46 protein-coding genes (2 of these 46 only partly in view) are annotated in these 57,671 nt (G+C 67.3%); 13 read left to right on the top strand and 33 right to left on the bottom strand.

Going from position 1 to position 57,671, the window contains the following annotated elements; all coding sequences use genetic code 11:
• Nucleotides 1-495, top strand: partial view of a hypothetical protein gene (locus tag AAF481_06775; protein ID MEM7480860.1) — the final stretch only. The gene continues 555 nt to the left of window position 1, outside the view; only the last 495 of its 1,050 coding nucleotides appear in the window; its start codon lies beyond the left edge, outside the window; its stop codon occupies nt 493-495.
• A 3-nt stretch (nt 496-498) separates the two neighbouring features.
• Here AAF481_06775 and AAF481_06770 read toward each other — a convergent pair whose 3' ends face one another.
• From AAF481_06770 to AAF481_06750, 5 genes are all read right to left on the bottom strand, one after another.
• Nucleotides 499-1,470, bottom strand: coding sequence for a protease modulator HflK (locus AAF481_06770; protein ID MEM7480859.1), 972 nt, complete (start codon nt 1,468-1,470; stop codon nt 499-501).
• Nucleotides 1,460-2,332: a protease modulator HflC gene (locus AAF481_06765; protein ID MEM7480858.1), complete on the bottom strand. Its 873-nt coding sequence runs from the start codon at nt 2,330-2,332 to the stop codon at nt 1,460-1,462. Before AAF481_06765 ends, AAF481_06770 begins: the two co-directional genes overlap by 11 nt.
• Nucleotides 2,329-4,551, bottom strand: a complete 2,223-nt coding sequence (locus AAF481_06760) for an SO_0444 family Cu/Zn efflux transporter (GenBank protein MEM7480857.1) — start codon at nt 4,549-4,551, stop codon at nt 2,329-2,331. The genes AAF481_06765 and AAF481_06760 overlap by 4 nt, the downstream gene beginning before the upstream one ends.
• A 71-nt stretch (nt 4,552-4,622) precedes the next feature.
• Nucleotides 4,623-6,989 (bottom strand): TonB-dependent receptor, encoded by a 2,367-nt coding sequence (locus tag AAF481_06755; GenBank protein ID MEM7480856.1) that lies wholly within the window; start codon nt 6,987-6,989, stop codon nt 4,623-4,625.
• Between the two features lie 127 nt (nt 6,990-7,116).
• On the bottom strand, nt 7,117-7,476 hold the full coding sequence (locus tag AAF481_06750; GenBank protein ID MEM7480855.1) for a hypothetical protein: 360 nt from the start codon (nt 7,474-7,476) through the stop codon (nt 7,117-7,119).
• A 115-nt stretch (nt 7,477-7,591) separates the two neighbouring features.
• Here AAF481_06750 and AAF481_06745 point away from each other — a divergent pair, with 115 nt between their 5' ends.
• Nucleotides 7,592-10,036: a helicase C-terminal domain-containing protein gene (locus AAF481_06745; GenBank protein ID MEM7480854.1), complete on the top strand. Its 2,445-nt coding sequence runs from the start codon at nt 7,592-7,594 to the stop codon at nt 10,034-10,036.
• 133 nt (nt 10,037-10,169) lie between these two features.
• Here the strand turns inward: AAF481_06745 and AAF481_06740 are convergent, their stop codons facing one another.
• From AAF481_06740 to AAF481_06725, 4 genes are all read right to left on the bottom strand, one after another.
• A complete protein-coding gene (locus tag AAF481_06740; GenBank protein ID MEM7480853.1) occupies nt 10,170-10,757 on the bottom strand; it encodes a hypothetical protein in 588 nt (195 codons plus the stop codon).
• The gene (locus AAF481_06735) at nt 10,754-11,272 is read right to left on the bottom strand and encodes a hypothetical protein (protein ID MEM7480852.1); all 519 of its coding nucleotides are present in this window, start codon (nt 11,270-11,272) and stop codon (nt 10,754-10,756) included. The genes AAF481_06740 and AAF481_06735 overlap by 4 nt, the downstream gene beginning before the upstream one ends.
• A complete protein-coding gene (locus tag AAF481_06730) occupies nt 11,269-11,871 on the bottom strand; it encodes a sigma-70 family RNA polymerase sigma factor (protein MEM7480851.1) in 603 nt (200 codons plus the stop codon). The genes AAF481_06735 and AAF481_06730 overlap by 4 nt, the downstream gene beginning before the upstream one ends.
• Nucleotides 11,872-11,946: 75 nt before the next feature.
• Entirely contained in the window at nt 11,947-14,424 is a 2,478-nt protein-coding gene (locus AAF481_06725; GenBank protein MEM7480850.1) for a protein kinase, read from the bottom strand.
• Between the two features lie 192 nt (nt 14,425-14,616).
• Between AAF481_06725 and AAF481_06720 the strand changes: the two genes are divergently transcribed.
• The 4 genes from AAF481_06720 (at nt 14,617) to AAF481_06705 (ending at nt 18,612) form a co-directional block, all read left to right on the top strand.
• The gene (locus AAF481_06720; protein MEM7480849.1) at nt 14,617-15,684 is read left to right on the top strand and encodes a hypothetical protein; all 1,068 of its coding nucleotides are present in this window, start codon (nt 14,617-14,619) and stop codon (nt 15,682-15,684) included.
• A complete protein-coding gene (locus AAF481_06715; protein MEM7480848.1) occupies nt 15,681-16,067 on the top strand; it encodes a VOC family protein in 387 nt (128 codons plus the stop codon). Before AAF481_06720 ends, AAF481_06715 begins: the two co-directional genes overlap by 4 nt.
• A complete protein-coding gene (locus AAF481_06710) occupies nt 16,046-17,278 on the top strand; it encodes an acyl-CoA reductase (GenBank protein MEM7480847.1) in 1,233 nt (410 codons plus the stop codon). Before AAF481_06715 ends, AAF481_06710 begins: the two co-directional genes overlap by 22 nt.
• A gap of 191 nt (nt 17,279-17,469) precedes the next feature.
• A complete protein-coding gene (locus AAF481_06705; GenBank protein MEM7480846.1) occupies nt 17,470-18,612 on the top strand; it encodes a DUF11 domain-containing protein in 1,143 nt (380 codons plus the stop codon).
• A 340-nt stretch (nt 18,613-18,952) separates the two neighbouring features.
• Here the strand turns inward: AAF481_06705 and AAF481_06700 are convergent, their stop codons facing one another.
• Both AAF481_06700 and AAF481_06695 read right to left on the bottom strand, forming a co-directional pair.
• Nucleotides 18,953-19,804, bottom strand: a complete 852-nt coding sequence (locus AAF481_06700; GenBank protein MEM7480845.1) for a thioredoxin family protein — start codon at nt 19,802-19,804, stop codon at nt 18,953-18,955.
• Nucleotides 19,805-19,891: 87 nt separating this feature from the next.
• Nucleotides 19,892-20,860: a MauE/DoxX family redox-associated membrane protein gene (locus tag AAF481_06695; GenBank protein ID MEM7480844.1), complete on the bottom strand. Its 969-nt coding sequence runs from the start codon at nt 20,858-20,860 to the stop codon at nt 19,892-19,894.
• A gap of 88 nt (nt 20,861-20,948) precedes the next feature.
• Between AAF481_06695 and AAF481_06690 the strand changes: the two genes are divergently transcribed.
• Entirely contained in the window at nt 20,949-21,149 is a 201-nt protein-coding gene (locus tag AAF481_06690; GenBank protein MEM7480843.1) for a hypothetical protein, read from the top strand.
• 51 nt (nt 21,150-21,200) lie between these two features.
• A complete protein-coding gene (locus tag AAF481_06685; GenBank protein MEM7480842.1) occupies nt 21,201-21,935 on the top strand; it encodes a deiodinase-like protein in 735 nt (244 codons plus the stop codon).
• On the opposite strand, the gene AAF481_06680 is transcribed toward AAF481_06685, so the two are convergent.
• From AAF481_06680 to AAF481_06665, 4 genes are all read right to left on the bottom strand, one after another.
• Nucleotides 21,865-22,428: a DinB family protein gene (locus tag AAF481_06680; protein MEM7480841.1), complete on the bottom strand. Its 564-nt coding sequence runs from the start codon at nt 22,426-22,428 to the stop codon at nt 21,865-21,867. The genes AAF481_06685 and AAF481_06680 overlap by 71 nt on opposite strands.
• 294 nt (nt 22,429-22,722) lie before the next feature.
• On the bottom strand, nt 22,723-23,490 hold the full coding sequence (locus AAF481_06675; protein ID MEM7480840.1) for a CHAP domain-containing protein: 768 nt from the start codon (nt 23,488-23,490) through the stop codon (nt 22,723-22,725).
• 70 nt (nt 23,491-23,560) lie between these two features.
• Nucleotides 23,561-26,386: an excinuclease ABC subunit UvrA gene (uvrA, locus tag AAF481_06670; GenBank protein ID MEM7480839.1), complete on the bottom strand. Its 2,826-nt coding sequence runs from the start codon at nt 26,384-26,386 to the stop codon at nt 23,561-23,563.
• A gap of 163 nt (nt 26,387-26,549) precedes the next feature.
• Entirely contained in the window at nt 26,550-27,968 is a 1,419-nt protein-coding gene (locus AAF481_06665) for a radical SAM protein (protein MEM7480838.1), read from the bottom strand.
• 215 nt (nt 27,969-28,183) lie between these two features.
• Between AAF481_06665 and AAF481_06660 the strand changes: the two genes are divergently transcribed.
• Nucleotides 28,184-28,951: a DUF547 domain-containing protein gene (locus tag AAF481_06660; protein ID MEM7480837.1), complete on the top strand. Its 768-nt coding sequence runs from the start codon at nt 28,184-28,186 to the stop codon at nt 28,949-28,951.
• A 20-nt stretch (nt 28,952-28,971) separates the two neighbouring features.
• Here AAF481_06660 and AAF481_06655 read toward each other — a convergent pair whose 3' ends face one another.
• The 4 genes from AAF481_06655 to AAF481_06640 form a co-directional block, all read right to left on the bottom strand.
• Nucleotides 28,972-31,731 (bottom strand): pitrilysin family protein, encoded by a 2,760-nt coding sequence (locus AAF481_06655; GenBank protein MEM7480836.1) that lies wholly within the window; start codon nt 31,729-31,731, stop codon nt 28,972-28,974.
• A 121-nt stretch (nt 31,732-31,852) separates the two neighbouring features.
• Nucleotides 31,853-32,581 carry a DUF533 domain-containing protein gene (locus AAF481_06650; GenBank protein MEM7480835.1) on the bottom strand — a complete coding sequence of 243 codons (729 nt, stop codon included), beginning with the start codon at nt 32,579-32,581 and terminating at the stop codon, nt 31,853-31,855.
• 36 nt (nt 32,582-32,617) lie between these two features.
• The gene (locus AAF481_06645) at nt 32,618-35,224 is read right to left on the bottom strand and encodes a hypothetical protein (GenBank protein MEM7480834.1); all 2,607 of its coding nucleotides are present in this window, start codon (nt 35,222-35,224) and stop codon (nt 32,618-32,620) included.
• 95 nt (nt 35,225-35,319) lie between these two features.
• Nucleotides 35,320-36,024 (bottom strand): outer membrane beta-barrel protein, encoded by a 705-nt coding sequence (locus AAF481_06640; GenBank protein ID MEM7480833.1) that lies wholly within the window; start codon nt 36,022-36,024, stop codon nt 35,320-35,322.
• Between the two features lie 211 nt (nt 36,025-36,235).
• Here AAF481_06640 and AAF481_06635 point away from each other — a divergent pair, with 211 nt between their 5' ends.
• Nucleotides 36,236-37,894, top strand: a complete 1,659-nt coding sequence (locus AAF481_06635) for a metallophosphoesterase (protein MEM7480832.1) — start codon at nt 36,236-36,238, stop codon at nt 37,892-37,894.
• 52 nt (nt 37,895-37,946) lie between these two features.
• On the opposite strand, the gene AAF481_06630 is transcribed toward AAF481_06635, so the two are convergent.
• A complete protein-coding gene (locus tag AAF481_06630; protein ID MEM7480831.1) occupies nt 37,947-38,762 on the bottom strand; it encodes a hypothetical protein in 816 nt (271 codons plus the stop codon).
• Between the two features lie 300 nt (nt 38,763-39,062).
• On the opposite strand from AAF481_06630, the gene AAF481_06625 reads away from it, so the two are divergent.
• Nucleotides 39,063-40,184 (top strand): DUF4236 domain-containing protein, encoded by a 1,122-nt coding sequence (locus AAF481_06625; protein ID MEM7480830.1) that lies wholly within the window; start codon nt 39,063-39,065, stop codon nt 40,182-40,184.
• A 31-nt stretch (nt 40,185-40,215) separates the two neighbouring features.
• Here the strand turns inward: AAF481_06625 and AAF481_06620 are convergent, their stop codons facing one another.
• The 13 genes from AAF481_06620 to hrcA form a co-directional block, all read right to left on the bottom strand.
• Complete coding sequence (locus tag AAF481_06620; protein MEM7480829.1) at nt 40,216-40,644, bottom strand: DoxX family protein; 429 nt, start codon at nt 40,642-40,644, stop codon at nt 40,216-40,218.
• 66 nt (nt 40,645-40,710) lie between these two features.
• The gene (locus tag AAF481_06615; GenBank protein ID MEM7480828.1) at nt 40,711-42,015 is read right to left on the bottom strand and encodes a M20/M25/M40 family metallo-hydrolase; all 1,305 of its coding nucleotides are present in this window, start codon (nt 42,013-42,015) and stop codon (nt 40,711-40,713) included.
• Between the two features lie 177 nt (nt 42,016-42,192).
• On the bottom strand, nt 42,193-44,829 hold the full coding sequence (locus AAF481_06610) for an ABC transporter permease (protein ID MEM7480827.1): 2,637 nt from the start codon (nt 44,827-44,829) through the stop codon (nt 42,193-42,195).
• The gene (locus AAF481_06605) at nt 44,826-45,167 is read right to left on the bottom strand and encodes a PadR family transcriptional regulator (GenBank protein ID MEM7480826.1); all 342 of its coding nucleotides are present in this window, start codon (nt 45,165-45,167) and stop codon (nt 44,826-44,828) included. The genes AAF481_06610 and AAF481_06605 overlap by 4 nt, the downstream gene beginning before the upstream one ends.
• Before the next feature lie 85 nt (nt 45,168-45,252).
• Nucleotides 45,253-47,901 (bottom strand): alanine--tRNA ligase, encoded by a 2,649-nt coding sequence (alaS, locus tag AAF481_06600; protein MEM7480825.1) that lies wholly within the window; start codon nt 47,899-47,901, stop codon nt 45,253-45,255.
• A 113-nt stretch (nt 47,902-48,014) separates the two neighbouring features.
• The gene (locus AAF481_06595; protein MEM7480824.1) at nt 48,015-48,509 is read right to left on the bottom strand and encodes a regulatory protein RecX; all 495 of its coding nucleotides are present in this window, start codon (nt 48,507-48,509) and stop codon (nt 48,015-48,017) included.
• A complete protein-coding gene (locus tag AAF481_06590) occupies nt 48,506-49,672 on the bottom strand; it encodes a type IV pilus twitching motility protein PilT (GenBank protein ID MEM7480823.1) in 1,167 nt (388 codons plus the stop codon). The genes AAF481_06595 and AAF481_06590 overlap by 4 nt, the downstream gene beginning before the upstream one ends.
• A gap of 39 nt (nt 49,673-49,711) precedes the next feature.
• The gene (locus tag AAF481_06585; GenBank protein MEM7480822.1) at nt 49,712-50,443 is read right to left on the bottom strand and encodes an RsmE family RNA methyltransferase; all 732 of its coding nucleotides are present in this window, start codon (nt 50,441-50,443) and stop codon (nt 49,712-49,714) included.
• Nucleotides 50,440-51,348, bottom strand: a complete 909-nt coding sequence (locus tag AAF481_06580; protein MEM7480821.1) for a 50S ribosomal protein L11 methyltransferase — start codon at nt 51,346-51,348, stop codon at nt 50,440-50,442. Before AAF481_06580 ends, AAF481_06585 begins: the two co-directional genes overlap by 4 nt.
• A 34-nt stretch (nt 51,349-51,382) precedes the next feature.
• A complete protein-coding gene (gene dnaJ / locus AAF481_06575; protein ID MEM7480820.1) occupies nt 51,383-52,519 on the bottom strand; it encodes a molecular chaperone DnaJ in 1,137 nt (378 codons plus the stop codon).
• A gap of 42 nt (nt 52,520-52,561) precedes the next feature.
• Nucleotides 52,562-54,376: a molecular chaperone DnaK gene (gene dnaK, locus AAF481_06570; protein ID MEM7480819.1), complete on the bottom strand. Its 1,815-nt coding sequence runs from the start codon at nt 54,374-54,376 to the stop codon at nt 52,562-52,564.
• Nucleotides 54,377-54,643: 267 nt separating this feature from the next.
• Nucleotides 54,644-55,267, bottom strand: a complete 624-nt coding sequence (gene grpE, locus AAF481_06565) for a nucleotide exchange factor GrpE (GenBank protein ID MEM7480818.1) — start codon at nt 55,265-55,267, stop codon at nt 54,644-54,646.
• 97 nt (nt 55,268-55,364) lie between these two features.
• Nucleotides 55,365-56,432, bottom strand: coding sequence for a heat-inducible transcriptional repressor HrcA (gene hrcA / locus AAF481_06560; protein MEM7480817.1), 1,068 nt, complete (start codon nt 56,430-56,432; stop codon nt 55,365-55,367).
• A 17-nt stretch (nt 56,433-56,449) separates the two neighbouring features.
• Here hrcA and AAF481_06555 point away from each other — a divergent pair, with 17 nt between their 5' ends.
• On the top strand, nt 56,450-57,301 hold the full coding sequence (locus AAF481_06555) for a DUF2520 domain-containing protein (GenBank protein MEM7480816.1): 852 nt from the start codon (nt 56,450-56,452) through the stop codon (nt 57,299-57,301).
• A 205-nt stretch (nt 57,302-57,506) separates the two neighbouring features.
• Nucleotides 57,507-57,671 carry the start of a hypothetical protein gene (locus AAF481_06550; protein MEM7480815.1) on the top strand. The gene runs 243 nt beyond the window's last position, so the window shows 165 of its 408 coding nt (coding positions 1-165); the start codon lies at nt 57,507-57,509; its stop codon lies beyond the right edge, outside the window.

The following is a 57,671-nucleotide window of genomic DNA, read 5'->3' as shown; positions in this document are numbered from 1 at the left end:
CTGGGGGATCCGGTCTCCTTCGACATCGACGCCGATGGCGTCGCCGAAACGCTGTCGTGGACAGACCCTCGCGGGCTCGACGCCTTCCTCGCCCTGGATCGAAACGGAGACGGGGCAATCACCAGCGGTGCCGAGCTGTTCGGCAATCACACGCCGCGGGTTGATGGTTCGACGGCGGAAAACGGCTACATCCCGCTGGCGGAGTTTGATCTACCTGCCCTGGGGGGTAACGGCAACGGTGCGATCGATGCCGGCGACGTCGTGTACGACGAGCTGCTGCTGTGGATCGACCAGAACCACGACGCCATCTCTCAGCCGGGTGAGACCTTGAGCTTGGCCCAGGCCGGCGTGGTGCGAATCGGCCTGGACTTCCGCTACACGAAACGGCGCGACAAGGCGGGCAACTTCTTCCACTTCTACGGAGCTGCCTGGCTCGCGGTAGGCAATCGAGAACTGAGGATCGACACTACCGACGTGTTCTTTGTCGTCGAGTAGCGGTCAGCGGCGGGGGACGGGCGTCGCCGCCCCCTCTTCCACCATCTGGACATCGATCACCGGCCGCTGGCCCGGGGCCAGGACGATCACCCGCGCCTGGGGCAGGGTGGACTGGACCGTTTCGAGCCACAGGTCCGTTTCCGTCTGCCCCGGCGTGCGGCGCTTCTGGGCGAGGACTTGACGGAACCGCTCGGCGGCGCCGCGGGCTTGTTGCCGGCGGCGGTCGGCGTCGGCGCCGGCCCGGGAGAGGAGTTGTTCCGCTCCGCCGCGGGCGAGGGATAGCTCGCGCTCCCGGGCGCTCTCGGCGTCGCTGATCTGGCCGGCCGCCTGAGCCTTGGCGTCGCTCACATCCCGGAAGGCCGCCGCCGCCTCGCGCGGCGGATCGACCGCCTGCAGGTTGACGGCGGTCAGCACGACCCCGGCGCCGTAGCCTTCGAGCAGACGCTGCGCCTCGGTGCGGACGCGGTTCTGGATCGCCGCCTTGCCGGAGGTGAGCACCGTATCCACCGGCAGGGAGGCCACCGTCTCCACCAGCGCCGCCCGCACCACCTGGGCCACCAACAGCTCCGGATCCTCACTGCCGAACAAGAACCGCCCCGTCTCGGCCACCTGGTACTGCACCACCAAAGTGGTCTCGATCAGGTTTTCGTCGCCGGTGATCAGCACCAGATCCGGTACCTTTTCGCCGAAGATTTCCAACCGGAAAACTTCGCCGGTGGCGACCTTCTCCACCCGCTCGACCCCCGGCAATCGAAAGCGCAGCCCGGAGGCCACCGGTTGCCCTGTATAGCGTCCGAAACGCAGCAGGGCGGCGGACTCGCCGTTGCCCACGGAGTAGATTCCCGCTGCCAGCCACAGCAACAGAATCACCGCCGCCAGCGCGCCGAAAACCGCCCGGCGGCGCCGGCGGGTGTACTCCACCGCGCCGCGAATCCAGCGGACGCTCGGCGGAGGCATTGGGGAATCAGGGGCCATCGAGGGTCCGCATCAGGGGTGAATCGGATTCGAGGAACACCGTCGTCTCTTCATCGACGATCGACTCGTAGGCTTCGAGGGTGCGCAGGAAGCGATAAAAGGACGGATCGGCGCGGTAGGCATCGGCGAAGATGGCGAGCGCCTCGGCCTCACCCTCGCCGCGCGCCGCTTCCGCTTCGGAGCGCGCCTCAGCCAGAATGCGCTCGCGCTCGGCGAGGGCCGCGGCCTCGATCTCCAGCGCCTTCTCCTCGCCCTCGCTGCGATAGCGGGTAGCGATGCGGGCGCGCTCGGCGCGCATGCGGGCGATGACGCTGGCGCGGTTTTGCGGCGGCAGGGTGAAGCCGTTGACCTGCAGATCGACGATTTCGATGCCGAAGTTGGTGCGGGTCAAGGAGTCCACCGCCTCGGCTACCCGGCGGGACATGGCGCGCAGCTCGAGAGCCTCTTCGTCGGTGTTGATGAAGCCCTCCATCGGCACTGCGCCGACCGCCGCGCCCAGCTCCGCCGCGGACACGTCGAGGAGGCGGGCTTCCGCCTCGGCCCGGTTCTTGACGGTCTGGGCGAAGCGCACCGGATCGGCGATGCGCCAGCACAGGTAGCTGTCCACCAGCACGTTCTTCTTGTCCGCCGTCAGCAGCTCGATCGGCTCGCCGTCGAACACCAGCAGCCGGGCGTCGAGACGGAGGACCGAGTCGATCGGCCAAGGCGCCTTGAAGTGGAGGCCCGGACCGGCGGCCGCGGCGCGCGGCGCTCCGAAGCGGGTGACCAGCCCCATCTCCGATTCGGGCACCGTGAACACCGCCGTCGACAGCCACAGCAGGACGAGGATCAACAGAACGATCTGTACGAAGCGGAATCTCATGGGTGGTCGATCTCCCGGTCGAAGGGTTTCTTCTGCGGCGCTGGCGAGCGGTTCGGCCGCGGACCGTCGGCGCCGCGCCACAGACCGATGGATCCGCCGCCGGTTCCCGGCGGCAGGACCACCTTCGGACGGCCGGCGAGCACCCGCTCGGCGGACTCGATCCACAGCAGATGGGTCAGCAGCGAGCGATCTCCGGCGAGGGCGCCGGCCCGGGCGGTGAAGGACTCCGCCGCGCCGGCCGCCTCGGTGGCCCGGCCCTCGGCCGCGGCGGCCGCGGCGGCACGCTCCAGCAGCCCCTGGCCGCGCGCCCGGGGCACTTCCTGCTCGCGCATTTCTTCGGCCCGCAGAATGCGCGACGCCCGGTCTTCGTTGGCCGACGAGACATCCCGGAAGGCGGCCACCACTTCCTGCGGCGGATGGAGGTCCACGACGTGGACGGAGTTCACCCGCACACCGGAGTCGATGGCGTCCAGGGATTCCTGCAGGCGATCGCGGAGGCGCTGCTCGACGACCGGGCGGTCCTCCGTCAACAAGGCGTCGAGGGTGCGCGAAGCCACTTCATGGCGCGCCACCGAACGGGCGTAGAGGGCGACGAAATCGCGCCTCTGGTCCATGGCGTAGAAAAATCGGTAGGGCTCGTCGAGCCCGTAGTGCACCGTGAAGGTCATCTCCAGCAGGTTCTCGTCGCCGGTCAGATAGCCCGCCTCCAACGGCCGGGAGTTCATCGCCGCCACCGGGCTGTGCCATTCATTGGGGTTGGCGAAGAGCGAGATCTCCCGCCGCTGGGCGATGGCCTCCAGATCGGTGCGGAAACCGACGTCGGCCTTGCGCGGATAATCCACCCGCCAAACGTCGATGCGGCCGAACGGCACCGGCGCCCCGAAGTGCAGGCCCGGCGGCAGCGGCTGCCGCGCCGCCCGGCCGAAGAGCACCCGGAAACCGGCGGAATCCGGCGGGATCACCGCCACGCCGATCGACAGCCAGAAGAGAGCGACGGCCGCCACGGCAGCGGCCACCAGGTGACGCAGCCGCAGTTTCGGCCAGCGGCTGGCGACGAAGGCGCGGGCGCCGCGCAGGTTGTCCGCCGCCTCGTGCATCCCCTGGCGGAAGGCACCGGCAAACAGCCGCCAGACGAGCAGCAGGCCGAAGACCACCACCGACGCGGTGTGGAGAAAGCCCACCCACCCCTCCGTCTCGGCGGTGAGACGCGCGACCACGTTCCAGCCGGCCACGCCGAGCAGAAAGTCGAGAACCAGGCCGGTGACGAGGGCACCCGCGGCGATACTCACCAGATAGATGCGCACGAAGCGACGCCCGAAGTGCTGCAGCAGGAGCACCAGCGAGGCGGCGTTGGTCGCCGGGCCGGCCAGGAGAAAGACCATCGCCGCTCCGGGGCTCACGCCCTTGGCGACCAGCGCCGCGCCCACCGGCGTCGAAGCGGAGGCGCACATGTAGAGGGGAATGCCCGCCACCAGCAGGATCAGCATCGGCACCAGACCGCCGCCGGCGGCGAGGTCGTCCGGCACCACCGCCACGATCACCCCGGCGAGGAGGAAGCCGACGATCAGCCAGAAGGCGATGTCGTCGAGCATTTCGACGAAAGCGTAGTGTCCGACCTTGCGGCCGGCGGTGCGAAGCGTCGCACCGTCGCGCCGGCGCAGGGCCCGCCACAGGCCGGACCAGCCAAGAGTCTCCTCTTCCGCCGCCGATTCCGTGTGGTGGTCATGCAGATGGACACCGCTGTCGGCCAGGACCGCTTCATCCAGAGGCTGGTCATCGGAGTCTTCCCTCCGCAGGCCGGCCTTCTCGGCAATCGCCAGCACCCCGGCGATAAGCGCCGTGAAGAACGAAGCGACCGGCCGGGCGATGGCCATCACCGGTCCAAGCATTGCCCAGGTCAGGAAGATAGCGTCGGCGCTCGACTCCGGGGTGGTGATGAGAAAGGAGAGGTTAGCGGGCCGGCTGGCGCCCTTGCGCTTCAGTTCGATGGAGACCGGCACGATGCCGCAGGAGCAGATCGGCAGCGGCACGCCGAAGGCGGCGGCCTTGGAGACCGCTCCGAGGCCACCCTTTCCCATCCATCGCTCCACCGCGCGGCGGGAGATCAGCACATGCAGCACACCCGCCACGAACAGGCCGAACAGCACGAAGGGTGCGGCCAGGAAAAAGGTTTCCCAGGCGCCTTCGAGGACGGCGAGAAGAATCGACAGAAGAGACATGACCGCCTGACTCTACAGGGCGACGACGACGATGCCGAGGGTTTCCGGGGCTTTACGCCCCGGAAACCAACTCAGAACGATACGCGCAACACCAGAGAAACGTCGCGCCCGGGCAGCAGCACGTCGTCCTTTAGGAAGGAAACGTGATTGCGGCGCTCTTCGTCCGTCAAGTTGCGTCCGCGCAGCAGGGCGTCGACCACCGTCGGTCCGGCGAGGAAGCGGTAGCCGACAGAGGCGTCGACGGTGGTGTAGCCGTCCGTCGGCGTCTCCTCCGGTGCCGTGCGGTCCTGGCGATCGACATCCCGCACCTCGACGACGGCACGCAGCGGGCCACGGTGGTAGTCCAGCCCGGCACGCAGCCGGAGCGGCGGAATGCGCGGCAGGTTCTCACCGCTGCCGCGCAGTTCGGCGCGCACCAGATCGCCGCCTACCAGCAGATCGAGATGGCCGCCTCCGAATTCGGCCAAGTGAATCCGGCCGTCGACCTCGGCGCCGGTGAACTCGGCGTCGCGCTGCAGGAAGCGCACCACCGGCAGCTCGTCTTCCTCCTCGCCGGTGAAGGACTCGAAGATGAAATCGTCGAAGCGGTTGGCAAACAGCGCGACGGAGCCGGTCAGGCGACCCTCCGTCTTGCGGAAGGACACGTCGAGACCGGTGGAGATCTCCTCGTCGAGATTCGGATCGCCGATCTCGAAGGCACCGGTGGCAAGGTGTGGGCCGTCGGCGAAGAGTTCCGTCGAGGTCGGCAAACGAGTGGTGCGAGCCAGGGATGCGGCGACCGCGTAACCATCCTGCGGCCGCCAGATCAGGCCAGCAGAGGCACTCAGGCCGTCATAGGAGCGATCGCTGAAAGAGGTCTCCACGTCCTGAGTTTCGAAGCGTAGACCGCCCTGCCAGGTGATGGCGCCGCGTTCAAACTCCTCGAAGGCGAAGACCGCCAGCGACTGAGTGGTCGACGGCGGCACGAAGGCCTCCTCGCCAATCGCCGAAAAATCGCTGTCGCCGAACTGCAGGCCGATGGAGCCACTCCAAGGGCCGCGCTCGGCCTGCACCAGCTCCACGCGGGCTTCCAGCGAGTCGTTTTCGAACAGCGTGCCGATCTCCTCGCCTTCCAGCTCCTGGTGCTCGTAGTCGGCGACGCCGAGACGCACCTTGATGCCCTGGAAGGGCCCGAAGGCGCGCAGTACCTCACCGCGCAGGTCCACCCGGCGCTGCTCGAGGTCGATGCGGATGATCTCCTCTTCCTCTTCCTCTTCTTCTTCCTCGTGCTCTTCCTCTTCGTGGTGTCCCTCTTCTTCGTGATGACCGTGGCCACCGGGGACGCCGTAAAGGGTGTCGAAGCCGCTGACGGCGACGCCGAAGTAGCCATTCTCGCCGACCCAGGAGGCACCGAAGGCGCCGCTCTCGGTCTCGACGGCGCTGTTCTCCAGCACCCCGGTGAAGGGCTCGTCTTCATCTTCGTCTTCGTCCAGGGAGGGAGGGCCGGGCACTTCGTAGTCGTCCGCCTCGCGCTTCTGGTAGTCGGCGTGCCAGGCGAAGGCCCCGCCGCCGCCGTTCAAGGAAACGGCGCCGGCCTTCTCATCGGCGGCGGTGCCACCGACGATCTCGACGCTGCCGGAAATCGGCGCCTCGGGCACGTAGCTCGGCACCCGGCCGTCGAGCACGTTGACCACGCCGCCGACGGCGGAACTGCCATAGAGCAGCGTCGCCGGGCCGCGCAGCACCTCGATGCGCTCCGCCGCCAGGGGATCCGTGGACACCGCGTGGTCCGGGCTCAGGTTGGATGCATCGGCGCTACCGACACCGCTTTCCAAGGTCCGCACCCGGTCGCCGCCCAGGCCGCGGATCACCGGCCGGCTGGCGCCGTTGCCGAAGGAGGTGGCGTTGATGCCGGGCTCCGCGGCGAGGGTTTCGCCGAGGGACGACTGAAGGCGCCGATCCAGCTCGTCGCCGGACAGGGTAGTGGTCGGCTGGGCAACATCCAGCCGGCTCCGGGCGATCGCCGAGCCGGTGACGAAGATCTCGTCGCCGACCACCGCCCGGTCCACCCCGATCTCCAAGTCGACGGCCTCGCCAGAGCGCACCGCTACCCGCGCCACGCCGTTGCCGGCGAGCGGCGTTTCAGCTTCCAGCAGATAGTTGCCCGGCGGCAGATCTTCAAAGCGAAAGGTGCCATCGGCGCTCAGCTCGCGGCGCAGGTGGCGATCCACCAGCAGCACCTCGCCGCGCGTAACCGGTTGGCCGTCACGGTCGCGCACCACTCCGGAGATGGTGCCGGAATCGGCGTCGGAAGTCGGTTGCGCCGCAAGCGGACCCACCGCCCCGACGACCAGCGAGAGACTCAGCGCCCACAGCACAGCATGGCGCCGCGCGCGAAATCCAACAGTGCGTCCGAGAACGGCTCCAAGGCCCTCCCGGTCCATTCGAAACATCTTCATTGTCAAGTACTCCTCGTTCCTACGAGATCCACGTCTGCATCCAAGAATCGCAGCCCGGAACACACCGCACCGCGCGAACCCGGCGGCCGCCGTCGGGCGACTGCCGGTCAGGGGGAGAGAAAGGAGATCAGGAACGCGGCGGCGCGCGGCCGTGGCCGGCGCGCCGATGGAGGGGACGCGGAGGAAAGGCGGGCAGCGCCGCAGCCGCCGCGAGCACCAATTGCGCGACGCGCGGCTCGGCGGTGATCGCCAAGCCGCGGCTGTGCTCGCGGTGCTGGCACACCGGGCACTCCTCCGGCGACACGGCGTGAGCCGGTTCGACATGGGAGGCCGGCGCGCGGTCTTCCGCCTGGCAGAGATAGAACGTCTCGCCGGTGAGCGCCGTGCCGTGATCGTCGCCGCCGAGGGCGTGCAAATCCACCACCGAGACCAGCAGCAGCAGAGTCCAGGCGAAGGCGGGCAGACGATGGCGTGGCGAGAGTCTCATGGCGCTCAGGGACTGATGATACCTGAATCTCAACAACCCGCGGGCGGACGCCTTCATTCCCCATCCCCGGCGCCGCATCGAATTTTCCGCCGGAGGAGCCACGTATACTCCGTCCATGGCGCCGCGCTTCGATGGGGACGAGATGACCCTGGAGCTGTCGGTCCAGGACCTCCTCGACAGCGTGCTGCTCAGAAACCTAGGATTTTCGAACCGCGGCGGCTACGAACGGCTGTGGCTCGGCCAGGCGATCCACAGCCGCTACCAGGAGCAGGCCCTCGCAGAAGACGGCTCCTTCCGGCGCGAAGTCGCCCTCTCCTACACCTTCGACTACCGCGGCTGGCGGATCACCGTCACCGGCCGGGCGGACGGCCTCCGGCGCGGCGACGACGGCGTGCGGGTGGTCGAGGAGATCAAATCCCTGCGCCGCGGCGGCCAGCTCTCGCCGGCCCAGCGGGAACTCTACGAACGCCAGGCGCAGCTCTACGCCTGGCTGGTCAGCCGCCTGGACGAGGAAGAAGTGCGGCCGGAGCTGGTGCTCATCGAGATCGGCTCCGAGGAGATCGACCGCCAACCGGTAGAGTTCGACGTCCGGGCCGTCGAGGCCGGCATCAAGCGCCGCGCCTCGGCCCTCATCCGCTCCTTCGAGGGGCAGCGGCACGCCGCCCGGGAACGCGCCTCGGCGGCGGCGCGCATGCCCTTTCCGTATCCGGAAAAGCGCTCCGGCCAACACGAGATCGTAGATGCCGTGGAGTCTGCCCTGGCCCACAAAGAACACCTGCTGATGCAAGCGCCCACCGGCATCGGCAAAACCGCCGCCACCCTCTACCCGACACTCCGCTACTGTCTCTCCCGCGGCAAGCGCCTGTTCGTGTTGACCGCCAAGACCCTGCAGCAAGAAATGGCCCTGGAGGTGCTCAAGCTGCTCAATGGCGAGCAGGCCTTTCGCTCCCTCCGGCTGCGGGCCAAGTCCAAAATGTGCGCCAACGACCAGATCATCTGCCACGAGGAGTACTGCCCCTACGCCAAGGACTACTACCTGAAGCTGCAGTCCACCGGCGTGGTGGGCCGGCTGATCGACGACTACCCCACTCTCGAACCGGACGACATCTTCGAACGCGCCCGCGAGGCGGTGGTGTGCCCCTTCGAGGTGAGCCTGGAGCTGACCGGCCAGGTGCAGGTGGTGGTGTGCGACTACAACTACGCCTTCGACCCCTACGTCGCCCTATCGGACTTCGCCGGCGACGCGGACCTGTCCGACACGGTCCTGGTGGTCGACGAGATCCACAACCTGGTGGACCGCGGCCGCGGATACTACAGCCCCGCCCTCGACGCCGAAACGGCGCGCCGAGCCGCCGAACGGTCGATGCGCGGCGGGGCGCCCATCCACCTGCGCATCGGCAACCTCTGCGCCCAGGTTGCGCGCACCATCGAGCGCACCACCGACGCCCTGCTGGAACTGGAGATCGGCTCCGGCGACGGCGACCGGGCGGTGGAGGCGCCACTGCCGGAAGACGCCTTCTGGGAGCTTCGGCCGCTGTTGGACGAAGCCTTCATCGACTACCTGGAGCACAACCGCGAAACCAAGTCCTTCCGCGCCGACGACCCCTTTGTGTCGCTCTATTTCGACGTTCTACGCTTCCTGAACGGCCTGGTGCTCTCCGCCGGCGACGATGCCTTCAGCCACTGCGCCGAGCGCCGCCGCGGGCAGCGCACGGTGCGGGTGCTGTGCAAAGACCCGAGCCGCTTCCTCGGCTCGGTGATCGGCCGCACTCACACCACCATCGGCCTGTCCGCTACCCTGTCGCCGTCGGACTTCTACCGTGACCTGCTCGGCTTCGAAAGCGCCCGCACCTCCTTCGAGGCCATCCCCAGCCCCTTCCCGGCGGAGAATCGCCGGGTGGTGATCGACTCCACCGTCGCCACCACCTACCGCGAACGGCCGTCCAACTACCAGCCCATCGCCGAGCGCCTGTCGGCCTTCGCGGCGGCGGTGCCGGGCAACTGCCTGGCCCTGTTCCCCAGCTATTCGTTCCTGGCGGAAGTCGCCACCCGCCTGCCGGAGGCCGGCAAACGGGTGCTGATCCAAGAGCAGACGGCCAACGATCGAGAGCGCCAGGAGATCCTCCACCACCTGCGCTCGGCGCTGTTTGGCGACGTGCTGCTGCTGGCGGTGGCCGGCGGCGTCTTCGCCGAGGGCGTTGACTACCCCGGCGACATCTTGAAGGCCGTCGCGGTGGTGGGTCCCTGCCTGCCGGGCCTGTCCCTCGAACAGCGGCTGCTCAAGGACTACTACGACGAGCGCTTCGAGCGCGGCTTCGAATACGCCTTCGTGGTGCCGGGGATGACCCGCGTCGTCCAGGCCGCCGGCCGCCTCATCCGCTCGGCGGAGGACACTGGAGTGATCGCTCTCCTAGACCGCCGCTTCCTCCACAAGCCTTACCGCCAACACCTGCCGGAGGACTGGATGGACGACGGCAACCCCACCCCCCTCAAAGGCGATCCCGCCCGCGCCGCCCTCGACTTTTTCGCCGGCAGGGACGACTCGGAGTCGGTCAACTGAACGATTTCCGCGGTGCGGCAAACTCTTCCGGCGGGTGCTCCGTAGACCTAACAGGGACAAGACAGGACAACACAGTCTCCTTTTCCCTCATCCCTCCTTCAGGCCCCGCCCACGAGCGGGGCCTTTTTTGAGATCAGGGCCGCCGGCCGCGATCGCCCAGCGCCCGACCGCCCCGGCGCGCGCGCATTTCCCCCAGGAATCCCAGGTACCGTCGCTGTTGGTCTTCGTCGAGCAATTGGCGCGATTCGAGAATCAGGCGGGCGGTGGTGCGTTCGGCTTCGCTGAAGGAGGTAGCGATTTCGTCGATCAGCTCGTCGATGCGCGCCTCGTTCGGCGTCTCGGCGATCAGCTCTTGCCGAAGCTCCTGCTCCAGTCGGTGGCGGCGGCGGTGCTTTTCCAGGCTGCTCCGCATCAACTCCTGCTGCAGTTCGAGAAAGCGCTCGCGGCTGTCGCCCTCGAGTTCCAGGGAATCCGCCAGCCGGCCCTGTAACCGCTCCGCCCAGCGTCCGCCGCGCTCCCCGCTTTCGCGGAAACGGCGGCCGCGGCGCTCCCACGGTCCGCGCTGCGGCGGGTGTTCGAGGGCCGATTCCCCGTGGCGCAGATGCCGGGCCTCGCGCCGTTCCTGACGCTCACCGAAGTGCCCGACGAGCTGCATGGCGAAGATCCCCAGGTTCAGTCCCAGGGCGAGGCAGAGCAGGATCACCAGGACGCCGCGCTTCACCCTTCGAGCCCTCCCGCGGCTGCCGCATCGCTCTCGAAGGCTTCGAGCATGCGCCAGTATTCGTCCGCCAGGCCGCCTGCCTCGGCGCTCCCGGCGTCCGGGCTCCCGGCGTCCGGGCTCCCGGCGTCCGGGCTCCCGGCGTCCGGGCTCCCGGCGTCCGTGACTTCGGCGGTCTCGGCGACCGCATCGACGGCCTCCGGCGCCAGGGAGCCCAAGCCCACGCCGAGCACCAGACCACCGGCGAGAGCGGCGGCGCTGGCCGCTCGAATCCACGGCGGCAGGGCTGTACGGCGGCGCTCCCGCGCACGAGCCATGATCCTCTCCGTCAGGCCGAGGGGCACCGGCTGCGGTTCCGGCAGCTCGAGCCCCTGCCAGAGGACGGCGAGGCGATCGCGCTCGGCGGCCAGGGCCGGGTCCGCCGCCAGGCGCTCTTCCAGGCCGCGTCGCTCCGCCGCCGACAGTTCGCCGTGGAGGTCGCGCCAAAGCAGCCGTTCGGTCGAGTCTTTCGCGTTCATTCTCGGGTCCCTTCTCTTGTCCGGCTTGCGCCCAGATCGTTCTCCAACGTCCGCATTGCCCGAAACAGGCGGCTCTCCACTGCACCGACGGTGATCTCCAGCACATCGGCGACCTGCCGGTAGGACAGCCCCTCGACGCGCGCCAGCACCAGCACCGCCCGCTGGCCCGCCGGCAGGGCGTCGATCGCCCGGCGGGTCTGCGCCCACCGCTCTCGGGACTCCAAGGCGGACACCGGATCGGCCCCGCCGTCGACCGGCTCGACGGACGACTCCCCTGGCGCCGAATCGTCGCCGCCCGGAGCCGCCAGGCGAAGAAAGCGCACCACCTTGCGCCGCCGAAGGCGGTTGAGACAGTAGTTGACGGCGATGCGGTAGAGCCAGGTGTAGACCTGGCCGCGCGGCCGGTAGCGGCCGGCGCGAGTCCACACCCGGAGGAAGACTTCCTGCACCGCGTCGCGCGCCGCGTCGGCGTCGCCAAGGAGCCGTTCGCAGAGATGGAGCAGGCGCTTCTGATGGCGGGAGATCAGTTCTTCGAAGGCGGCTTCGTCCCCGGCGGCGACCCTCGCCAGCAGCTCCCGCTCGAAGTCGACGCCCTCCATGGGCAGGCTCTCAGCGATCACCACGGTAGGTGAAAACCACCGCGGTCGGAAAACTTGCGCGCCCTGCGGCTTTTCTTACCGGGATAGGGCCTCGCGCAGAGCACGGCCGGAGGCGGGCCGCAGATCCGGATTGGGAGACAAGGCCGTGGCCAGTAGTTCGCCGAGGCTGCCGGCATCGATCTCTTCGGCTTCCGGCGCCAGGTCGCCCGGGGCCGGCCGGCCGGTGAGCAGATGGTAGGTGAGGGCCGCCGCGGACCAAACGTCCGTCCGGGCATCGGCCGGATGGCCGGCGGCCAGCTCCGGCGCGGCCACCGACGGCCCGGCCACCACGGAGACTCCGAAATCCGTCACCCGCACCCGGCCGCTCGCTTCGATGAAGGCGTTCGAGGCGGTGAGTCGACCGTGAACCACACCATCGTCGTGCACCTCTTCAAGGCTTGCCGCCAGCAAGCGCAGGATGCGAACGCAGGCTACCGTCGGCAAGCCGTCGCTGCGGGCGAGCAGCTCTTCGAAGGAGGCGCCGTAGATCAGTTCCCGGGCAATGTAGGCCACCCCGTCCGACAGACCGAAATCGTAGGTACGGGCCACCCCGCCACCGAGCAGCTTGCGGGCGCCCTGCAGGCCGCTGTCGAGACGCTCGAAGTGCGCCGGAGCGTCGAGCGCCGAAGGATCGTAGAGCTTGAGGGCCACCAGCTCCCCGAGCTCCCGATCCCGCGCCCGGAACACCGGGCCGAGGGGACCGCGCCCCAACTCCGTCAACAGCTCGAAGCGCTGGGCGAAGACGTCGCCGCTACCGAGGGCCACCGCGCCGGCGGAGGCGGTTCGGGCACCGTCCAGCCCGTCGTCGTCCAGCCCGGCCGCCGCGCGCACCGAGGGGCCGTCGAGGGTCGCCAGTGGCTGCGGCGAGAGCAGGCCGCGGCGGGTCTTCGGTTCGACGCCGCGCTCTCTGAGGCGCTCGTCCAATTCCTGCAACACCTTCTTGTCGAGCACGACGTCGCCGGCTTCCGCTTCCCGCAGCAAGCTGTCCAGCCGGCGCAGGGTGAGGCCCGCCACCGCCTGGCCACCGTAGCCGGCGAGGGCCGCCGAACCGGCCAGAACCTTGCCCTCGACCAGCGCCAGGGCCGGCGGTTCGCTGCGGTCGAAGGCGGTCTGGCGAGCGGACAGGGCGGTGTGCAGTTCCGCTGCCAGAGCGAGGGCCCGATCCGCCGCATCGTCGCCGCGGAAGATCGCCAGGGCGCGGGATCCGAGGGAACCTGCGTAGACCCCGCCGCGAGCTTCGGCTCCGCGGGCGATCCGGCTGAGGTCCCGGGCCAGGCCGTCGATGGTGCCTTGGGCGTCGAGGCCGTCGATGGCGCGGTGGAGTTCGACCCCCAGCACCACCGCCGGTCCGGCCTCCGCCGGCGGCACCGCCGCGGAGGATCCGAGGGGGCGGGTGGCTGCGGCGCCCACCGTTTCGAGGGCTCGCCGCTCGCGCAGGTCCGCCAGCAGGCCATCGAGGGCGGTCGCCGCCGGCGCCAGGGAGCCGGCCCGACGGGCATCGATGCGCTGCTCGTAGTCGCCCCGGCGGGCGATGTCGATGGACTCGGTGAGGCGAGCGACCGGTGCGCGACCGGTGCGCGCCAGGCCGAAGATCGCCGGCGACGCCAAGGCCAAGCTCACCAACGCCGTTCCGAGCAGCACCGCCAGCGGCAGCCAGGGGCGCTCTCCGCCGCCCGCTTCGAAGGCCGAGGCGACGGCCAGGGCGCCGGCCGATTCGCCGGCGGCGTCAAGGAGCGGGGTGAGGGTGGCGATCCAGGGCGAGCCATCGAGGGTCCAAGCCACCCGCGGATAGGCTTCGCCCTCGGACAGCACCCGGCCCAGCTCGCCGCCAGGTCCGCCGAGGCCTCCCACCTGACCCATCAAGCCGAGGGCGGCACGCTGGCTGCTCGCTCCGATCAGTTCCGGCCCCACCGGCGAGCGGCCGTAGTAGGCCGCCTGGGCACCGCCGATGCGCTGGATTTCGAGCGCCAGCAGATCGTCCACCGCGAAGGCGGCGACGGCGAATCCGATGCGCTCGAAGTCGCGGACGATCGGCTGGCGGGCGGCGTAGTAGAGGCGATCCGTCTGCTCCCAGTAGCCGGTCACCGCCTCCTCGACGGCCGGCGCTTCGAGGAGTGCCCGGGCCGCCGGGCCGAGATCCGCCGTCGAGCCGTCGCTGCGGGCCAGCACCCGGCCGGCGGGACCGGCGATCAGGGCGAGATCGAAGCCCAGCTCCGAACGCAGCGGCTCCAAGGCCGCGGCGACGGCCGCCCCGTCGCTCTCTTCGACGGCGCGCACCAGCACCGACTCCTCGGCCAGCAAGCGAGCGACGAGGGTCAACCGATCGAGTCGTTCGCGCTGTAGGCGGTGGTGGGCGCTGACGCTGCGCTGGAGGCTGGCCTCGGCCGGGTCCGCCACCTCCGGCGGCCGGTGGAGGAACCACAAAATCGCCGCCCCGACGAAGGCCGTCAACAGCGCGACGGCGGCGCAGATCAGAAAAAAACGGCGGGCGTTGGCGGCACCGGGATCAGCCAAAACAAAACCTCCCCCATCAATCCTGTAAACATTCCTGCGAAGGCTGCGATGGTAGCAGGTTTCGGGCATCGAAGACGCCAGCTCGGGAGGCAATTCCTGCTACCATGAGCCAGCTTGCCGAAGCCTTTGAAACCGCGCCCTTCGTTGCCCCTGACGGTGCGGCGGCGACGACGATCTGGAGATCCCTGGCTCATGTCCGAAGCTCTCACCCGCCGCGTCGCGGCCTTCCTCAGCGATCCCTCGCCGGACGATTTCGACGCCCTCGCCGCTGAAGCCTTCGCCTACCAGTACGAGCGCATCGAACCCTTCCGGCGGCTGTGCGACGAGCGCGGTGTGCGCCCCGGCGACGAAACCTCCTGGCGCGAGGTTCCGGCGGTGCCGACCACCGCCTTCCAGAGCCTGAAGCTCGCCGCCGAGGAGCCGCGGAGGGTGTTCCGCAGCAGCGGCACGACGAGCGCCACCGCGGGATCGGCGGAGGAAGACCGACGGAGCACCCACCACCATCCCTTTCCGGACCTCTACCGGGCGGCGATCGATGCCTCGTTCCCAGCCTTCTGCCTGGCGGGCTTCGGCGAGCGGCCGCCGATTCTGTCCCTGATCCCGCCGCGGGACGATTCCAGCCTGGCCTTCATGGCCGGCCATGTGATGGAGCGCTTCGGCGCTCCGGACAGCGCCACGGGCTTCGGCAAGAAGCGACTCGACATCCGCGCCTCCCGCTCGTGGCTCGGTGCCCGGCAGCGGGATCGCCGGCCGAGCCTGCTGTTCACCACCTCCTTTGCCCTGGCGAGTCTGCTCGACAGCCTCGAAAAGCAGTTCCTCCACTTCCGCCTGGCGCCGGGCAGCGCCATCTTCGAAACCGGCGGCTTCAAGGGCCGCACCAAGGAGGTGGACCGGGCGGAGCTCCACCGTCGCACGGAGGAATGGCTGGGGGTGGCACCGGACCGAGTGGTCGGCGAGTACGGGATGACGGAATTGACCAGCCAGCTCTACGCCCGCACCCTGCTGGGCGGCGAGGCGGACGTCTTCGTTGCCCCCCACTGGGTGCGCGCCCGCATCGTCGATCCGCAGACCCTCGAAGAGGCACCCGCCGGCGAAGAGGGACTGGTTTCAATCTTCGATCTGGCGAATCTGGGGTCGGCGGTCCATCTGCTGACGGAGGATCTCGGGGTTGCCGCAGGAGACGGCATTCGCCTGCTCGGGCGGGCTGCCGGCGCGGACCTGCGGGGGTGCTCCTTGGCGGTCGAAGAACTCACCGGATGAGCGATCCGGCGGATTCACCGCTGCGCGCCTCCATCGGCCGCATCGAGGTACCGGCGCAACGGCCGGCGGAGGTCACCGCCTTCTTCGAGCAGGCTTTCGGCTGGTCATCTCGCCGGGTCGAACACCCCGGCGCCGATTACCGCTCCATTCATCCACCGACCGGCCCCGCCCTGGGAGTGAGCGCTTCGAGCGACGACATCCCGCAGCCCCTGGCGGTGCTCGACCTCCACGATACGCCTCTCGAAGAAGCTCTCGACCGGATCGTCGCGACCGGCGGCACCGTCGACTTGCCGCCGCGCCGGGTCGGTGCCTACGGTCGCTTCGCCCGCTTCCGCGACCCCGCCGGCAATCTCTTCGGACTGTGGGCGTCGGAGGATTCCTGACTCCCGCGCCGGATCCCTCGCCCGCTGCGGCCGCCGCACGCATCGCCCAAGGGGCGGCGGAGCTACGAAACCTGTCGACGGAGCGGTTGTTCAACGCCTGGTGCGGCGCCGTCGAGGCCTTCCTCGATCCCTCGTCCGAAGAAAGAGCGGCCATCGAGCGAGATTGGGTGCGTTCTACCCGGCTGTCCGCGACGGGACTCAACGCCGGCTTGCGGGCGGTCCTCGGTGGCCTGCGGGGGCAGCCAGCCCGGCGGCTCTTCGCCAGCAGTACCTTCGAAGAGCCATCCACGCCGGACTCACCGGTTCTGGTCGTGCTGGCCTCGAACCTGCCGGCTCTCGCCGCGCAACCGCTGCTGCCGTGCCTCGCCCTACGGCGTCCCACCCTTCTCAAGTCGCCGAGCGCCGAACCGTTCTTCGCGCCGGCCTTGGTCAGGGCCCTGGCCCACCGCGAGCCGGTGCTCGGCAAGGCGGTGGCGGCGGCGGCCTGGAAGGGCGGCGATCGAGCGGTGGAGGCGCCGGTCCTCGATCGGGTCGGGCGGGTACTCGCCTACGGCGACGCCGAGTCGATCGCCGACCTGGAGCGCCGGGCGCCGGGCAAAGTGCACGCCTACGGCCCGAAGACCAGCGTGGCGATCCTCAGCTCCGGTTCGGATCCCGTCTCCTCCCAGACCATCGCAGGGTTGGCGCGGGACATCGCCCTGTTCGACCAGCGCGGCTGCCTCTCCGTGACCGCTGTCTTCACCACCGGCGATCCGCGCTGGCTGGCCGACCGGCTGGCGGCAGCGCTCGGCGAGGCGCATCGTCGCCTGCCGCCGGGACCGCCGACGCTGGCGGAACAAGCGGCGGTGCGGCAACTGCGGGGGGCGGCGGCGATGGCCGGCCTCTACCGGCCGCAGCTTCCCGCTGCCGCCGGCACAGTGGTGGTCGCCGCCGAGCCGATCTTTGAGCCGAGTCCCGGTCTGAGGACCGTGCGAGTGCTGCCCATCGACCGGGCGCACGATGCGGTGGACGCACTCCGCGGCTGGTCCGGCCGCATCCAGGGAGTAGCGCTCGCCGGAATGACCTGGAAGGGTGAGACCGGCGTGGATCTGCGGTGCGCGCTGGCCGCGCTGGGCATTTCGCGCTTTGCGGCTCCGGGCGAGCTTCAAAGCCCCGACGCTTCCTGGCACAACGGTGGCGACGACCCGCTGAGGGTCCTCTGCGCGACCTGAGCCGGCCCGGCGCCGCGATACACCTCTGCACCCGTAAATCCAACCATTGACATGGGTATATCCCTGCCGTAGCATTTGGCAAATTACACACTTCAGGACTCAACCGGACCAATTTGAATCTCGACCCGGCAAAGGTCCACTCACGGACCGGTCCTGATTTTGTTCCACCCCGGAAGGAGGGGCCACTTTCTATGTCCACCTGGAAATCAATCCTGCGTATTTCTCTTGGGACGGTGCTCGTCGCCGGTCTCGCCCTGGCGCCGGTCGCCGCCCAAACGGCACAAGAACAGGCCGAACTCGATGCTGACGCCGCCGGCGTCCCGGGTACGCCCGGTACCGGCAGCCTAGGCGGCATCGTCTGTCCGTCCGGTTCGCCGACGGACTTCTACTTCAACGACTTCGAGACCGACGATGGCGGTTGGACCGTCGGCGGTGCCGGCGACTGGGAGCGCGGTACGACCGTCAATGGCGTGTTCGACGACTGCGACACCACCCCGCGGCCGGAGCCGCCGGCCGGCTGGGGCGCCTGGGCGACGAACCTCGACGGTTGCTACGCCAACCAAAGTCCTTCGTCCGCCAGCACCCTGTCCCAGACCTTCGATTTCAGCAGCCTCACCGCTCCCATCGAGATGAGCTGGGAGCACTGGTACGAGATATTCGTCAGCTTCGACATGGGCGACGTGAACGTCAACGGCACGAACGTCTTCAGCGTCGCCACTACCGCCGCCACGGGACCGGTCACGGAAACCGTCGACCTGTCGGCCTTCGCCGGCATGGCGAGCGTCACGATCGACTTCGAACTCTTTGCCACCACCGTCGTCAATCGCACCGGCTGGGCGATCAACGATCTCCGTATCACCACCTGCGGCGGTGAGTCGGATCTGGACATCACCAAGACCGACGACGGCGGCGGCTCGGTGGCCCCCGGCGGCACCCTGGTCTATACCGTGACGGTGACCAACAACGGTCCGGACGACGACACCAACGTGGTGGTGACGGACATGCTGCCGGCGGAGGTGACCTACGTCTCCGACGACTGCGGCGGCATCAACGGACCGCCGTGGACCTGGACCATCGGCGCTCTCGCCAACGGCGCTACGGCGATTTGCAACATCACCGTGCAGGTGAACGACATCGAGGGTCCGATCGTCAATACCGCCTCGGTCGCCGGTGACAACGCCGACAACGACGGAGCCAACGACGCCTCGACCAACACGGTGGTGGCCCAGGCCAGCATCCTGGAGATTCCGACTCTCGGCACCATCGGATTCGTCCTGCTGGTCCTCCTGCTCCTCGGCAGCGCGACGCTCCTGATGCGCCGCCGCCAGGCGTAATCCACCGGTTCCGGCAGTACTCAGACGGCCGGCCTGCGGGCCGGCCGTTTTTCTTTGGTGGTCACCCAGAAACGACCAACGCCCGACCGAAGCCGGGCGTTGAACGGCAGGACTCGAAACATCCCCGATCGGAGGCGACCTAGCAGGGCGCTGAAAAACTTCGACAGGACGTTCAGCACCCCGTGACCGGGCCCACAGGATTCGGCGGCGCCGTAGGCGCCGTGGACGGGGGTGAGCCCGAGAATGCTGTTCTCTCGGGCGAGAGGGCGTCGATCCCCCTGGAAAAGAAAGCTAGCAGGGCAGCTGAAATTATAGGCCGAAGGCCGTTCTCAGCAACCTGCTAGCCTTGATAGCGGCCAGCGACGATGTCGTCCAGGGTCAGCTCCGGCAAACGCCAGGCGGGACCGCCGCGCAGGCGACCGACCTCTTTGCCGTCCACGTAGACGATGCCCGTCGGCACGCTGCCGACGTCGTCTTTCTTGGCCGCCGGTTCGTCACCGAAGGGAGTCGGCAAACCGTAGAACTCGAAATCGATGCTGGAACCCTCCAGCTCGTTAGCCACCTGGAGCAGGGGCGGCACGGCGCGAGCGCAGGCCGGGCACCAGGAGCCGAAGTACACCCGTACCTTGACGTCCCTACCCTGGGCCTTGAGCGCCGCCATGGCCTGGGCATCAGGGGTGTAGTTGTCCGCCGTTCGCTGGTACTCAGGACTGTAGTCCAGCAAGGCCTGCGCATCCTGCAGACCGAGCAGGTACGGCTTCGGCTTGAGCACCGCAGCCTTGCCGCCGACGGAGAATGCGATGTTCTGGCCCTTCGGCGTGAATCGGCCGTGGGGGGTCAGCTCGGCGTCCGCCAGAATGTCGATGCTGCCGCCGTCGCGGCGGGCGAGCTTCATTACGCTGACGGACTCCACGGAACCGGCCCGCGGCATGATCAGCGTCGGCTCCGGCAGGGCGGAGGACAGGATCAAGAAGCCTGCCGCTCGCTGCGACTGGTAGATCTCCGCCTTCTCGACGACCTGGCCGTCGACCTCGAGGATCACATCGCCGGTGAGCTGAAAGTCACGCAGCAGCGAATCCGCCGGCATCATCTGGGCGAGGGCCGGAACGCTCAACAAGAGCGCCAGAATGACGCCAACGGCGGCATTCCGGGAGAGCCGGGACGAAGAACCTGGGAACAGGGCATGGGTCATATCTAAAAATCCTCGCATTGGTGTGGGGATCGATCAGCGGACGGCGGGCCATCCACGTGGCATTCCTCAATCGGTTGCCGGTTGCCGCTATTTCTCAGCAAGACTGCTGCCAGCCAACCACGGCGGCAGGCCGGCCACGGTCGCCACCACCTCGCCGTTCAGCACCTCGAAAGAGCGCGGCAGGCGCCGGTGCATCGCATCGAACAGCGGCGGCGGCGTTTCGCGCAGCTCGAAAACCGGCCCCCACTGCCAGTAGAAGGCCTGCAGCTCTTCGCCGGTGCCGCCGGAGAGTACCCACAATGGATCGGCCTCGCCATCGAGGACGGCCAGGGCGCGCTCGTTCAGGGAGTCGATGGCGTCCGTCAACTCTGTCGTGTCGGGGTTCGCCAGAACCACCCAATGGCGCCCTTCCTCCAGTTCCGGAACGATGTCTGCCAGGCAGGCCGCCTCCACGCCCTCGCCGACGCACAGCTCCTGAGCCTCCACGCCGGCCTTCAGGCGGGTGGCGAGATTGTCGAGGGGCAGTTCCGGAGACTTCCAGGCGAACAGCATGGCGGCCAGAGCGGCCACGCCGGCCACGGCGCCCTTCCAGACACCGCCGCCGGCCGTGCGCTTCCTGCCGAGGAACATCAACAGGGCGGGAACGCCCAGCAGCAGAAGGTCCTGCCAGAAGGCCTCCGCCGGGGTGCGGGTCACCAGACTGCCAAAACAGCCGCAGGACTCGCTCGGATCCCGCAGGCCGCGAGCCGTCAGCCAGTAATTGCGGCCGGTCAGGAACAGAAAGAAGATCACCAGGGCGACCGTCGGCCACAGCACCCAGGCGCGGCGCAGGCCGAGCAGCAGGGCCGCTCCGAGGCCCGCTTCGAGGGCCAGGGCGATTACCGCCACGGCCATCGCCGGCAGCAGGAAATCCAGTCCCTCCATCGTGATCTGATCGGCGAAGGCCGCCGGATCGAGGCCCTTGGCCCACACGGCGAACAAGAAAACGGCACCTAGGAACACCCCGGCGAGGGTTCCCAGGACTCTCTTCCAGGCAGCAGGGGAATCGGTGAGCATGGCAAGAAATCCTAACAAGAGCCGTGCCAGTAGGACGCTCCGGGCAGCGCGTTGGAACTTTCACCCCGGCTCGAGCGTAGGAAAGGCCATGAAAAGCTTCCTACTCTGGCTGATCGTCTTGGTCATTTGTTGGCCCATCGCCCTGCTGGCGCTGGTGATCTATCCCTTCGTCTGGCTTCTCTTGCTGCCATTCCGGCTGGTGGGAATTGCCGTGGAAGGGGTTTTCGCCTTCTTGAAAGCGCTCCTGTTCCTGCCGTCACGGCTGCTCGGCCTGTCGCCGGCGCGTTGAGGATCCCGGCGGCGAAGAATCCGACCGGCGGAGCGGCGAGTATCAGCGGGTGTGACCTACCGACTTCTCTACCCGCTCGCCGTTCTGGCGCTCCTGTTGGCGGCAAGCGGCGGGTGTTTCCCGCGCTCCGCCGGTCCTCGCCTCGCCCACTTCGCGACCACCGCCCCAGAGGTCGGCCAGCCGGCGCCGGCCTTCACCCTGCCGTCCGTTGACGGCGGCGAGATCGTGCTGGCGGACCTCCTCGGCGAACGGCCGCTGGTGATCCAGTTCGGCAGCCACAGTTGCCCGGTCTACCGCTATCGCCGCCACTGGATGCGCGACCTGATCGCCGACTACCGTGAACGGGTGGGTTTTCTGCTGGTCTACACTGTGGAGGCGCATCCACAAGGCTCGAAGAGCCCCTATGCCGAGGGCGAGTGGAATCCCTGGATCAACCGCCTGACGGGTATCCGCCTCGCCCAGCCCGAAAGCCTCGACGAACGCATCTCCCTGGCGAAGGAATCGCGGCAGCGCTTGGGATTGAACCGGCCGGAGGTCGAGCTGCCCTTCGCCGTCGATCGCCTGGACGACGCCGTGTGGCGCGAGTGGGGCGCCGCCTCAGCCTCGGCCTTCGTGATCGACCGCAACGGCCGCATCGCCTCACGCCAGGTGTGGATCGATCCCCAGGAAATCCGTCGAGCGCTCGACGGGCTGCTGGCGCCTAGGACGCCAGAACCTAGGACCCGGGAAACTCCGGATGCGCCAGCGACCGCTCGATCTGCTCCAGATGGCGGCGCTGGTGGGTGACCAGCAGGTCGAGGGCGTCGCCGATCGAGATCTTCGGCAAGATCTTCAGGGCGGTGTTGAGCTTGGTGCCGTTGAGATCCCGCCCGGTCGCTCGATCGATCCAGCCGACGAGTAACTCCTGGCGGTTCTCGAAGCGCTCCAGTACGGCTGCGGGATCGACCGCGGCGGCCGTTGGATAGAAGATCTTGGAAGTCTTCATGGGTCGCTTACCGGGTGCCAACATGCCGACGAACCAGCCCCCGAACCAGGTGGGTTTGTAGGGTACTGAACTCTCCGGCGCCCGTTCGATGGCGGCATCGAGCCGCGGCCGGTAATCATCGGTGGCCACCACCAGGTGATCGACCACCTCCGTGATGGACCACACCTTCGGCGCCGGCTTCCAGCACAGCGCCTCCTTGGAATGGCGCCCGAAAGTCTCCCGCACTTCCGCCGTGGTCCGTTCGGCGTGCTGCGCGAGGGTGTCGAGGTGGGCGGACGGTGAGGATTCGTTCATCGGGCGGGCTCCTGGGTCGGGATGGAAGATCGAGTGGGCCGACCCAGTTTCCCAACCGCCTGTGCCCGCCGTCAAACGACATTCACGCCCTGGCACGAGCGAGCTGCTGCTTGAGCAGGTCGCTTCCGAACCCGAAGAGCGAGGCGGCGGCGCGAGCCGCCGAGGATGGGGTGAGACCGAGAATGCTGTTCTCTCGGGCGAGGGGCGGACCGCGGGCTGGCGCCCAGCCCCCTCGAAACGAACCACTAGCGGACTTGCTGAAAGCATAGGCGAAGCCGTTGTTCAGCAAGTCTGCTAGTCGAAGATGTCCGGGACCCGTCCAAAGCCCAACAGCTTGTCGATCCGACCCTGGACGTAGTCGAACACATTGACCGGTGCCGGGAATCCACCCTTGTTGCCCTCGACGGTGTAGACGATGCCGGCGGAGACGTGGTGGACCAGGCCGATGTGCCCTTTCCAGCTATTCGGCTGATCGCGCCACCAAACGATGATGTCACCGGGCTCCGGCGTGACCTCTTCGGAGTCGTACAGCCAACCCTTATTGCGGAATTGTTCGCGAATGTTGCGGGCACCGAGGCTGTAGCGGAAGGGAGCGCCATTCGGATGCTGGTCGTAGCACCAGCTCACGAAGGCGGCACACCAGTTGGCCGGCGGATCGAGAATGCCGTTCAGGTACTTCTCGATCCACGGACCGCTGTTGTTGGCGCCCTGCTCCCGGGCACCGTCGCGCATCTCCGCCAGGGCGACGGCGAGGGCGGCGCGGCCGCGTGGGGATCCACCCTCCGGCGGCAGGGCGGTGAGATCGCCGAGGGGCGGCGGCTCCAGGATGGAACGGTTGTCTTCGTTTTCGAGCGCCCACCAGGTGAGGGGCCCGACGATGCCGTCCACCACCAGCGCGCGGCCGCGCTCGTCGACGTGCCGCGACTGGAACTCCTTCACCGCCATGCGCACCAGCCGGCCGAAGGTGTGGGTGGTCTCTTCGAGGAAACCTCGCTCGACCAAAATCTCCGTCAGCCGTTCGACGGCTGCCCCGAAGGATCCTTCTCTCACTGTCGGATTCATCTTCACTCTCCCGCGGTCATTGCCGATCATCGATACTGGCGCACGACGGAGAGAGACGGTTACAGGTTTCTCATGATCCGCTGACGCGCCGCCATCCCAGGAACCGGCGCATCTCCTCCGCCGTCGAACTCTCGACCCGATCGAGGAAGCCGTCGATCGGCCCCGAATAGAGCAGCTCGCCACCGTGGACGCCACCGCCGGGTCCGAGGTCGACGATCCAATCGGCCCGGGCGATCAGGTCTTGGCTGTGCTCCACCACCAGGACGCCGTCGCCTTGCTCGACCAGCCGCCGGAAGGTCTCCACCAACACCTCGATATCCGCCAGGTGAAGGCCGGTGGTGGGCTCGTCAAAGAGGAAGAGACGGCCCGGGCGGTCCTTCTTCGCCTTCTTGCCGGATTTCCGGCGCGCCGACGGGTCGAGGAAACTGGCCAACTTGAGGCGCTGCGCCTCGCCGCCGGAGAGGGTGGAGGTGGGCTGGCCGAGGCGCAGATACCCCAGACCGACGTCGACCAGGGCGTTCAGTTTGCGCACCAGGGCGCGGCGGTCGCTGAACAGCTCCAAGGCTTCGGTGACGGTCCGCTCCAGGACCTCGGCGATGTTCAGTCCGCGATAGGCCACCGCCAGCACTTCCGGCCGGAAGCGGTGCCCCTGACAGGTATCGCACACCACCGTCACGGAGGCCATGAACTGCATGTCAACCTCCGTCACGCCGGTCCCCTTGCATTCCGGGCAGCGGCCCTTGTCGACATTGAAGGAGAAGTGCCCGGCGGTGATGCCGGCGCCGGCCATCCCGGCCATCACCTTGCGGATCTCATCGTAGGCCTTGATGTAGGTCACCGGGTTGGAGCGCGACGAACGGCCGAGGGGCCGCTGGTCGACCAGGATCACGTCCGCCAGATCGTCTAGTCCTGCGAGGGCGTCGCACTCGCCGGGGTCCACCTCCACCACCCCGCGAGAGCGCTGGTAGGTGCCGTAGAGCACGTTTTCGATCAGCGATGATTTGCCGGAACCGGACACCCCGGTGACCGCCACCAGCGCCGTGAGGGGAATCTGGACATCGAAGTCCCGGAGGTTGTTCTCCCGGGCGCCCCGGATGGTGAGCAAGTCGCCGAAGGCGGACCGCACCTTTTCCCGCCGATGGCGCTCGCGGTGGCGGCGGGCGATGGCCGGCGGGCGGCGATCGAGGTGCTCACCGGTGACCGACTCCGGCGCGGCCCGCAGTTCCGCCGGGGTGCCCTGGATCAGCAGCCGCCCACCACCCTCACCGGCCGCCGGACCGAGATCGATCACGTGGTCGGCCCCCTCGATCACGGTTCGGTCGTGCTCCACCACCAGCACCGTGTTGCCGCGCTCGGCGAGATCCCCCAGCAGACCGAGGAGCCGGGCGCTGTCCCCCGGGTGCAGGCCGATGGTGGGTTCGTCGAGCACGTACAAGGTGCTGGTGAGCCCTGAGCCGAGGGCCGCCGCCAAGTGGATGCGCTGGGTCTCGCCGCCGGACAGCGTGCGGGCCTGGCGGTCGAGGGTCAGGTATTCGAGCCCCACCCGCGCCAGCACCTCCACCCGCTCAGTGAGTTCTTCGAGCAGGTGACCGGAGCGCGCCCGCTGGGAATCCGTCCACTCCCGTTCGGCCAGCCAGCGGCGCAGGTCTTCGATGCTGCGGCGGGTCAGCCGCGGCAAGGTCTCGCCGGCCAGCCGCACGGCCAGCGCCTCGGGCTTCAAGCGGGTCCCCCGACAGGCCGGACACAGCTCGTAGGCGCGGTAGCGCGCCAACAGCACCCGCACGTGGACCCGGTAAATCCGCCGCTCCAGCCAGCGGAAAAAAGCGTCCAAGTTGGTGAACGAGCCGGAGCCGCTCCACACCCACCGGCGGTGTTCCTCGTCGAGGTCCTGCCAGGGTACCGTCAGCGGTACTTTACGGCTCCTGCAGGCGGACCACAGCTCGTCGTAGAGATCCTCGTAGGCGGGAGTGTTCCAGGGCGCGATAGGACGTTCTTTCAAGCTCTTGCCGCGATCCGGGATCACCCGCTCCGGATCGATGCCGATCACCCGGCCGAAGCCCTGACAAGTGACGCAGGCACCGAGGGGCGAGTTGAAGGAGAAGAGCGGCGGCGTAGGGCGTCGGAAGGCCTCGCCGCAGGTGGTGCACAGCAGGCCGCGGCCGAGAAAGGTGGTGCGCGGCGGCACATCCTCGGCAGCCGGGGCAGCGAGCGCTTCGATCCGCCCCTTGGCCAGGCGATAGCCTTCTTCGACGGTGTCGGCGATGCGGCCGCGGGAACGCTCGGCGGCCTTGAAGCGTCCGAGCACCAGGGCCAGGGTGGGCCAGGCCGTCGCCCAGCGGACCGACGGAGTGAGGCTTTCGACTTCTCCGCTGACTTCGTCGAGGCGGCGGGCGAAGCCCTGGCGCACCAGTTCGCGCAGCGCCGGCGTCGCGCCCTTCTTCGGCCGCGGCAATCGCGCCAACAGGGTGAACTTGTCGCCGGCCTCACCGCCGACCAGCAGATCCGTCGCCTGCTCGACGGTGAAGCTTCTGGCCGAGCCGTGGCCGTTCGGGCATTCCACCTCGCCCAGGTGGGTGTAGAGCAGGCGCAGAACGTCGTGCGCCTCGGTGATGGTGCCTACCGTTGAGCGGGCGTTCTTCACCGAGTTCTTGGCTTCGAGCGCCACCGCCGGCAGGATGTTGTCCACCGCGTCCACCGGCGGCCGCTCCATGCGGTCGAGGAATTGGCGGGCATAGGTGGACATCGACTCCACGAAGCGCCGCTGGCCCTCGGCGTACACCGTGTCGAAGGCGAGGGAGGATTTGCCGGCACCGGACGGCCCGGTAACCACCGTCACGGCACCGTGGGGAATGCGGCAGTCGACGCCTTTCAAGTTGTGGGTGCGGGCATTGCGCACCGCAATCGCCACGGCGCCCGATGGGGGGCGGCGCTGGGCGGGGCGTTTGCTGGGTTTCGAAGACTTGGACACGACGGGGCGGAAAGAAGGGGATCTTACCGCGAGCCGAATCACCGAGAGGGACGGAGGTTCGCGGGACCGATCGCCGCCGACGGGATGGCGCCTAGAGGGACGCCGAAGCCGGCTCTCGAACCGCGTCGACAACCGGCAACCGCGGCCGTTCTTCCGCCGTCGCGACCTTCCCCACCGCCCAGCCGCGGTCGTAGAGGCGGTCGCGCAGGTCGCCGGCGTTGATCTGGCACATCGGCACCATACGGTCCTCCACCGGCAGGCGGAAGACGCAGGCCTCGAGCCGCTCCTGGCCCTTGGCGGTGGCCATCTCCTCGGCCCCCATGAAGTGATGCGACGCGACGGAGAAGCCGTCCAGCCGCGCCCGGCCGCGCAGAAGCTGAAACACCAGACGGGGGAGAGTGGTACCGAATTCCCGGGTGCGCGCCGCCATCCAGCGGCGGAAGGGGCCGAAGAACCAGCCCGGCGCGCGCAGGAACATGCCGGCACCGCGCGCCAGGCGCACCGACAAGGAGTCGTCCCGGAACACCACGCCGCCGAAACCGAGTTCCAGGTAGCGCTCGGCGATGGCGCGGTCGCGCTCCTCCCCGGGCCGCAGCATGGGAGCGGCGACCGGCGACCGGCCGGGGCGATCGAGCACCAGCAGGGTCTCCATGCGGGTGCAGTCCGGGTGACCGAACCAGGCCGGGGTGCGGACAGAGGTGTCCACGCCGTGCTCCGCGAGGGCCGCGCCGACCCTCTCCCAGAGCTCGGCCACCTTCACCCCCACCAGCTCTTCTCGGGTCCGCCCCACCGGCGCCAGCGGCTGGAAGGAGATCAGGCCGAAAGCATCGCGATTCTCGAGGCACCAGGAGACCACCGACTCCACTCCATCGAGGTTTTCGCTGGTGACGGTCATGGTGGTGGCGGCCCGCAAGCGGACGCCGGTTTCCCGCCGCACCCGGCGAATCAGCGCCGCGAACTCGTCGCGCAGGGGATGGAGGTCCGATTCGCGTTGTGGATTCCATTCGCCCCGTCGCCCCTGTTGGGTGGTGTCGACGTGAATGGAGACCTCCGTCAACCCGCCCTCGGCCACCAGCCGGGTGAGGAGATCCGGCTTGCGGCGAAAGCTGTCGCCGTGGGTCATCAGCATCGGGATCAGGCCGATATCGCGGGCGTAGCGCAGGATCGCCAGCAGGACTTTGATCGGCAAGAGGGTGACCTCGCCGTCGGTGATCTGCACGTTGCCCTTCGGGCCGAGGTGCCGGCGCAAAGCATCGAGCTGGCGGAAGATCTCTTGCCGGTCAAAGGGCTTGACGGCGTTGGCGTCGGCCCCCAGATAGCACCCCCGGCAGTCGAAGTCGCAGCGCGGGAAGGCCCCGAGAACGGCTCCGCAGCCGGTGGACTGCTGGCCGAAACCCTGGAAGTCGGTCCGCAGAGCGGGCTCGAGGCTCGACCAGCGGTCGGCCAGGAGATCCTTCTTCTCCTGCGGTATCGGCGCACGAAGTGCGTCCCACATGGCGTGCAAACTCACGGCTCTCAAACCTCCCAGCCCGAAAGACCGCAGACGAAAACCCGGATCTAGGCGCCGGAGCGGCCGGCTTCAGGGGACCGGTGCATCCATCGGATTTCGGAACACGTATTGCATAGGAGGATGTTTCGCGGGCCGATGGCAAACCGACCAAGAAATGCCGCTCACGGCCCGTCTGACGATCCACATTCACATACTGAACAGATAAAGGGTACCCCATGAAGATTCTTCTCTACTCCCTCGCGATCACGGCCCTCGCCGTACCGGCCTTCGGCGAGACTTTTTCCCACGACCGCTGGGGCCGGGTGCTCCAAGAGTTCGTGAACGAAGAAGGCCTGGTGGACTATCAAGCCCTGTCTGAGAATCGCGGCGACCTCGACGCTTATATCGCGCAGGTTCAGAAGTACAGCCCGGAGTCCCACCCGGAGATGTTTCCCACCCGCGACCACGAGTTGGCCTACTACCTCAACGCCTACAACGCGCAGATTTTCCTGGGCGTTCTGAGGGAAGACATCCCGAGCAGCGTGTGGGGCTTCCTCGGCATCGGTCATGGCTTCTTTGTCGGCATGGACATCACAATCGGCGGCAGAAAGACCAACCTCAAGAAGCTCGAAGACGTGGACATTCGTGAGGGCTACGAAGATCCGCGCATTCACGCCGCCCTCAACTGCGCTTCCATCAGTTGCCCTCGCCTACCGCGGGAGCCTTTCCTGCCGGATGCGCTTCAGGCCCAGCTCGACGCCGCGATGACCGAGTTCGTCACCACCTCCCGCGGGTTCGACCTCGACCGGGAGGACCAGGAAGTCCACCTGTCCAAGATCTTCGACTGGTTCGAGGGTGACTTCCTGGCCTACGAGAAGAGCCAGGGCAGCAAGTCGCCGAACCTGATCGACTACGTCAACCGCTACCGCGGAAGCGAGCCCAAGATTCCGGCGGACTACGACGTCGAGTTCCTGCCCTACGACAAGGATCTCAACAGCCAGTAGGAATCAGCGGCGCCCTCCACTCACGGGTCGATCGGGCGGCCGGCCGCGTCGAGACGCTCAACCGGGCCGATGTCGAGGGCACGGACGCTCTCTTCGACCGCCTCCAGATCTCCGACCACCACCCACACGACGCGATCCGGCTGGAGGGCCTTCCGGCCGATCCGGTGGACCGCGTCCAGGGTGACCCCGCGCAGGGCGCTCGGGTAGTTCTGCCAGTAGTCTTCCGGCAGCCCGAAGCGCACCTGCTCCTCCAGGGCGGCGGAAACTTCCCCGGCGGTCTCCCAGCTTCCCGGCAGTTGTAGCACCCGATTGTCCCGCGCCCGCCTCATCTCCTCCTCGGAAACCGGCCGGTCGCCGACCAGCGAACCCAGTTCTTTGCGCATCTCGACGATCGACTCCGCGGTCTTGTCCGCCTGCACCGGCGCCAGGGCGATCAAGGGCCGCTGGCCGAGGGCGTCCGGCGCAAAGGAGAAGGAGCCGTAGGACCAACCCTTGTCCTCCCGCAGATTGAGATTGAGGCGCGAGGTGAAGTCGCCGCCCAAAACCCGCATGAAGAGCTCGAAGGGCACTTCGTTCGGGTTCGCCGTCGGCATCACCACCTGACCGGCGAGCAGAATCGACTGGACGGCTCCCGGCCGGTCGATCAAATACACCGCCTCCGCCGCCGGCAGCTCCACCGGCGCGATGGTCAACGCCGGCACGTCCCCGGCCTGCCAATCACCGAAGGCCTCCTCGAGAGCGGGCCGAAGCTCGCCGAGGGTGGTGTCGCCCACCACCACCAGGGTGGCGTGATTCGGTTTAAACCAGGTGCGGTGGAAGTCCACCAGATCCTGCCGTTCAATGCGGTCCAAGGACTCTAAGGTGCCGCTGCCGGTGAGTGGTTTGCCGTAGGGGTGGTCGGCGCCGTAGAGACGTTCCGGCAGCACCCGCAGGGCGAGGGCAAAGGGCTGCGTCTTCTCGCGCTCGACGGCCGCTCGTTGGCGCGCCATCAGCCGCTCCAGCTCCGCCGGTGGAAAGGACGGCTCCAGCGCCACCCGGGACAGCAGATCGAGGGACGGTTCGAGGTTCGAAGCGAGGGCCGACATGGAGACCAGGCTGGTATCCAAGCGGGCAAAGGTGCCCAAGGTCGCCCCGAGTTCCGCCAGCCGATCGCTGATCTCCAGGGCATCCATTTCGCCGGCCCCTTCGTCGAGCATAGCTAGCGCGAGCTGAGCGGTACCGGCCTCGGCCGCCGGATCCGCCGCCGTACCGGCCTCGACCATCAAGGTCAGGTTGACCAGGGGCACCGCGTCGCGCCGGGCGAACACCACCTCCAGACCGTTGTCGAGGGTGGCGTACTCGATCTCCGGAAAGCGCGGCTCCGGCGCCTCGCCGGCCGCCGGCAGCGCGGAGCGATCCACTCCCGGTTCTGCCGCTTTCCGCTCCTGCCAGGGGGTGACCGTGAGAGTGTAGTCGCCGCGCGTCGCCCAACGCCGCAGTACGCGTTGGAGGTCCGCCGGAGTGGCCTCCGCCACCCGCTCCAGCGTCTCTTGGTAGCAGGCACCGTCGCCCCGGAACACCTGGCACTGAGCCAGGATGTCCGACTTGCCGCCGAAACCTCCGATGCGCTCGGCGCCCCGCGCGAATCGGGCCAGCCAGCGCGCCCGCGCCCGCTCGACCTCCGCCGCCGTCGGCCCCTCGGCGATCAGGCGCTCGAGCTCCTCCATCGCCGCCGCCTCGACCGCCGCCGGTCGGTGTCCCGGCGCGACGTTCAGTTCCAGGGTGAACAAGCCGGCGATCTCGCGCAGATCGACGTAGGCCGAAACCGAAGTGGCGGACTGATCGTCGTACACCAACCGTTTGTAGAGGCGTGACGACTTGCCCTCGGAAAGGATCTCCGTCGCCAGATCGAGAAAGTCGGCGTCCGCGCTACCCCACTCCGGAATGTTCCACACCTTGTAGATGCGGGCCTGGGCCACGCGGTCCTCGGCGGTGTCGCGGACACTCTCGCTACGCTCGGCGATCCACGCCTTGCGGCGGGCCAGCGGCGGCCCCGGCGGCACGTCCCCAAAGGCCGCCGCGACCTTCTCGCGGACGGTTTCCACATCGATATCGCCGGCCAGCACCAGCACCGCGTTGCTCGCCCCGTAGCGCTGCCGGAACCACTCCTTGACGTCTTCAAGAGAGGCGGCATTGAGGTCCTCCATCGAGCCGATCACCGTCCACGAGTACGGATGGCCGGGCGGAAACACCGCTTCGGTGATGCGCTCGTAGGCCAAGCCGTAGGGCTGGTTCTCGCCCTGCCGCTTCTCGTTCTGCACCACCCCGCGCTGCTCATCGAGCTTGTCTTGGGTGATCGCCCCCAGCAAGTGCCCCATGCGATCCGACTCCAGCCACAGGGCGACGTCGAGGGCTGAGGTGGGCACGTTCTGGAAGTAGTTGGTGCGGTCCTCGTTGGTGGTGCCGTTGGCGTCCGTCGCGCCGACGCTCTCCAGCGCGGTGACGTACTCGCCGTCGAAATTCTCAGAGCCGTTGAACATCAGGTGCTCGAAGAGATGGGCAAAACCGCTCCGGCCCTCCGGTTCGTCCTTCGAGCCGACGTGGTACCAGACGTTGACGGCGACGATCGGCGCTTTGCGGTCCTCGTGCACCAGCACCGTCAGACCGTTGTCGAGAACGAAGCGCTCGAAGGGAATGTCGATCCGCGGCATCTCCGCCGAATCGGCGAAAGCGGCGCCGGTGGCGAGTAGCGCGACGGACAGCAGGAGGACGACGTTCCGGGAGAGAAGACGTGATGTCATGGTGGATTCCTTTGGTGGATACTTCAGCCGTCGAAGGACGGAGAGCGGTGGCGCGGTGGGCGGGAGACCCGCGTCCTATCCCAAGAATACGTGGCGGACGCGAGGCGGTTGCACCCCGGAACTACGCGAAGACGCCGTCGGTCAATTCCCGGCGCCGCTCGTCGGTCAGACCGAGGGCCTCGCCGAGGGAAACGAGCCAGCGCTCTTCGAGGTCCGAGACCTCGCCGTCGGCGCGCAGCACCAGCACCGCCATCTCGAACAGCATCTCGCCGGTTGGCTCGTCCGGTGCCGAAGCCGCCAGCTCGCCGACGGACGGCGGCACCAGCAGATCCCGCCGCACCTGGGCAACCTGCTCGTCATTCAACACCCCCGCTTCGAGACGACCGTCGATGGCGGCCTTCTCGTCCGCCGCCAACTCGCCGTCGGCAAGCGCCGCGGCCACCATCGTACGAACCACCGCATACGCCAGCTCCGGGGGCATCTCGACCGGCTCGTCGGGCGCTTCCGGTGGCGGCAACTCCGGCAGCGGCGGGATCCCGGACGGCGCCTCCGGGGGCGGAGGCGGTGGGGGCACGAGACCACCCCGAACTCCCTCCACCGGTGGCGGCGGGGGCGGCGGCACGGCGCCCGGCGGGGGAGGCGGAGGAGGCGCTCCAAGGGTCGAAGCCCCGGTCCCGCCAGGGGCCGCCATGGGGCCGCGCTGCATCTTCTGGTGCAGTAGGGTGCCGGCCACGGCCGCGCCCCCCATCATCAGCAGCCGTTTGCCGCCGATGCGGCGCACCAGCCGGCGGGGGTTGACCCCGGTCGATTCCTTGATCATGCCGGAGACGAGATTCTCGATGAAGCGCATGGCGTGACAGCCTCCAGTGGTTCGTGAGACGCCGGGTCAGTTGGGGCGCAGACGATGGAACCACCGCTTGCGCTTGAGTTCCAAGGGTCCTTCCGCCGAACCGAGGGAGGTAGCATGACCGGAAACGTCCTCGGCAACGACGAAGTACTGGACGGTGCCGTTGCGGTGGAAGTCCGGCGGTACCTCGACGGTGTATTCGCTGCCGTCGCGGCGGTAGGACAGCGGCTCATAGGCGCCGCCCTCGACCCGCGCCGAGACCGCCACCCGGTCCACCCGATAGTCGTCCGTCGCCACGAAGACGACGAAGGCCGAGGTGTCCTTGGCATACTCCGGCCCGCTGCCGGAGCGCAATTCGAGGGTGGGGGCCTGGCGGTCGGCGGCTTCGAGACCGGAACGCAAGCGCCGCCGCAGCTCCGTCAGCCGACCGCGCAACCGTTCCGGCGGCGCCACCCCGGTCAACAGCGCCAGGCCGTCTTCGAAACGCGCCTCTTCTGCCGCCACCTCGGCGGAGTCGAGGAGCGCGTCGAGGTTGCGTTCGACCTGCTGACGGGTGCGGTACAGGCGAATGCGCTGGTCGAGGCCCTCGCGCCCGGACCACAGGGCAGCGAGGGCTTCCAGGTGTTCGAGAGCACCCTCGATGCGGCCCTGCTCGAACAGCCTCTCGGCCTCCTGCTCCATCGCCTCGGCGGCCGTCTCACGCAGGCTCTCGGCGCCCTCATAGGCGGGAAAGATCTGACGAAGCTGAGCGGTGGTCTGTAGCACTTCCTCGGATTGGCCGGCGCGGGACGCGCGGCGCGCCCGGGTGTACACCGAATCGATGCGGCGAGCGCGCGCCAGGGCCGCCTCGGATCCGGGGTGGCGCTCCAGGAAGTTGCGCTCGTTCAAGCCCAGGCCCACCAACACGTTGCGCAAGCGGGTGAGGCTGCCGGCCCGATATCCCTCTTCCAGACCCTCGGCGAACCGCTGTTCGTCCAGGCGATCGACGGAGGCCGCCAACCAGGTCATCAGCTCGCAGTCCGCCGGGCCGAGGGCAACCTCTTCTGCCGGGCCGAAGGTGCTCAGGATCTCGCGCACCGCCTCGTCTTCGCCCTGGGCCAGCAGCTCCCGGGCCTCCAAAAGATCGGCGTTAACCGGTGCCAGCGGCACCGGCTCCTCCGGCACGGCCGGCGCCGCCACCGGCGGCGCCGGCGGCGGCGTCTCCACCACCGTGGGCGGCGCCTCGCCGGTGCGGCCTGACCACCAAACCGCCAGCAAGGCGGCAACCACGACCACGCCGAGGGCCGCGGCGATCAGCGCTGCCTTGGCGAGCGAAGAGGACTTCGAACGGGTGACGGGAGGAGGCGGGGGAACGGCCGCTGACGCCGGCTCGCCGGCCGGTGGTTCCGGCAATCGATCTCCCCCCAGATCCTCGGCGGTGAGGTCCGGCGGCGGGGCCGGGATCGCCAGGTGCGGCGGTAGCTCCGGTGGCTCTTCCTCTGCCGCGTCGGAGGACGCGAAGGCCACCGGTGCCAGCATCTCGTCAACCGAATCGACATCTCCAAGACCGAGGAACACCTGCTCCGCTTCCGGCGCGGACGTGCCCGGACGGGTCTCCTCCAGCCCTGGGCGGGTGCTCTCGTCGGCGGTGTTGCCGTCGACCCCCGGACGGGTGCTCTCGAGGAGACCGGGCCGCGTCTTTTCCTGATCGAGCGGCGACTCTCTGAGGTCGGCGGTGTCTTCCGGGTCGTCACCGGCCGGGGGCCAGGGACCCAAGTCCTCGGGCAACACCACCCGTGTCACCTCCGCCCCCTCCGGCAACACACTCTGGGGCTGTCCCGACGGCGGAGCGCCGACCGGCGAGCGCATCAATTCGTCCTGAGGGGTGGTGGAAAAGGTCAACCGAGCGGCCGGAACCCCGGGGCTCACACCGCCTCGGCCCCACAGAGCACGAAACAGCGTGTCGCTGATCTCCGGGTAACTGACCACCGGCGCCCCATCGCGGGCGCTGAGACAACGCTCGAGCAGCCGGCGCAGGGTCTCCGCATCCTCCAGCTCAAAGCTGATGGCGAGGGGGAGTTCGACCTTCGGGGTCGTCGTCTGACCGTCCCGGACCGTCGCCCCCAGCAGGGTACAGGCCACCCGGCCGAGGGCCTGGACGTCGCGCCGCCGCAGACGCACTTCGTCGGCATTGAGCAGCACCGACGCCTGGATGCCGCCGGCCAGAGAGAGCATTTTGGCGCGGGCACCGGAAGGGTCGACGGACACCCACAGATTCGAGGTGGAGAGCGCCGAGTGGTAGACCCCGCGCTCGGCCAGCAGGTCGAGGCCGCCGATCACCTGCATCAACAGCGAGGCGATCTGCGCCGGCGCCTCGCCGACCAGGGTGTCGAAGGTCCGCCCTTCGATCGGCTCGCGCACCAAAAAGAGCCGTCCGTCCTTCGCCGCCCCTCCACCGAGAATGGCCGGCAGACAGGAATGGCGCAGCGTCACCAGTTCGTCGAGCTTGCGCAGGAAGGATTCTTGGTCGCCCTCGTTGGGAACCAGCTCCAGGACCACCAACTCGTCAGAGCGCTGATCGATCGCCTCAACGGTGGCCCACGGACCGTCCTCGTGCAGCACCTGCTGTTGGACGTAATGCTCCGAGATCTCGATTTGGGTTTTCATACGAACGGACCTCCCGCCGAGTATCAACGGGAGGATCCGTCATTATATGCGCGTCGGTGTGACGGCAATGGAGAGCGGAGCGAACCTTTGCCCTCCTAGAACCTCCAGGCGATGCCGGCGTGCAGGTGCCGACCCGACAAATCGAGGTTGCCAAGGCCCTCGAAATCGCCCCCCAGATCTTCGTCGAGATCCTGCCAGCGGGCTTCGCCGAAGATCGACATCTGATGCGACACGGGAAACTCCACGCCGAGCAAGAAAAACCATCCGAGGGTGGTCTGGGAATCCTCGAAGGTGGTGGTGAAGATCTCCGGCTCGAAGAGATCGAAATCGATGAAGTCACCGGACTCCGTCAAGGTCCAGTCGTAGGCGCCACCGCCGACTCCGACATAGGGCACTACCGGCGACTGCCGCGACGCGAAGTCCAGCACGTAGGCGACGGTGGCGGAGACGACCTCGAGTTCCGTGTCGTGAACGATCGGACGGCCGGTGCTGTCGATGAAGTCGAGATAGGCGGAAGCTTCCTCTTTGGAATAGATGTCGACCGAGAAGAGCAACCCGCTGCGGGGCCCCAGGCCCCAGCGGAAGTCTCCGCCGACGCTCAGGCTCTCGAAGTCCGAAGGCGTCAGGCCGAAGATCGCCGCGTTGTCGTCCCAGTACTGCGACTCACCGTCCGGCGTGAAAGCGCCCGCCCGAAAGCGGATCGCGTTCTCCGCCGAAGGTCCATACGGGCTCTGGGCCAGAACAGGCACCGCGGCGAGAAGCGCGAGGAGAACGAGAACTGTCAGGAAGTGGGTCCGCATGTCAATGCCCCTTTTCGTCGAGTGATTCCGGTTCAAACTCCATTCTCAACCCACCATCACAGCAACACCGATGCCAGCCCGAAAAACCGCGGAAAACTCCGTCTCCAAGTCCGTCAACGCCCTGTAGAGAGGACACTCCACGGCTCACCGGAGACGGTTCTGAGATGATCTGGCGGCCATGAGAACCCATCACTCCCGAGAATCGAGAATCATGCGTCGACACACCCACCTCGCTCTAGCCCTCCTCGTCATCCTCGCGCTTCACGGCTGCGCCTCCACCGCTCCGGATCCCGCGGAAACCGCCGCCGAGCCGTTCTTCGAGATCCTGGCGATCAACGACGTCTACCGCATCGAAGGAGTCGACGACCGGCAGCGCGGCGGAATGGCCCGCCTGCGCACGCTACGCGCCCAACTCGAAGCGGAGAATCCCAACCTCCTGTTCCTCCATGCCGGAGACTTCCTCGCTCCCTCCCTCGCCAGCCGGGTGTTCCAAGGCGAGCAGATGGTCGACGCCATGAACCGCCTGGACGGCGATCCACAGGCCTTCGACGAGCGCTTCTTCGTCACCTTCGGAAACCACGAGTTCGATCTGAAGGACGCTGCCACCCTCGACCGGCGCATCGCCGAGTCGCAGTTTCGCTGGCTGGGCACCAACCTGTGGATCGATGAGCACCAGGGAGTCCCCCTTCTCGCGTCGGAAAACCGCATCGGCACTGCCCTCATCGACATCGGCGGCATGCGGGTCGGCCTCTTTAGCCTGACCGACGAGTCCGCTCAACCGTCCTACATCCTCGACTTCTACGACCGCAACGACACCGCCCTCTCAGCATCCACCAAGCTGCGTGCGGCCGGCGCCGAGGTGGTGATCGCCCTCACCCACCTGGCGGCGGACGAAGATCGCCAGCTCTACTGGGATCTGGGAGACAACGGGCCGGACCTGATCATCGGCGGCCACGACCACCATCGCATGGCGATCAAGGTCGGCGATCGGTGGATCCTGAAAGCCGACGCCGACGCCCGCACGGCAGTTCACGCCAAAGTCTTTCCGCAAAGCGACGGACCCCCTCGCGTCGAGAGCCGCTTCCTCGCCCTGGGCCCAGAACAACCGGAGCCAGACCCGGACGTCGAAACCGCCGTCGCCGACTGGAATCGCCGGGTGGACGAGGCCTACTGCCAAGACCGTCTCGGCATGGAACCCGGCTGCCTGGACCAGGTGGTGGGAAACACCCGCGTTGTTCTGACGGCGGAAGAACTCTCCATCCGCCGCTTCGAGACCAACCTCGGCAACTGGATCGCCGACCGCATGATCGACCACTTCCGGCCAGCGGCACCGGAGGGTTTTCCCTTGGTCGCCTTCGTCAACTCCGGCAGCCTGCGGCTCAACCAAGACCTACCGGCCAACCGCCCGATCCTGCGCCGCCACATCGAAGAACTGTTCGCTTACCCGGCGGAGATGCGGCTGCTCAGAATCGACGGCAAAACGTTGAAGGAGGTGGCATCGCGCGGTGTCGAGAGCTGGACCGGCAACGGCTGGTGGCTACAGATCAGCGGCTTCGCCTACGTCCACGAGCCGGAAAACGAGAAGGCCTCACACCTGACCCTCCTGCCGCCGGACGGTCCCGCCCGCCCGATCGAGGACGACGAGACTCTCTACGCCGTCACCGTCGACTACCTGGTCAATGACCAGATCGGCGACCAGGACGGCTACGTGATGCTGCTGCCGAGAAGCGTCGCCTCCACCGGCGTAGACCTTCACGACTACGTGCTCTACGCCCTCGCCAAAGCCGGCAGCGAGGGCATCGCACCGGAGATTGAGGGGCGCATCTGCAACACCGAAAAGCCGGGGCCTTGCCTGGCGATCACGCCGTAGCGGCCCCGACTCCGAGAAGTTCCAATAACGGAAGGCGGAATGCGGAGTTCGCTCACCGAGCGTCGTCCACCACCTCCCAGGGCACCTCCGCCCCGACCATCACGAGATCGAGCGCGATCCCTTCCTTCGGTGCCGGGCCGTTCCGTCGGGTGTTCTGGAACTCGATGTCCACGAAAACCGGCAAGCGAGAGTAGTAGGTGCCGTTGGTGGCGCCGGTGCGGGTCATCACCATGGAACCGGTCTCACCGCCGACGCCAGGGCCGCGAGCGATCACCTGGAAGCGTTCCGTATACCGACCGTCGCCGTAGGTCACCGTGATCGGCTTGAGACTCTGCAGCGAGAGCGAAACGAACTCGATCGGCACCGTGCGGCTGTCGCCAATCTCTTCGAAGGAAACGTCGGCGAGCCGCGCCACGATGGTGTCCGTATCCTCCGGCTCGGACGGAAAAGACGGCGTGGTCGAGGAGAAATGGCCGACACCGTCCGCACAGTGGACACCGAACTTGTCGGAATCGGATACCCACTTGCACGGATCGTTGTCGAGAGTACCCGGCTCCAACCCGAGATCGCCCGTCGCCAGGCCGACGAAGAGCACCCGAACCGGCGACTGGATGGCGTCCGACAACAAGCAACCGTTGGGCGTCTCCAAGCAACCGAAGTAGCCCTCCGGAATACCCTCACCCTCCGATCCCAGATAGAAGTACGAGCTCCCGTCCGGTGGCGTGACAAACAGGTCATAGCCGGCGGGCACCTTGAGCTGGCCCGGCGAACCGTCAGGGTGGGTGGTGAGCTGACCGACGGCCGGCAGCGCAACCAGGGAGAGGCTCAACAGAGCGAAAAAAAGAGAGATATTGACGCTGGTTTTCATGACGTGACTCCTGTACTGCGGTTAGTGATGGGGTCTCCAACGATGGAGACCTCTTCGCGTACAGGACGTAACGACGGGGGCGAGGCGAATGCCTCACTCGGACCGGGTTCCGCCCCGAAATCCCGCTATGCCCGAGCAAAACGGTCCGAGGACCAGATGAGCCACAAACTTCACCGATACTGCTCAGATGACCCCAATCACTGACTAAGACCGCTTCAGAGAGGGGATTACAAATGACCTGCAAACAAGAAAGCGCCTGAGCGAGGCCAGCACCAGACCATCAGCAAGGAGACCCACCAAATGGGCCTGCGAATCCGAAAGAGTGTCAAGGTAGGACCGTTCAGATTCAACCTCTCCGGATCAGGGATTGGGGTTTCCACAGGACTCAAGGGCCTCCGGGTTGGAGCCGGACCTCGCGGAACCTATGTTTCCGTCGGTAGACACGTTACGTACTACCAGAACACCGCCAGTTCGCCGAGTGCTGAACCAAGAAGGCACGTCTCTACCGGTGGTCGATCGGCGGCAGAGGTTCTACCAGAAGGAACCCATGATCCTCTCGTCGAGATCGAATCAAGTGATGTGACCACGATGGTTGATTCTTCTTCAGGCGAGCTGTTGAACGAAATTCAAATGCGAAGAAAGCAAACATCGCTGACCGTCCTAGCCGGATTGGCCGCATTGGTGGTTTTTCCGATCACGCTGCTTTCGCCACTACCAACCTGGGCAAAACTTCTTGTGGCGCTCGCGCTGGTTGCCTCGATCACCGCCGCGCGCGTTCGCGATATCAGCAAGAAGAGTGTCGTTCTCTTCTACGACTTCCAGGACGACATGGCGACCAGATACTCGAACTTTCTTGACTCGGCCGAAGCTCTCTCTAGCTGCAACGCCATCTGGCACATTCAGGCACAAGGTCGAGTTCGAGACAAGAAATACCACGCCGGAGCCGACAGTCTCATTAGGCGCAACCACACGTTTCTCAGAAAGGCTCAACCGAAGTGGGTAGAACTCAACATCGACGTAATGGCTCTAGGGGTCGGACTCCAAACTCTCTTCTTCCTGCCGGATCGGATCCTCGTATACCAGGGGGCGGCGATCGGAGCGATTCACTACTCCGACCTCGCACTTGACGTCCATTCTTGCCGGTTCATCGAAGACGGGAGGGTTCCTAGAGACGCAGAAGTAGTAGGTCAAACCTGGAGGTATGTGAACAAAAGCGGTGGGCCAGATCGGAGATTCACCGACAATCCCCAAATTCCGATCTGCCACTACGAGGAGATTTCCTTCTCGAGCAGCTCAGGCCTCAACGAACTGATCCAGGTTTCGAGAGTTGGGCATGGCCAATCCCTTGCGGCTGCTCTGGCAGCTCTCACCACCGCCCCGCAGCCCGGAGTCCTTCCCCCTCATGAGAGCTGGATGGGCTAATCCCTGTCGCTAGGCCTCCCTCTTTCTAGCGCTACCGCCGCCCACCCCCGAACAGCTTCCGATCCGCCGAGTATCGGCCCGGCCCCATCAGCAGGAACATGATCGCCATCGCCAGGTAGACGGCAGCGAGTTCATAGGAGCCGCCGCTGGGATTGACGAACGGGTCGCCCAGTCTGATGGCGTGGAGGTGGGTCGCCACCGCCATGGTGCAGGCGATGCCGAAGGAGGCCAGCGGCATCAGCAGGCCGAGGATCCAGGCCAGACCACCGCCGAACTCGGCGACGGCGGCGAGGGCCTGGAGGAAACCGGGCATGTCGGCATCCGGCCCCATCCAGCCGAAGGGGTTCCGGATCTTGGGCCAGCCGTGGAACATGAAGGCCAGACCGGCGACGATGCGCAGCAGGAAAAGACCGAAGTCCCCTTTGACGGAGTGGGCGCGAACGGCGAATAGCTTCTTCATCGAATTCTCCCTCAGGGGGTGCAGCAAGGACGCTTGCGATCGAGACTTCTCGCCTGCGGTACGGGTTCAGGGTACGGCGGTGGACCAAGCGACGGTATTGCCGCTTTCGAAGCCATCCTCGAAAATGGCGGACTCGGCATCGCGCCCCAGTTCCACGGTAAAGGCCGACGCCAGGCGGGCGAACTTAAAGGCGTGAGCGGCGGAGTCCCCGAGGGATGCCAGGGTATCGGTGGTGCGGTGCAGGTTGGGATTCAGATCCGGAAGACGCGATTCCGCCGGCATCGCCGCCGGGTAGCCCTCGGCGGTCCAGGCGGCGTGGTCCGAGCAGCCGTAGCCGCAGGCGGTGGAGGTGCGCGTCAGGTCCGTCAGGTAGGTGTCGATGAGGTCGCCGACGAAGGCCGTCAGGGTGGAGTCGGTGAAGTCCGATAGAAGAGCGATGTCCTGCGGCGAACCGTGGTAGGCGGTCATGTCGAGCTGCAGCACCGCCACGACCTGGGCACCCGCGGCAGCGTGGTCGCCGGCGATCTCCTGGGAACCGCGCAGGCCGACCTCTTCGGCCGCGTAGCCGATGAACTTGACCGTCCGCTGGGGGGCGAAGCCCTCCTCCATGGCCACCCGGATGACCTCGCTCAGAGTCGCGATGCCGGAGGCGTTGTCGTCCGCTCCAGGGGCCGAGAAACCGGGGTTCTGGTTGCCGGCCCAAACCACCGAGTCGAGGTGCCCGCCGAGCACGACGATCTCCTCGGAGCGGGTGGTACCGGGGATGGTCAACATCACCGAAGGCTGCCGCCAGTCGGTGTGCTCGACCAGCTCGACGGTCACTTCCGGCCGCCATTCGGCATAGCCCCGCCACAGATCGCGAATCCACACCGCGGCATTCTCGCCGGCGGCGTCGCTGTAAAAGCGATTGACGAAGTCTTCGGACAAGATTCGGATGTTCGCCAGGATCTTGGCCTCGTCGAGGGAATCTTCCAGCCGCCGCACCCACACCGGCTGATCGATCACGTAGGAGGGCGGCGCGCCGAGCGGCTGCCGCAGCGAGGGCTGGGCGTGGACCCTTAAGGCCTCGAGGGCGGCTTCGCGGCTGGCGTGAACCATGAATCCACCGCAACGCTTGTGCTCGCGATGGATGGTTTCGGCAAAACGGGGCAGGTCGCTCTCGGCCATGCGGGTGATCACCACGCCGTCGCGGGCATCGAGGCGCGCCAGATCCGCCGGACCGCCGATGGCGCGCGAACTGCGCAAGGTGTTGAACGCGTCCTCACCGACGGTGACCCAGAGGTTGGACTCGGCATCGGCGCCCAGCAACGACATCGGTAGGAAAATCAGAATCACGACGGAGAGAGCGATGAGTATTCGGATCCGGAGCATGGTGGTCTCCAACAGAAGCTGTCGAAAATGAACCCTTCGAATTTAATTATGTCAAAGGGCCCGATGCCCGCTAGCAGATGGCTGAACAAGGCCTTCGGCTTTTCCGGTGAGTTGCACCGCCGGCGGTCTTTTCTAGGGGTCTCGGAGCAGGGTGCCGAAGCGCTTTCCAGCACCCTGTTAGTCCGAGCGCAGCAACCGTGCAGGATCGAAACGCAGCACGCGAAGAGCCGGCAGCAGACTGGCGAACCCTGCCGCGATGGCCAGGAGGGTCGCCACCCAACCATAAGTGACCGCATCCCAAGGACCGACACCATGGACGAATGCCCGCAAGCCGTAGGCCAAAGCGACGGCCAAGGGCAGTCCCCAGACGAGACCGAACACCGCTAGGCGCAGCCCCGGAAGCACCGCCTCGCCGAGGGCCGACCAGGGCGACGCTCCGAGCGCCAGGCGGATACCGAATTCGCGACGGCGTTCCGCCACGGAGGCGGCGACCAAGCCGCCGAGGCCGACGGCCGCGATGATCAAGGCCCCACCGGCGGCAGCCGCCAGCAAAGACGCCTGCAGGCGCTGGCGTGCGAGGACTTGATCGCGCACGGCGTCCATGCTGCGCACCGCGGCAATCGGGAGCTGCGGATCGATCGCCGAAACGGCCGCTCGAAGGCGCTCCTCGACGTTGACGCCGCCACCTCGCGGGCGCACCACCCAGCTCGGCTCGAACCAGCCATGGACCAGTTCGAGGAAGGGAGCCGAGGTCTGCGACAGGCTGATGAAGACCGCCGCTCGATGCCCCAGCGGCTCGTTCTCACCCCAGCCCGGGGTTTGCCGAGTGTCGCTCACCACGCCGACGATGCTCCGCTCGGCACCGGCGATCCGAAGGCTTGTTCCCAACGGCTCCCGGTCGCCGAGATAGGTGTGCACAAAGGCGGCATTGACCACCGCCGTCGCGGCTCCCGGTGCGTCGTCCCTGGTGTCGAGATATCGCCCGTCGAGAAGCGGCACCTGCAGGGCTTCGAAGTAGCCCGGGGTGACATAGCTCAGATTGGTGATCTTGCCCTCCTCTTCCGCACCCCACACGAAGGACAGGTTGAGAGGACGTTCATAGGGCAGGTTGAGGCCCGCCGAAGCGACTGCGATGGCGGGATCGTCGTTCAGCCGAGCGGCGACGGACTGAAGCAGGCGATTCGCTGCGTCCGGCTGCCGGTAGCGAACATCCTGCAGCGAGACCGTCGCCGCCACCAGGCCCTCGGCGTTGAATCCCGGAGTCAGGTCCTGAAGGTGGAGAATGGTCCTGACGAGTTGGCCAGCCCCCACCAGCAAAGCCACCACCAAAGCGAGTTGAGCCGTCACCAGCACCCGCCGCGACGACAAGCTGCGCCGCGCCACCCGGATCGCATCGTGACGGGCGTGGCGACGAGCGCTCACCCAGGCCGGATAGAGCCCGGTCACCAACAGCGCGAAAAGGGTCAATAAAAGGGCAACGGCGAGGGCACGGGCGTCGAGGGCGATCGGCTGCCACAATTCCAGGAGAGAGGCCAGAAACGCTCCCGCAAGGCGCACCCCGAAGGCCGCCAGGAGGATCCCCAATCCACCACCGAGAGCACAGAGCACCAGACTCTCGGTGAGCATCTGTCGAACGATCGCACCACGGCCTCCCCCCAGAGCGCGGCGCGTCGCCATCTCGGCCGAACGGCGTGCCGCCAGGGCGAGCACCAGACCGGTGACATTGAAAGAGCACACCCCGAGCAGCAACCACGCCGCCAACCAACTGAGCAACAGGTGCGACCCGGCCTCCCGACCCAGGCCGCGCTGCAGGGACTCCAGACCGAGCCAAGCCTGCCGGCCCGCTGGAATCCGCAGAGCCTCCAGGGCGGGCGCTCCGATCGCCCGCACTTCGTCACTGGCCGAGTCGAGGGTCGCCGCACCGCGCAGGCGCCCGAGAATCATGTAATTCGCCCCTTCGCCTTCTCCCCGTAGTGACGGCCGCAGGGGTGTCCAGAGATCGGCATCGACTCCGGTGCGGAAGTCGGCCGGCATCACCCCGACGATCTCGTAGGGTTCACCGCGCAACTGCAGCGTGCGCCCGAGGACCTCGGAGCGACCGAGATAGAGATGCTGCCAGAGACGGTGACTGAGAATCGCCAGCCGCGGACCGCCCGGCACATCCTCCCGGGCCGTGAATTCCCGGCCGATCAACGGGTCGACACCCAACACCCGGAAGAATCCCGCGCCGACGCGCTGCTGCTGCAGGTACTCGGCCCGGCCGTCGACCACTGCGTTGACGCCGGAAGACCCATCCGAAAACACCGCCAGGTCGAGTTGCTGGACGCTGCCGGCGAGCGCCTCCCACGTCCGGCCGTTCTGGTACAGATTGCCCGACGCCGAAACGCCGTCCTGACCGAAATGGGTCTCGACCACAACCAGACGCTCGGCAGCGGAGTACGGCAGCGGGCGCAGGAGGGCCGCGTCGAGGAGGCTGAAGATACTGACGTTGACACCGATTCCAAGTCCCAGCGTGAGGATCACCGTCGAGGTCAGCACAGGATTGCGAAACAGCACCCGGACGCCGTGCCGCAGGTTGCGCCAAAGCTCGTCCAGGAGGTGAAGCCAAACCGCCTCGCGGCACGCTTCCTGGAAGCCCTCGACGCTGCCGAATTCCAATCTCGCCCGACGCCGGGCGTCCGAAGGAGCCCATCCATCGGCCTCGAGGTCGGCGGACCGACGAACCAGGTGATCGGCCATCTCCTCGGCCATTTCGGCCTCGAAGCGGCGACGCTCCCGGGCCAGCGCGAAGAAACGTCGCAGACGGCCGATCACGCGACCCCTCGGGAGGCTTTCAGCACCATCGTCACGCCCTGAGAAAGGCGCTGCCATTGGCGCTCCTCGACTTCTAGCTGCCGGCGCCCCTCTGCCGTCAACGAGTAGAACTTGGCCCTACGGTTGTTTTCGCTGACCCCGAACTCTGAGTCCAGCCAACCGCGGTGAACCAAGCGATAAAGGGCCGGATAAAGCGAGCCCTGCGGCACATTCAAGGCACCACCGGAAAGCTGCTCCAAGCGCAGCAGAATGCCGTAGCCGTGCATCGGCTGTAGCGAAACGGTCTTCAAGATCAGGAGATCGAGGGTGCCCTGCAGCAGATCATTGGACTTGGCCATAGCTTCTCCTTGTTAATCTAGGAAGAAGCATACAGCCCTTCTCCTAGATTAACAAGGAGAGATCAGCAGTGGATGGGATTCACGCTCAATCGCCGAGCTCTTCGCGCACCGCGTCGGGCGCCGCCGCCAGCAGCGCATCGAGCTTTTCCGGTTCTTTGCCGCCGGCTTGAGCGAAGTCCGGCCGGCCGCCTCCGCCGCCACCGACCATCGGGGCCAGACGGCGCACCAGGGCGCCGGCTGCTACGCGATCCGTCAAGTCCGGGGTGACGGCGACGATCAGGGTCACTTTGCCGTCCTGGCGGGTGCCGAGAACGACCACCCCGGAGCCGATTTTGCCGCGCAGGGTATCCGCCATGTTGCGCAGTTCGTTCGCCGGTGCCGGCGGCACTTCCTTGGTCAACACCTGGAGGCCGGCCACCTCCCGGGCGCCGTCGTCCTCGGCCGGGCCGGCGAGCATCTCCATGCGGAGCTTCGCCATCTCGTCCGCCGACGCCTTGAGGCGGGCCTTGAGCTGGCCGATCTCGTCCGCCACCCGCTCGCCGGAAACGCCGAGGAACGCCTCCGCCGCGGCGAGCTGGCGATCGCGGCCGCGCAGCAGGTCGAGGGCGTCGCGGCCGGTGACCGCCTCGATGCGCCGCACGCCGGAGGCGGTACCGCGCTCGCTGGTCAGCACGAAGGGGCCGATCTCGCCGGTGTTGCCGACGTGGCAGCCGCCGCAGAGCTCCAGGCTGAAGCCCGGAATCTCCACCGTCCGCACCCGGTCGCCGTACTTCTCGCCAAACAGCGCCATGGCGCCGGCGGCGACCGCCTCATCGAAATCGCGGTTGCCGACGATCACCGCCTCTTGTGCCTCGAGGATCTTGTCGTTGACCCGCCCCGCGATGCGGTCTTTCTCTTCGCCGGAAAGCGGCCGGCCGTGGGTGAAGTCGAAACGCAGCCGATCCGGCGCCACCAGAGAACCCGCCTGGCGCACGCCGTCGCCCAGCTCCTCTCGCAGGGCGGCGTGCAGCAGATGGGTCGCCGTGTGGTTGCGCTGGGTGGGCAATCGGTGTTCCGGCGAGACCTGGAGATCCACCGCCACGCCCGGCTCGAGGGTGCCTTCCTCCACCTCAACATAGTGGAGGATGCGGTCGCGATCCTTTTGCGTATCGGTCACGCTCGCCGAGCCCTCCGGCCAGGCGATGCGGCCCCGGTCTCCCACCTGGCCGCCGGACTCGGCGTAAAACGGCGTGCGGTCCACCACCAGCACGCCCCGCTGACCGGTGGCAATCGGGCCGAAGCTCACCGCATCGCCCTCCAGCACCAACGTCTTCTCTACCGGCACTCCGGCCAGCTCGAGCTGCCGGTAGCCGATGAATTCGGTCTCCTCTTCCTCGCCGCCTTCGGCCAGCACCTGCCGCAGCCGGGCGAGGCGCTGCTGGCCGCCGCCACTCGACTGGCGGGAGCGCGCCCGCTGCTGCTGGAGTTCGTTTTCGAAGCCCGCTTCATCGAGGGCCATGCGCTCTTCTTCGGCGATCTCCCGGAGCACCTCGATGGGCAGGCCGTGGGTGTCGTAGAGCCGGAACACCTGCGGACCGGCGAGCTCACTGCGGCCTTCCTGCTTGGCCGTTTCGATCTCGTCCTGCACCTGGCGAGCGCCGGAGGCGAGGGTGGAGAGAAACTTGCCTTCCTCCGCCTGCACGGTGCCGACGGAGGCCTCCTCAGTGGCGCCCAGTTCCGGATAGGCCTTGCCCATCACCTCACCCAGGACCGGCACCAGGCGATGCAGGAAGGGCTCTTCGAAGCCCAGCCGCAGGCCGTGGCGGAGCGCCCGGCGCAACACCCGGCGAAGGACATAGCCGCGGCCCTCGTTGGAGGGGATCACCCCGTCGGCCAGCAGGAAGGTGACCGCCCGCAGATGGTCGGCGATCACCCGCAGGGAGACGCCGTCTTCCGTCTCGCTCCGGTACTCGGTGCCGGCGAGGGTCGCCGCCGCCCGCAGGATCGGCTGGAAGAGGTCCGTGTCGTAGTTGGAGGAGACTCCGGCCAGCACCGAGGTCACCCGCTCCAACCCCGCGCCGGTATCCACCGACGGGCTCGGCAACGGGTTCAAGGCACCGCTGGCGTCGCGATCGAACTGCATGAAGACGAGGTTCCAGATCTCCAGGTATCGACCGGAAGCGTCACCCTCCTCCCAGTCCACCAGCGGTAGGTCCGGGGTCAGGTCGACGAAGATCTCGCTCGACGGTCCGCAGGGACCGGTTTCGCCCATCGACCAGAAGTTGTCCTTCGCACCGCAGCGCTGGATGCGCCCTTCCGGCAGGGTGGAAAGCTTCTTCCACAGGTCGAAGGCCTCGTCGTCTTCATGGAACACCGAGGCGAACAGATGTTCGGCGGGCAGTTCCCAGACTTCCGTCACCAGTTCCCAGGCCCGGCGGATAGCCTCTTCCTTGAAGTAGCCGCCGAAGGAGAAATTGCCGAGCATCTCGAAAAAGGTGTGGTGCCGCGGGCTCGGGCCGACGTTTTCCAGATCGTTGTGCTTGCCGGAGACCCGCAGACACTTTTGCACCGATACGGCGCGCGGCGCCGGCGGCGCGGCGGCGCCCAGGAAGTAATCCTTGAAGGGCACCATGCCGGCGTTGACGAACAACAGGGTGGCATCGCCGTGGGGTACGAGGGGGGCGCTCGCCGTCGGCCGGTGGCCGTGCCGCTCGAAATAGTCAAGGAAGCTCTGACGGATGTCCTGGCTGTTCATGGTGTTCTTCGGAAAGGGGTAGGGGGTCCGCCGTCCGCGGAAGGGGCGTAGGCTATGTTCGAGAATCTTTGTGAGGTTGGGCGAGGAGCCCTGGGTTCCAGGCGGCTCCGGACTCAAAGGGAGTCCGATTCCCACTCCCGGACCACCTCGAAGATAGCATGGCCGGGAAAGCCCTGGCGTTCGAGAAAGCGCGCCAGTTTGCGCGGATCGCGGTCTTGTACGTCGGCCTTTCGAGGTCCCGCCTTGGCGACCCATCGGCGCGCCGCCGCGCGCACCGTCGGCAGGTCGTCGCGGTGGTCCGCCAGGGCGTGATCGATCGCCGCCGAGGCGGCACCGCGCTGCACCAGTTCCGCCCGCAGCCGGCGGGAGCCGATAGGCGCCCGTTCGACCTTGCGGGCCACGTAGTCCGCCGCCGTCTGCAAGTCGTTCAGGTAGCCCAGCTCTTCCAGCCGATCGAGGGCCGTCGCGATCTCTTCGTCATCGAACCTTCGAGCCCGCAGCTTGGTCTCGAGCTGGGCGCGGAAGTGGGGCCGCCGGGAGAGCAGGTCGACGGCTTTCTGGAAGCAGGCCCTTGCGGAGTCCTCTGCCGATTCTTGCGCCTTGCTCACCGTTCGATTTCAAACGGCGACTCTTCCGTCAGCAGGTCGCCCTCGCTGCTCTGCAGGGACTCCTCCATCTGCTCCCGGGAGATGTCGGCAGTGAACTGGACGCCCTGGATCTTCAAGCGGAACTCGTCCGGGTTGGTGGCGCGGCGCATCGCCTCTTCGAGGGTGATCAGGCCGTTGCGGTAGAGCTGGTAGAGGGACTGATCGAAAGTCTGCATACCGTACTGGCTGGTGCCGAGGGAAATCTGCTCGCGGATGAACTTGGTCTTTTCCTTGTTCTCGACACAGTCCTTGATGTACGGCGTAGCGACCATCACCTCCACCGCCGGCACCCGGCCGATACCGTCCGCCCGCGGCACCAGGCGCAGCGAGATGATCGCCTTCAACACCTGAGCGAGCTGGATGCGAATCTGTTTCTGATGGTGCGGCGGGAACACCGAGATGATGCGGTTGATGGTCTCCGTGGCGTCCAAGGTGTGGAGGGTGGAGAACACCAGATGGCCCGTTTCCGCCGCCAGCAAGGCCGTTTCGATGGTCTCGTAGTCCCGCATTTCGCCGACCAGAATGACGTCCGGGTCCTGACGCAGGGCGGCCCGCAGTGAGGTCGAAAAGGCCCGGGTGTCAACATCGATCTCGCGCTGGTTGCAAATCGAGCGCTTGTCCCGGTGGAGGAACTCGATGGGGTCCTCGATGGTGATGATGTGCTCGGTTCGACTGCCGTTGATGTAGTCGATCATCGCCGCCAGGGTGGTCGACTTACCGGAACCGGTGGTACCGGTGCAGAGCACCAGGCCGCGGCGCTCTTCGCAGATCTTTTCGAGCACCGGCGGCAGCATCAGTTCGCGAATGCCGAGAATGCGGGCCGGAATCACGCGCAGCACCAGGCCGACGGTGCCGCGCTGCTGGAAGATGTTGCAGCGGAAGCGCCCGAGCCCCGGCACCGAGTAGGAGATGTCGATCTCGAGGTCTTCCTTGAAGCGCTGCTTCTGGCGGGCGTTCATGATGGAGAACGCCATGGCGATGGTGTCCTCCTGCATTAGGCGCTTGATCTCGTTGAGCTGGTGCAGGTCGCCGTCGATTCGGATCACCGGATGGCTACCGACCTTCAAGTGGAGGTCCGACGCCTTCCGTTCGACGGCCATCTTCAACAGATCATTGATGTTCATCAGCGCTTCCCCCGCAAAGGATATGAATGAATATCGATGCTAACCGCCGTTCCCCGGTGGCGCAAGCGGCCGGCACAGCAGCAGGGCAGCGCCGGCCAGGGCCGCCGTTTCCACCCGCAGAACACGCTCGCCGAAGTTCGCCGGCCGGCAGCCCAGCTCGGCGAAGGCCTGGCGCTCGTCGTCGCGCCAGCCGCCTTCCGGACCGACCACCAGCACCGCCGGGGCGGCGGCATCGCCGGTGGCGGAGCCGACCTCGGCGGGCTGGGTATCGAGCAGCCAGCGCGATGTCGGCGGCGCCACCGCCAGCAGATCGGTCCGTTTCTCCACCGGATGGACCCCGCTGATCTCCGGCAGGCGCGCCCGGTGGCTCTGCTCCAGCGCCGCCTCGGCCACCCGCGCCAGGCGCTCGAAGGTGGAAGGCTTCATCGCGTGCTCGGAGCGTTCGGCGGCGATGAAGCGCACCGCCGCCACCCCCAGCTCCGTCGCCTTTTCGACCAGCCACGAGGCGCGGTCGCGGCGCAGCGGCGCGACCAGAAGCTCCACCCGCCGCGCCGCCTCGTGGGAAGGCGCTCCCTCGTGGAGGACGACCCGGGCGGAGCTCTTGTCTACCGCTTCGACGGTCCCCCAGCGAGCCGTACCCCGACCGTCCACTAGCCGCAGGTGCGCCCCAACGGCCACCCGGCGAGCGCGGAACAGATGGCGGTAGCGATCCCCCTCGATTCGCGCCTCGCCCGCCGCCAGCTGCCGCGGGGTGACCAAAACGGTGATCATGCGGCCTCTTTCCGCAACCGCAAACCGAGCCACTCGCCCTCGACCCGGCGGGCAACCTCGACCAGGCCGAGGCCGTCGAGGGCGGGCCGGGACTCGGCCTCCTGCTCCACCAGCAGGCCGGAGAGGAGGAGTTCCCCACCCCGCCGCAGGGAACGCACCAAGAAGTCGAGATCCGGCCCGATGCGTTCCGGCAATACGTTGATCAGGAGCAGGTCCCAGGGCGTCGGCTCGAGGGCGCCGACGGTGCCGGCAAAGAGGACGAACGGCGATCTTCCGGTGCTTGCACCCGGGAGGTGCGAGGCATTGAGCGCCGCGTTGTGGCGAGCATGGAAGACGGCGATGGGGTCGATGTCGAAGGCGGTGACCGCGGCGGCACCGAGGGCGAGGGCGGCGAAGGCCAGAATGCCGGTGCCGGTGCCCACGTCGAGCACCCTGGAGCCGGCAAGGGGGGCGTCCGCCGAGGGAACTCCAGCCAGCGGCCGGCAGGCGGCGTCTTCGAGCAGCATCAGAGTCAACCGGGTGGTTTCGTGACTGCCGACACCGAAGGCCTCGCGGGCGGGCAGGCGGAGCAACGTCCGCCCCGGCGGCACCTTGGCGGCCGCCGGCGGTGGATCGTCCGCCGGGTCGCGGGGATCGATGAAAAAGCTCTTACCTACCGCGAAGGGCACCGTGCGGGCGCGGTAGGGGGCTAGCCAGTCTGCATCCGGCAGGGACTCCGCAAACTCCCGGCGCACCCCGCGCTCGACCCACGCGGCGCCCACCTCGGGCAAAGGATGTCCTACGGGGAAGTAGGCGTCGAGGGAGAGATTGCCGACGGCATCCACATTCCCCACTTCGACGCCCAGCGTGCCGTGCTCCCACAGCATAGCCACCAGCTCATCTTCGAACCGGGCGGGCAGCCGCAAGCGGAGGCGTTGGGTTTCCAGGGGACTCCGCGGCCTAGCCGAAGACTTTCTTCTTTACCTTGTCGAGAACCGACTTTTCCTCTTCGACCTCATCGCCGGAAATCTCCGCCAGGCGGCGCAGCAGCTCGACCTGTTCTTCTTCCAGATCCTTGGCCCGCGGAACGTGGACGGAGATGTGCACCCGGTGATCGCCCTTGCCGCCGCCGTCGAGCCGCTCAATGCCCTTGCCACGCATGCGGAATTCGCGACCATGTTCGGTGCCCGGCGGAATCTCCAGCGCCACCTTGCCGTGGATCGTTTCCACCTGGCGGGTGGCACCCAGGACCGCCTGCGGGTAGGAGATCTTCAACTCGCTGAAGACGTGAGGCCCTTCGCGCTGGAAAGACTCGTGGGGCTCGACTCCCATGACCACGTAGAGGCTTCCGGGCGGACCGCCGAAGCGGCCGTGCTCACCTTCGCCGGTCATCCTCAAACGGGTGCCGTCCTCGACCCCCGGCGGGATGTTGACCTCCAGGGTGCGCTGCTTTTCCTCCAGCCCTTCGCCGCGGCAGGTGGTGCAGGGGTTGGTGATGATCGTGCCCTGGCCGCTGCACTGGGGGCAGGTACGGGCCACCGAGAAGAAGCCCTGGTTGTAGCGCACCTGGCCGTGCCCACCGCAGGCGGTACAGGGCTTGGGGGCTTCAGAGTCGGCGCTGCCGCTTCCCGAACAGATGGAGCAGGTTTCGAGGCGCGGGATGCGCAGCTTTTCGGTGGAACCGAAAGCCGCCTTCTCGAAAGAGAGGGTCAGGTCGTAGCGCAGATCCGCGCCGCGCCGGGGGGCACGGGCGCCCCCGCCGCGACGGCGGCCAGCACCGCCGAAGCCGAACAGATCGCCCAGGATGTCCGAGAAGTCGGCGAAGATGGTGGGATCGAAACCCGCCCCGCCGGGGCCGCCGCTGGCACCGCCCACGCCGGCGTGACCGAAGCGGTCGTAGCGCGCGCGCTTGTCCGCGTCGGACAGCACCGAGTAGGCCTCCGTCGCCTCCTTGAACTTCTCTTCCGCCTCGGCATTGCCGGGATTCTTGTCTGGGTGATACTGGATCGCCAGCCTGCGGTAGGCGGACTTGATCTCGTTACCCGCCGCGTCGCGAGCGACGCTCAGCACTTCGTAGTAGTCGCGTTTGGTGCTCATGGTGCTGGGTCCGGCGGCCGCGCTGACCGCGTGGCGACGGACTTATCCTTCCGTCTGGTTCAACATCACATCGGACAGCGTCCGAGAGATGGAATTGAGGTCATACAACGCCACTTCGAGGTCGCCCCGCTCTTCCTTGGAGAGCGCGCTGCGGGCCTGCAGAAGAACCTCGTGGATGCGCTGGCGGTCCGCCTCCGTCAACAGGCCGCGGAACTGATCGAACACCCGCTGGTTGTTGTAGATCAGGCCCTCCAAGCGATTCTTGAGCTGCCGGATCTCGCGCCGGTGGCGGTCCGCCTGGGCGTTGGCGTCGGCCTCTTCCACCAACCGCGCCACCTCTTCCTGGCTCAAACCCCCGGCCGGATTGATCTGGATCGAGTGGGAGAGGTTGGTCGCCATGTCGCGGGCCGACACGCTGACGATGCCGTTCGAGTCGATGGCGAAGGTCACCTCGATCTGCGGAACGCCGCGCGGCGCCGGCGGAATGCCCACCAGCTCGAAGCGACCGAGGGACTTGTTCTCCTTGGAGATCTCGCGCTCGCCCTGCAGCACGTGGATCTCCACCGTGTCCTGATTGTCCACCACGGTGGTGAAAATCTGGGTGCTCTTGGTCGGGATCGCCGAATTGCGGTCGATCAGCTTAGTAAACAAGCCGCCGTGGGTTTCGATTCCCAGGGACAGGGGGGTGATGTCCAGCAGCACAACGTCCTTGACGTCGCCGCGCAGGATACCGCCCTGGATGGCCGCCCCCATCGCCACCACCTCGTCCGGATTGATCTCGCGGTTCGGCTCCCGCTGGAACAGCCGGCGCACCGTCTCCTGCACCATCGGCATACGGGTTTGTCCGCCGATCAACAATACCTCGCCGATCTGGTCCGGCCGCAGGCCGGCCTGCGACAGGGCATCCAGGCACGGATCCTCGGTGCGCCGCACCAGGTCCCGCACCAGATCTTCGAAATGCGAACGGGTGAGGGTGCGGGCAAGGTGCCGCGGGCCGGTGTCGTCGGCGGAGATGAAGGGCAGATTGATCGCCGACTCCTGCTCCGAGGACAGCTCGCACTTGGCACGCTCGGCGGCTTCCTTCAAGCGCTGGAGCGCCATGCGGTCTTCCCGTAGATCGACGGAGGTCTCCTTGCGGAACTCGTCGATCAGCCACTCCATGATGGCGCGGTCGAAGTCCTCGCCGCCCAGGTAGGTGTCACCGCTGGTGGACTTGACCTCGAAGATGCCCTCGGACAATTCGAGGATCGAAATATCGAAGGTGCCGCCGCCCAGATCGTAGACCGCCACGGTCTTGTGCTCGTTCTGGCGATCGAGGCCGTAGGCCAGAGCCGCCGCCGTCGGCTCGTTGATGATGCGCAGCACTTCCAGGCCGGCGATGCGGCCGGCGTCCTTGGTGGCCTGGCGCTGGGAGTCGTCGAAGTAGGCCGGCACGGTGATCACCGCCTCCTCCACCTCTTCGCCCAGCGCTTCTTCGGCGAACTCCTTCATCTCCCGCAGGATGAAGGCGGAGATCTCCTGAGAACTGTACTGGCGGTCGCGGATCAGCACCTTCAGGTCGCCGTTCGAGGCGCGCACCAGCGGGTAGGGCAGGATGTCGAGGGCCCGCTGCACCTCGTCGTCGTCGAACTTGCGGCCGACCAGGCGCTTGACGGCAAAGACGGTGTTGCGAGGATTGGTGATCGCCTGGCGCTTGGCGATCTGCCCCACCAGCCGGTCACCGTCTTCCGTGAAGGCGACGATCGAGGGAGTGGTGCGGCTGCCTTCGCGGTTGGACAACACCCGCGGCGCCAGCGCATCGACCACCGCCACACAGCTATTGGTGGTCCCCAGGTCGATTCCGAGAATCTTGCTCATATCCGTTTCCCCTCTAGCAGGCCTGCCGAAAAGACCTTCGGCCTATGATTTCAGCAGCCCTGCTAGATTCTTGGTCAGGGGGGCTAAGCGCCCCCCCTGCCCGAACTGCAAAGCATTTACGGGCTCACCCCCATCTTCGGCGCCTCCGGCGCCGCCGAGCCCTACAGGCTCGGAACACGACGCCGAATAGCGCCCCTGAGTTTTTCAGCACCCTGCAAACCGGTGCATCGGGTAGACCTCACCGCTCACAAGCCACCAGCAAAAACTTCAGTTCTCGGAGCCTTCGATCGGCACCGCCACCTCCACAATGGAGGGACGCAACAGCCGCTCGTGCAGGCGGTAGCCCTTCTGCATCTCCTTGACCACCACCGGCTCCACCACCGCCGGATCCTCGCGCCGAGAGACCGCCTCGTGCACCGACGGGTCGAAGGGCTCCCCTTCCGCGGGGACCTCCTCCACGCCCTGCCGGCGCAGCACATCCTTCATCTGGCGCAGGATCATCTCGACCCCCTGCTTGAGGTCGTCGAAGCCGCCACCGGCGGTCAGCGCGCGCTCGAAGTTGTCCACCACCGAGAGCATTTCGCGCATCGCCTCGGTCAGGGCATAGCGGCGCAGATCACCGCGCTCCCGCTCCGAACGCTTGCGGTAGTTCTCGAAGTCCGCCAGCGTGCGAACGGAACGCTCACGCAGTTCCCGCACCTCCTGGCGCAGGTCCAGCACCTCCTGGCTGACCTCCGATCCTTCGTCGCCTTCGTGCCGGCCTTCGACCTCTTCGACCGCCGCCACCGCCTCGGCCATCGCCTCGTCCAGATCCTCCGATTCGGCACCGTCGAGTTCCAGCTCGTCCGGCGACTCACCGATAGCATCCGACCGCATCTTCGTTTCGTTCATGATGATTCGGTCTCAATTCAATCTTCAAACAATCAGTAGATCGGAGACCATCCCGCTGTCCCCGCGCACATCTGCGGCTCTTACCACCGCCTTGCTATCACGAATCCGAGCGGATCGCCCCCTCGTCCAGGGCGTCGCTCAAGGTCTGCCCGACGAAACCGACCAGCGGCACGATGCGCTGGTACTGCATGCGCGACGGCCCGAAGACTCCCAACGTGCCCTCCGAGCGGTCGCCGTAGCGGTAGGTCGTCGCCACCAGGCTGAAGTCGAGGGTGGAGGTCAGATCGCTGTCCTCGCCGATCACCACCCGCAGTCCGGGGCCCTGCATGCAGCGGTTGAGCAAATCGACCAGCCGCACGCGATTGGCGAAGGTGTCCATCAGGGTCTTCACCCGCTGGAGATCCGCCAGTTCCGGCTGACCGATCACCGTGGAAGCACCGTCCACCCGCACATCCTGAACTTCGCGCACCGCCAGGCCGTCGCGGGCCAGTTCCAGCGCCGTCGAGAGCATGCGGTCCATCTGGGCACGCTCCTCGGCCATCAACGCGAGAGTCCGGTCGCGAATTTCCCGCAGCGTCCTGCCGGAGAAGTTGCTGTTCAGGTAGTTCGAAATCTCCACCAACGTCTCCGGCGTCAAGACCTCGCTCGTCTCCACTACCTTATTGTCCACAAAGCCGGACTTCGAGACCACCACGCAGAGCACCTTGAGGCCGCTCATCGGCACGAAGCTGACGGACTCCAGCACCGTCTCGGCAACCGGCGGCCCCACCACGATGCCCACCTGGTCGGTCAGCTCCGACAGCAGGTGAGAAGTGGCGGACATCAAGCGCTCCGGATCGTCCGCCGACGGCAACAGGTGTTCACGGATATAGCGCCGATGGCGTGCCGGCACCTTGCGTTCCCCGATCATCGACTCGATGAACAAGTGGTACGCCGAGTGCGTCGGTACCCGGCCGGCGGAAGTGTGCGGCTGCACCAAATAGCCCCAGTCTTCCAGATCGGCCATCACGTTGCGGATGGTGGCCGCCGACAGGCCGAGGCCTCCCTGCTTGGCGACTGCCCGCGAACTCACCGGCTCCGCCTCCAGGACGTAGGTGGCGATGATGGCGCGCAGGATCTCCCGATGCCGCGCATCCAACTCCACCGTTGGCGCTTCCCGAAGCATGTCGCTATTGTAACGCAGTGAAACCTTCGGAAAGACCCATCAAAACCCCTTGGCCGGCAAGCCTCGCCCTGGTCGGCCCGGGCAAGGTGGGGCGTAGCCTCGGCGCCTGGTTTCGCGCCACCGGCGGCGAGCTTCGGCGCCTGGCCGGCCGGCGAACTCCGGAGGTGGTGGCCGCACGCTTCGGGGCCGCAGCCACGAAGCTCGGACGCTTCGCCAGCGACGACTGCGATCTTCTGCTCATCGCCGTCTCCGATCCGGCCCTGGACGCGGTGGTCGCGGCCCTCGCCGAGCGGCCGCAAGCACCGGTCGTCCTGCACACTGCCGGCAACCGGGGCGCCTCGGCCCTGGAGCCCCTGCGCACCTTCCAGCCGGAGATTGCCCTGGGCACCCTGCACCCCCTCAAAGCCTTTCCGGAGCCGCTCGAAGACCCCGCCGAAGGCGTCGGCATCTTCTTCGCCCTGGACGGCGACCGGCGCGCCCGCGAAGCCGGCCGGATCCTCGCCGAACGCTGGCGGGCCACCAGTGGCGTGATCGCCGGCCCGGACCGCATCCTCTACCACCTGGCGGCGACCCTCTCCGCCGGCGGCGTGGTCACCCTGGTCGCCGCCGCCTGCGCCCTCGCCCGCCGCCTGGATCTGCCGCAGGAAGTGAGTCGAGGCTACCTGGAACTCGCCCGCGGCGCCCTCGAACACGCCGAAGACGCCCTGCCGGAATTCGAGCAGGCCATCACCGGCCCGGTGGCGCGAGGGGATGAAGCCGCCTTCGAGCGTCAGCTTGACGAGCTGGCCCGCCGAGCGCCGGAGCTACAGCCGCTGGTGTTGGAACTGGCGGCGGAGACTCGGCGGCGGCTGGGCCGACAGCCGCCGTAGCGGCCAGCCTGGAACGCGAAGGCTGACAGAAGATTGCACCTGATTGTCTACATATTTCGAACATTAGACACTACACAAACAGAGGACGGCGCCTGACCTCTTCGCCGGACGCCACAACACCGGCGTCACCGCTCTCGGGCTTCGGAACACGCGCGAGATCGGGGTTCGAGAGCCCCCATCCGTTTCCTTTCAAAAGGAGGAACCGATGAAGTTCTCTGTCCGTCCCTTCATCCTTGTCGCCGCCCTGCTCCTCGTCGTACCGATCGCTCAGGCCCAAGACTCGCCGGGCCCCTTCGACGACTTCGCCAACCACTATAAGTGCTATGAAGTCTTCGAGTTCGACAACTTCGATCCGCGCGAGGTCCGGCTG

It is taken from the genome of Acidobacteriota bacterium (genome assembly GCA_039030395.1).
Taxonomy (GTDB): Bacteria; Acidobacteriota; Thermoanaerobaculia; order Multivoradales; family JBCCEF01; genus JBCCEF01.
The sequence above is the reverse complement of the archived record's forward strand: the minus strand, read 5'-3'. Positions and strand labels throughout refer to the sequence as shown.

Excerpts from the sequence above, each read along its gene's own strand:
- AAF481_06650 (MEM7480835.1), bottom strand. The coding sequence starts at position 32,581 with ATGCGCTTCATCGAGAATCTCGTCTCCGGCATGATCAAGGAATCGACC.
- AAF481_06645 (MEM7480834.1), bottom strand. The coding sequence starts at position 35,224 with ATGAAAACCCAAATCGAGATCTCGGAGCATTACGTCCAACAGCAGGTG.
- AAF481_06590 (MEM7480823.1), bottom strand. The coding sequence starts at position 49,672 with ATGAACATCAATGATCTGTTGAAGATGGCCGTCGAACGGAAGGCGTCG.
- grpE (MEM7480818.1), bottom strand. The coding sequence starts at position 55,267 with ATGAACGAAACGAAGATGCGGTCGGATGCTATCGGTGAGTCGCCGGAC.
- AAF481_06660 (MEM7480837.1), top strand. The coding sequence starts at position 28,184 with ATGAAGATTCTTCTCTACTCCCTCGCGATCACGGCCCTCGCCGTACCG.
- AAF481_06750 (MEM7480855.1), bottom strand. The coding sequence starts at position 7,476 with ATGAGACTCTCGCCACGCCATCGTCTGCCCGCCTTCGCCTGGACTCTG.
- AAF481_06680 (MEM7480841.1), bottom strand. The coding sequence starts at position 22,428 with ATGAACGAATCCTCACCGTCCGCCCACCTCGACACCCTCGCGCAGCAC.
- AAF481_06615 (MEM7480828.1), bottom strand. The coding sequence starts at position 42,015 with ATGCTCCGGATCCGAATACTCATCGCTCTCTCCGTCGTGATTCTGATT.
- AAF481_06715 (MEM7480848.1), top strand. The coding sequence starts at position 15,681 with ATGAGCGATCCGGCGGATTCACCGCTGCGCGCCTCCATCGGCCGCATC.
- AAF481_06735 (MEM7480852.1), bottom strand. The coding sequence starts at position 11,272 with ATGAACGCGAAAGACTCGACCGAACGGCTGCTTTGGCGCGACCTCCAC.
- AAF481_06635 (MEM7480832.1), top strand. The coding sequence starts at position 36,236 with ATGCGTCGACACACCCACCTCGCTCTAGCCCTCCTCGTCATCCTCGCG.
- AAF481_06675 (MEM7480840.1), bottom strand. The coding sequence starts at position 23,490 with ATGAATCCGACAGTGAGAGAAGGATCCTTCGGGGCAGCCGTCGAACGG.
- dnaK (MEM7480819.1), bottom strand. The coding sequence starts at position 54,376 with ATGAGCAAGATTCTCGGAATCGACCTGGGGACCACCAATAGCTGTGTG.
- alaS (MEM7480825.1), bottom strand. The coding sequence starts at position 47,901 with ATGAACAGCCAGGACATCCGTCAGAGCTTCCTTGACTATTTCGAGCGG.
- AAF481_06760 (MEM7480857.1), bottom strand. The coding sequence starts at position 4,551 with ATGTCTCTTCTGTCGATTCTTCTCGCCGTCCTCGAAGGCGCCTGGGAA.
- AAF481_06765 (MEM7480858.1), bottom strand. The coding sequence starts at position 2,332 with ATGAGATTCCGCTTCGTACAGATCGTTCTGTTGATCCTCGTCCTGCTG.
- dnaJ (MEM7480820.1), bottom strand. The coding sequence starts at position 52,519 with ATGAGCACCAAACGCGACTACTACGAAGTGCTGAGCGTCGCTCGCGAC.
- AAF481_06730 (MEM7480851.1), bottom strand. The coding sequence starts at position 11,871 with ATGGAGGGCGTCGACTTCGAGCGGGAGCTGCTGGCGAGGGTCGCCGCC.
- AAF481_06770 (MEM7480859.1), bottom strand. The coding sequence starts at position 1,470 with ATGGCCCCTGATTCCCCAATGCCTCCGCCGAGCGTCCGCTGGATTCGC.
- AAF481_06705 (MEM7480846.1), top strand. The coding sequence starts at position 17,470 with ATGTCCACCTGGAAATCAATCCTGCGTATTTCTCTTGGGACGGTGCTC.
- AAF481_06605 (MEM7480826.1), bottom strand. The coding sequence starts at position 45,167 with ATGGCCAAGTCCAATGATCTGCTGCAGGGCACCCTCGATCTCCTGATC.
- AAF481_06655 (MEM7480836.1), bottom strand. The coding sequence starts at position 31,731 with ATGACATCACGTCTTCTCTCCCGGAACGTCGTCCTCCTGCTGTCCGTC.
- AAF481_06630 (MEM7480831.1), bottom strand. The coding sequence starts at position 38,762 with ATGAAAACCAGCGTCAATATCTCTCTTTTTTTCGCTCTGTTGAGCCTC.
- AAF481_06620 (MEM7480829.1), bottom strand. The coding sequence starts at position 40,644 with ATGAAGAAGCTATTCGCCGTTCGCGCCCACTCCGTCAAAGGGGACTTC.
- AAF481_06585 (MEM7480822.1), bottom strand. The coding sequence starts at position 50,443 with ATGATCACCGTTTTGGTCACCCCGCGGCAGCTGGCGGCGGGCGAGGCG.
- AAF481_06695 (MEM7480844.1), bottom strand. The coding sequence starts at position 20,860 with ATGCTCACCGATTCCCCTGCTGCCTGGAAGAGAGTCCTGGGAACCCTC.
- AAF481_06700 (MEM7480845.1), bottom strand. The coding sequence starts at position 19,804 with ATGACCCATGCCCTGTTCCCAGGTTCTTCGTCCCGGCTCTCCCGGAAT.
- AAF481_06745 (MEM7480854.1), top strand. The coding sequence starts at position 7,592 with ATGGCGCCGCGCTTCGATGGGGACGAGATGACCCTGGAGCTGTCGGTC.
- AAF481_06755 (MEM7480856.1), bottom strand. The coding sequence starts at position 6,989 with ATGAAGATGTTTCGAATGGACCGGGAGGGCCTTGGAGCCGTTCTCGGA.
- AAF481_06625 (MEM7480830.1), top strand. The coding sequence starts at position 39,063 with ATGGGCCTGCGAATCCGAAAGAGTGTCAAGGTAGGACCGTTCAGATTC.
- AAF481_06720 (MEM7480849.1), top strand. The coding sequence starts at position 14,617 with ATGTCCGAAGCTCTCACCCGCCGCGTCGCGGCCTTCCTCAGCGATCCC.
- hrcA (MEM7480817.1), bottom strand. The coding sequence starts at position 56,432 with ATGCTTCGGGAAGCGCCAACGGTGGAGTTGGATGCGCGGCATCGGGAG.
- AAF481_06690 (MEM7480843.1), top strand. The coding sequence starts at position 20,949 with ATGAAAAGCTTCCTACTCTGGCTGATCGTCTTGGTCATTTGTTGGCCC.
- AAF481_06640 (MEM7480833.1), bottom strand. The coding sequence starts at position 36,024 with ATGCGGACCCACTTCCTGACAGTTCTCGTTCTCCTCGCGCTTCTCGCC.